This window comes from Flavobacterium phycosphaerae (assembly GCF_010119235.1).
Taxonomy (GTDB): Bacteria; Bacteroidota; Bacteroidia; order Flavobacteriales; family Flavobacteriaceae; genus Flavobacterium; species Flavobacterium phycosphaerae.
The window spans coordinates 265515-323185 of the sequence record NZ_JAAATZ010000001.1 but is presented as its reverse complement, the minus strand read 5'-3'; the positions used below and the strand labels follow the sequence as shown (position 1 = coordinate 323185).

40 protein-coding genes and 3 pseudogenes (2 of these 43 cut by a window edge) are annotated in these 57671 nt (G+C 38.1%); all 43 read left to right on the top strand.

The features are described 5' to 3' along the window. Positions 1-940 carry the 3' portion of a UDP-glucose 6-dehydrogenase gene (locus tag GUU89_RS01425; protein WP_162126267.1) on the top strand. It extends 455 nt beyond the left edge of the window, so 940 of the gene's 1395 nt are visible here — the last part of the coding sequence; its start codon lies beyond the left edge, outside the window; the stop codon is at positions 938-940. A 43-nt stretch (positions 941-983) separates the two neighbouring features. Next, a complete protein-coding gene (locus GUU89_RS01420) occupies positions 984-2261 on the top strand; it encodes a nucleotide sugar dehydrogenase (protein ID WP_162126266.1) in 1278 nt (425 codons plus the stop codon). Between the two features lie 47 nt (positions 2262-2308). After that, entirely contained in the window at positions 2309-3358 is a 1050-nt protein-coding gene (gene rfbB / locus GUU89_RS01415) for a dTDP-glucose 4,6-dehydratase (RefSeq protein WP_162126265.1), read from the top strand. A 1-nt stretch (position 3359) separates the two neighbouring features. Next, positions 3360-4172, top strand: coding sequence for a 3'(2'),5'-bisphosphate nucleotidase CysQ (gene cysQ, locus GUU89_RS01410; RefSeq protein ID WP_162126264.1), 813 nt, complete (start codon positions 3360-3362; stop codon positions 4170-4172). Beyond that, entirely contained in the window at positions 4165-4638 is a 474-nt protein-coding gene (locus tag GUU89_RS01405) for a DUF2061 domain-containing protein (RefSeq protein WP_162126263.1), read from the top strand. The genes cysQ and GUU89_RS01405 overlap by 8 nt, the downstream gene beginning before the upstream one ends. Continuing rightward, on the top strand, positions 4631-5236 hold the full coding sequence (gene cysC / locus GUU89_RS01400; protein ID WP_162126262.1) for an adenylyl-sulfate kinase: 606 nt from the start codon (positions 4631-4633) through the stop codon (positions 5234-5236). The genes GUU89_RS01405 and cysC overlap by 8 nt, the downstream gene beginning before the upstream one ends. Beyond that, the gene (gene cysD, locus GUU89_RS01395) at positions 5229-6134 is read left to right on the top strand and encodes a sulfate adenylyltransferase subunit CysD (protein ID WP_162126261.1); all 906 of its coding nucleotides are present in this window, start codon (positions 5229-5231) and stop codon (positions 6132-6134) included. Before cysC ends, cysD begins: the two co-directional genes overlap by 8 nt. A gap of 42 nt (positions 6135-6176) precedes the next feature. Further along, positions 6177-7433 carry a sulfate adenylyltransferase subunit 1 gene (locus GUU89_RS01390; protein WP_162126260.1) on the top strand — a complete coding sequence of 419 codons (1257 nt, stop codon included), beginning with the start codon at positions 6177-6179 and terminating at the stop codon, positions 7431-7433. A gap of 62 nt (positions 7434-7495) precedes the next feature. Then, a pseudogene (locus tag GUU89_RS15400) lies at positions 7496-8425 on the top strand (oligosaccharide flippase family protein); the annotation flags it as partial. 765 nt (positions 8426-9190) lie between these two features. After that, positions 9191-9355, top strand: a pseudogene (locus GUU89_RS15395) (DapH/DapD/GlmU-related protein); the annotation flags it as partial. Positions 9356-9436: 81 nt separating this feature from the next. Next, positions 9437-10243 carry a sulfotransferase family protein gene (locus GUU89_RS01380; RefSeq protein ID WP_162126258.1) on the top strand — a complete coding sequence of 269 codons (807 nt, stop codon included), beginning with the start codon at positions 9437-9439 and terminating at the stop codon, positions 10241-10243. A gap of 48 nt (positions 10244-10291) precedes the next feature. After that, the gene (locus GUU89_RS01375) at positions 10292-11068 is read left to right on the top strand and encodes a polysaccharide deacetylase family protein (RefSeq protein ID WP_162126257.1); all 777 of its coding nucleotides are present in this window, start codon (positions 10292-10294) and stop codon (positions 11066-11068) included. Then, positions 11065-11931 carry a sulfotransferase family protein gene (locus GUU89_RS01370; RefSeq protein ID WP_162126256.1) on the top strand — a complete coding sequence of 289 codons (867 nt, stop codon included), beginning with the start codon at positions 11065-11067 and terminating at the stop codon, positions 11929-11931. Before GUU89_RS01375 ends, GUU89_RS01370 begins: the two co-directional genes overlap by 4 nt. A 3-nt stretch (positions 11932-11934) precedes the next feature. Further along, positions 11935-13080 (top strand): glycosyltransferase family 4 protein, encoded by a 1146-nt coding sequence (locus GUU89_RS01365; protein WP_162126255.1) that lies wholly within the window; start codon positions 11935-11937, stop codon positions 13078-13080. A gap of 24 nt (positions 13081-13104) precedes the next feature. Beyond that, a complete protein-coding gene (locus GUU89_RS01360) occupies positions 13105-13953 on the top strand; it encodes a sulfotransferase family protein (protein WP_162126254.1) in 849 nt (282 codons plus the stop codon). 2 nt (positions 13954-13955) lie between these two features. Further along, on the top strand, positions 13956-15050 hold the full coding sequence (locus GUU89_RS01355; RefSeq protein ID WP_162126253.1) for a glycosyltransferase: 1095 nt from the start codon (positions 13956-13958) through the stop codon (positions 15048-15050). A 12-nt stretch (positions 15051-15062) separates the two neighbouring features. Continuing rightward, positions 15063-16075: pseudogene (locus GUU89_RS01350) on the top strand (MBOAT family O-acyltransferase); the annotation flags it as partial. Positions 16076-16090: 15 nt separating this feature from the next. After that, on the top strand, positions 16091-16510 hold the full coding sequence (locus GUU89_RS15390) for an MBOAT family O-acyltransferase (protein WP_394350927.1): 420 nt from the start codon (positions 16091-16093) through the stop codon (positions 16508-16510). Between the two features lie 3 nt (positions 16511-16513). Further along, the gene (locus tag GUU89_RS01345) at positions 16514-17497 is read left to right on the top strand and encodes a D-alanyl-lipoteichoic acid biosynthesis protein DltD (RefSeq protein ID WP_162126252.1); all 984 of its coding nucleotides are present in this window, start codon (positions 16514-16516) and stop codon (positions 17495-17497) included. Next, entirely contained in the window at positions 17481-18599 is a 1119-nt protein-coding gene (locus GUU89_RS01340) for a glycosyltransferase (RefSeq protein WP_162126251.1), read from the top strand. The genes GUU89_RS01345 and GUU89_RS01340 overlap by 17 nt, the downstream gene beginning before the upstream one ends. Continuing rightward, positions 18589-19515: a GNAT family N-acetyltransferase gene (locus GUU89_RS01335; RefSeq protein WP_162126250.1), complete on the top strand. Its 927-nt coding sequence runs from the start codon at positions 18589-18591 to the stop codon at positions 19513-19515. The genes GUU89_RS01340 and GUU89_RS01335 overlap by 11 nt, the downstream gene beginning before the upstream one ends. Before the next feature lie 2 nt (positions 19516-19517). Further along, positions 19518-21335 carry an asparagine synthase (glutamine-hydrolyzing) gene (gene asnB / locus GUU89_RS01330; RefSeq protein ID WP_162126249.1) on the top strand — a complete coding sequence of 606 codons (1818 nt, stop codon included), beginning with the start codon at positions 19518-19520 and terminating at the stop codon, positions 21333-21335. Then, a complete protein-coding gene (locus GUU89_RS01325) occupies positions 21336-22559 on the top strand; it encodes a hypothetical protein (RefSeq protein ID WP_162126248.1) in 1224 nt (407 codons plus the stop codon). A gap of 6 nt (positions 22560-22565) precedes the next feature. After that, on the top strand, positions 22566-23528 hold the full coding sequence (locus GUU89_RS01320; protein ID WP_235921927.1) for a polysaccharide deacetylase family protein: 963 nt from the start codon (positions 22566-22568) through the stop codon (positions 23526-23528). Next, entirely contained in the window at positions 23525-24622 is a 1098-nt protein-coding gene (locus tag GUU89_RS01315) for a hypothetical protein (protein ID WP_162126246.1), read from the top strand. Before GUU89_RS01320 ends, GUU89_RS01315 begins: the two co-directional genes overlap by 4 nt. Next, on the top strand, positions 24623-25786 hold the full coding sequence (locus tag GUU89_RS01310; protein ID WP_162126245.1) for a glycosyltransferase family 4 protein: 1164 nt from the start codon (positions 24623-24625) through the stop codon (positions 25784-25786). Between the two features lie 159 nt (positions 25787-25945). Next, the gene (locus GUU89_RS01305; protein WP_162126244.1) at positions 25946-26713 is read left to right on the top strand and encodes a DUF2334 domain-containing protein; all 768 of its coding nucleotides are present in this window, start codon (positions 25946-25948) and stop codon (positions 26711-26713) included. A gap of 1 nt (position 26714) precedes the next feature. Beyond that, positions 26715-27614, top strand: a complete 900-nt coding sequence (locus GUU89_RS01300) for a GNAT family N-acetyltransferase (RefSeq protein ID WP_162126243.1) — start codon at positions 26715-26717, stop codon at positions 27612-27614. Positions 27615-28057: 443 nt separating this feature from the next. After that, the gene (locus tag GUU89_RS01295) at positions 28058-33592 is read left to right on the top strand and encodes an Ig-like domain-containing protein (RefSeq protein ID WP_162126242.1); all 5535 of its coding nucleotides are present in this window, start codon (positions 28058-28060) and stop codon (positions 33590-33592) included. Positions 33593-33937: 345 nt separating this feature from the next. Continuing rightward, positions 33938-34318, top strand: coding sequence for an HU family DNA-binding protein (locus GUU89_RS01290; RefSeq protein ID WP_162126241.1), 381 nt, complete (start codon positions 33938-33940; stop codon positions 34316-34318). A 216-nt stretch (positions 34319-34534) separates the two neighbouring features. After that, positions 34535-41932: a YDG domain-containing protein gene (locus GUU89_RS01285; protein WP_162126240.1), complete on the top strand. Its 7398-nt coding sequence runs from the start codon at positions 34535-34537 to the stop codon at positions 41930-41932. Positions 41933-42365: 433 nt separating this feature from the next. Then, entirely contained in the window at positions 42366-47789 is a 5424-nt protein-coding gene (locus tag GUU89_RS01280; RefSeq protein ID WP_162126239.1) for a beta strand repeat-containing protein, read from the top strand. A gap of 271 nt (positions 47790-48060) precedes the next feature. Further along, the gene (locus GUU89_RS01275; RefSeq protein WP_162126238.1) at positions 48061-48684 is read left to right on the top strand and encodes a sugar transferase; all 624 of its coding nucleotides are present in this window, start codon (positions 48061-48063) and stop codon (positions 48682-48684) included. Next, positions 48681-49727 carry an ATP-grasp domain-containing protein gene (locus GUU89_RS01270; RefSeq protein ID WP_162126237.1) on the top strand — a complete coding sequence of 349 codons (1047 nt, stop codon included), beginning with the start codon at positions 48681-48683 and terminating at the stop codon, positions 49725-49727. The genes GUU89_RS01275 and GUU89_RS01270 overlap by 4 nt, the downstream gene beginning before the upstream one ends. 2 nt (positions 49728-49729) lie before the next feature. Next, the gene (locus GUU89_RS01265) at positions 49730-50539 is read left to right on the top strand and encodes an NAD-dependent epimerase/dehydratase family protein (RefSeq protein WP_162126236.1); all 810 of its coding nucleotides are present in this window, start codon (positions 49730-49732) and stop codon (positions 50537-50539) included. Continuing rightward, positions 50536-50817 (top strand): metallophosphoesterase family protein, encoded by a 282-nt coding sequence (locus GUU89_RS14755; protein WP_202924428.1) that lies wholly within the window; start codon positions 50536-50538, stop codon positions 50815-50817. The genes GUU89_RS01265 and GUU89_RS14755 overlap by 4 nt, the downstream gene beginning before the upstream one ends. A gap of 104 nt (positions 50818-50921) precedes the next feature. After that, the gene (locus GUU89_RS14750) at positions 50922-51188 is read left to right on the top strand and encodes a hypothetical protein (RefSeq protein ID WP_202924427.1); all 267 of its coding nucleotides are present in this window, start codon (positions 50922-50924) and stop codon (positions 51186-51188) included. A 57-nt stretch (positions 51189-51245) separates the two neighbouring features. Then, a complete protein-coding gene (locus GUU89_RS01255) occupies positions 51246-51743 on the top strand; it encodes a sugar transferase (RefSeq protein ID WP_317163842.1) in 498 nt (165 codons plus the stop codon). Positions 51744-51762: 19 nt separating this feature from the next. After that, entirely contained in the window at positions 51763-52905 is a 1143-nt protein-coding gene (locus tag GUU89_RS01250; RefSeq protein ID WP_162126235.1) for a DegT/DnrJ/EryC1/StrS family aminotransferase, read from the top strand. A 45-nt stretch (positions 52906-52950) separates the two neighbouring features. Continuing rightward, the gene (locus GUU89_RS15230; RefSeq protein ID WP_317163841.1) at positions 52951-53307 is read left to right on the top strand and encodes a hypothetical protein; all 357 of its coding nucleotides are present in this window, start codon (positions 52951-52953) and stop codon (positions 53305-53307) included. 11 nt (positions 53308-53318) lie between these two features. Then, on the top strand, positions 53319-54923 hold the full coding sequence (locus tag GUU89_RS01245) for a polysaccharide biosynthesis protein (RefSeq protein ID WP_317163840.1): 1605 nt from the start codon (positions 53319-53321) through the stop codon (positions 54921-54923). A 142-nt stretch (positions 54924-55065) separates the two neighbouring features. Beyond that, complete coding sequence (locus GUU89_RS01240) at positions 55066-55827, top strand: polysaccharide biosynthesis/export family protein (RefSeq protein WP_162126234.1); 762 nt, start codon at positions 55066-55068, stop codon at positions 55825-55827. A gap of 3 nt (positions 55828-55830) precedes the next feature. Then, a protein-coding gene (locus GUU89_RS01235) for a GumC family protein (protein ID WP_162126233.1) crosses the window boundary here: on the top strand, positions 55831-57671 show its 5' portion. 589 nt of this gene lie beyond the right edge of the window; the window shows 1841 of its 2430 coding nt (coding positions 1-1841); the start codon lies at positions 55831-55833; its stop codon lies off the right edge, out of view.

Sequence of the window (57671 nt, the reverse complement as noted above, 5' to 3'; positions counted from 1 at the left end):
AGTGCAATTTCAAATTTTATCCAACCCTGAATTTTTAGCCGAAGGTACCGCTGTAGCTGATTTATTAAATCCGGACCGAGTACTTATTGGTGGCGAAACCAATCAGGAAGGTCAAAAAGCCATTGAGGCTTTGGTAGAAGTATATTCTAATTGGGTGCCTAAAGACCGCATTTTAAAAACCAATGTTTGGTCTTCTGAATTATCAAAACTAACTGCCAATGCTTTTTTAGCACAAAGAGTTTCTTCTATCAATGCTATTTCTGAATTGTGTGAAAAAACAGAAGCTAATGTAAATGAAGTAGCCAAAGCTATAGGAATGGACAGCCGTATCGGTTCTAAATTTTTAAAAGCTTCAGTTGGATTTGGCGGTTCTTGTTTCCAAAAAGATATCTTGAATTTGGTATACATCTCCAAAGCTTTCGGTTTAAATGAAGTTGCTAATTATTGGGAACAGGTTATCATTATGAATGATCACCAAAAAAAGCGTTTCTCTCAAAATATTGTCCAAACTCTTTACAATACAGTTTCCGGAAAAAAAATTACCTTTTTAGGATGGGCTTTCAAAAAAGATACCAATGATACTCGCGAATCAGCCGCTATATATGTGGCAGATGATTTGATAAACGAACAAGCTTCCATTGCTTTATATGACCCAAAAGTTTCTCATCAACAGGTGTTGTCTGATTTGGATTACCTTGACACAAGAAAATCTGCTGATAACGAAAAATATATAAAAACGTTCAACAACGCTTACGTAGCTAGCCAAAATGCACATGCCATAGCTATTTTGACAGAATGGGATGAGTTTAAAGAATACGATTGGCAAAAAATTTATGACAATATGCTGAAACCGGCTTTTATATTCGACGGTAGAAACTTATTAGACGCCAATAAAATGAGAGAAATCGGGTTTGTTTACCAATCAATTGGTTCTAAATAAACTATATTAGCAAAATTAAATTTTAGATTTTTCTAAAAAATATATGGATTCAAAAATTGCAATAATAGGACTGGGATATGTTGGTTTACCACTGGCACGCTTGTTTGCTACCCAATATTCAGTCATTGGATTTGATATCAACCAAAACAGAATAGCAGAATTAAATTCAGGCAAAGATGCCACCCTCGAAATTGATGAGCAAACCTTAAAAGCGGTTTTAGTAAATATACCATCAACTACCAAAGGACTTTTTTGCAGCTATAATTTAGACGATATAAAAGACTGTAATTACTACATAGTAACTGTTCCGACACCGGTAGATAAAAATAACCGTCCCGATTTGACACCACTGTATAAATCAAGCGAAACGGTTGGAAAGGTGTTGAAAAAAGGCGATATCGTAATCTATGAATCTACTGTTTATCCCGGAGTTACCGAGGAAGAATGTATTCCGGTTTTAGAAAAAATAAGCGGATTGAAATTCAATGTAGATTTTTTTGCAGGCTACTCGCCGGAACGAATCAATCCGGGAGATAAAGAACATACCGTCGAAAAAATACTAAAAGTCACTTCCGGATCAACGCCGGAAATCGGACAGAAAGTGAATAATTTATACAAATCGGTTATCACAGCCGGAACCCATTTAGCACCAAGCATCAAAGTTGCCGAAGCGGCCAAAGTAATCGAAAATTCTCAGCGTGATATCAATATCGCTTTTGTAAATGAATTGGCTAAAATTTTCAATTTATTAGAAATTGATACGCATGCCGTTTTAGAAGCAGCCGGAACCAAATGGAATTTTCTTCCCTTTAAACCGGGCTTGGTTGGTGGACATTGTATAGGAGTTGATCCGTACTATCTGGCGCAAAAAGCTCAGGAAAAAGGATATCATCCCGAAATTATTTTAGCCGGAAGACGATTAAATGACAGCATGGGCGAATATGTGGCTTCACAAGTGGTCAAGCTGATGATTAAAAAAGGGATTGCCATTAACGGAGCCAAATTATTGATGTTGGGCTTTACGTTCAAAGAAAATTGTCCCGATGTTCGCAATACCAAAATTGTAGATGTAGTAACAGCTTTGACCGATTACGGTATGGAAGTTACCATTTTTGATCCTTGGGCCAAACCGGAAGAAGTATGGCACGAGTACAACCTTAAAACCACTAATCAATTGCCTAATGATACGTATGACGCATTGGTATTAGGGGTGTCCCATAAAGAATTTGAAACGCTCGATTTTTCAAAGTTGAAAAAAGCCAACAGCGTCTTATTTGATGTAAAAGGAGTTTTAAAAGAAAAAGCAGACGGAAAATTATAATATGAAACCGCAAGGTTCACGAACACTAAAAAAACAATAATAAAATCGTGGGTAAAAAGATATTAATTACAGGAGGTGCCGGATTCATTGGTTCACATGTTGTCAGACGTTTTGTGACTAAGTACCCGTCGTATCATATTTTTAATCTTGATGCACTGACTTATGCCGGAAACCTTGAAAATATTGCCGATATTGAAGATTCGGCTAATTATACTTTTGTAAAAGGCGATATCACGGATGCTGATTTTATCAATGACTTATTTCAAAAATATCAGTTTGAAGGCGTATTGCACTTAGCTGCTGAATCGCATGTTGATCGTTCCATTACTGATCCGTTGGCATTTGTAAAAACCAATGTTATAGGAACAATGAATCTGCTCAATGCCGCTAAAACCATTTGGAAAGATAATTTTGAAGGAAAACGATTCTATCATATATCAACCGATGAGGTTTACGGAAGTTTAGGCGCAACAGGATTATTTACCGAAACCACTCCTTACGACCCGAATTCCCCGTACTCTGCCTCAAAAGCCAGTTCGGATCATTTTGTGCGTGCCTATGGAGAAACTTATGGTTTACCTTATGTAATTACCAATTGTTCCAATAATTACGGGCCAAATCACTTTCCGGAGAAATTGATTCCGCTTTTCATTAATAATATTATCAATAACAAACCTTTGCCGGTTTATGGCGATGGAAAATATACTCGCGATTGGCTTTTTGTAGAGGATCACGCAGTAGCGATTGATTTAGTTTTTCATGAAGGTAAAAATCATGAAACCTACAATATTGGTGGCTTCAATGAATGGCAAAATATTGACTTAGTTAAATTGCTTTGCCAACAAATGGATAAGAAATTAGGCCGTTCCGAAGGAGAATCAGCCCAATTGATTACCTATGTGAAAGACCGTCCGGGACATGATTTGCGTTACGCCATCGATGCTTCAAAAATAAATAAAGAACTGGGATGGAAACCTTCCGTAACTTTTGAACAAGGATTGGAAAAAACTATAGACTGGTATTTAGCCAATGAAGTTTGGTTGAAAAATGTGACTTCGGGCGAGTACCAAAACTATTACGACAAACAATATCATTAATATGACAAATTCATCTGTAAATTCACTTTGGATTGAAACAGCAATCGACGCGGCATTAGAAGCCGGTGCGGTTATCATGAAAATTTATACCAATGAAATCGAAGTGGTTTTCAAAGAAGATGAATCCCCTTTAACCGTGGCCGATCAACAGGCCAATACTTGTATTGAAGCTAAACTAAAACCTTTCGGAATACCGATTATCAGTGAAGAAACCAAGCAACTTCCGTATGATGTACGTAAAAACTGGAATACCTGCTGGATAGTTGATCCACTTGATGGAACCAAAGAATTTATCAAAAAGAACGATGAGTTTACCGTTAATATAGCTTTAGTCGAAAACGGGAAGCCTAAATTCGGCGTCATCTTTGCTCCGGCACTAAACGAATTATATTATGGTTTAGTAGATGAAAAAAAAGCCTTTAAATTCATAACAACAGCCGATACTACAGCAGCTGATATTATCAAGAATAGTCAAAATATTGCCCCGAAAAAAGATGAAAATGAACTGCGTGTAGTGGGAAGTCGCTCGCACATGAATGAGGAAACAACCACTTTTATGACGCAATTGGAACAACAATCGGGTAAAAAAGTAGCCATTATTTCAAAAGGGAGTTCCTTAAAATTATGCTTGGTTGCCGAAGGTACCGCAGATGTTTATCCGAGATTTGCTCCCACTATGGAATGGGACATAGCGGCCGGTCATGCCATTTGCAATGCCGCCGGATTAAAAGTACTGCAACAAAATTCAACTACTGAATTACAATACAACAAAGAAAATTTATTAAACCCTTATTTCTCGATAACCAATGATTGATAAATCACACAAGCGCCATATTGCCAAAGCCATTACTTGGCGTGTTATTGGTACGATAGATACCATGCTGTTGGCGTGGTTCATTTCGGGGAATCCTATGATTGGGTTTAAGATTGGGATGACTGAGTTTGCCACTAAATTCATTTTGTATTATTTGCACGAAAGAGTTTGGTACAAAATCAATTTGTCTAAAGAAGGTATTTTAAGAGAAAGCAAAAAGCGCCATTTTGCTAAAACAGTCACTTGGCGTTTGGTGGGTTCTATGGATACTATGATGGTAGCCTGGTTTATTTCCGGCAATCCGTTTATTGGTTTGAAAGTTGGCTTGGCCGAAGTTAGTACCAAAATGATTTTGTATTATATTCACGAACGCGTTTGGTATCGCAGTAAATTTGGGTTGCCAAAAGTAGAGCCTATAACCGTTGAAGAACCTATAGTTGAACCTATAAAAGCAGCCAATGAGTAATAACATTACACAACAAAACTATTCGGTTACCCGCGAATCCAGAAATCAGTTAAACCAACACCCTTCTATGGTACTTTGGTTTACCGGACTTTCAGGTTCGGGGAAATCTACTATAGCCGAAGCAGTAGAACAGGCTCTTTTTCAACTAAATTTAAGAACCTACACCTTGGATGGCGATAATCTGAGAGGTGGTATAAATGCCGGATTAGGTTTTACGGAATCTGATCGAAATGAAAACCTGCGCCGTACAGCCGAAATCGCTAAACTTTTTGTCGATGCCGGAATGATAACCGTAGCCGCTTTTGTATCCCCTTTGGAAAAAGACAGAAAAATGGTGAAAGAAATCATTGGCGAAAAAGATTTTATTGAAATTTTTGTTGATACCAGTTTAGAAGAATGTGAACGTAGAGACGTCAAAGGATTGTATCAAAAAGCCCGAAAAGGTCTGATTCCCAACTTCACAGGTATTGATGCCCCGTACGAGAAACCAACTAATCCTGCCATTTGGATTAAAACAGAAACCGACAGCATCCCCGATGCCGTAGAAAAAGTTATTACTTTTGTCAAGCATAAAATAGAAACATACAGCAATGAGTAAATTTTATTTAAATTATTTAGACGAGTTAGAGTCAGAAGCCATCTTCATTTTACGTGAAGTATGGGCGCAATTTCAAAATCCCGTAATCCTTTTTTCGGGAGGAAAAGATTCTATAGTAGTGGCACATTTAGCCAAAAAAGCCTTCTATCCGTCTAAAATTCCGTTTGCCTTAATGCACATTGATACCGGACACAATTTCCCGGAAACGATACAATTCAGAGATGATTTGATTGCCGAATTGGGCGCTACTTTATTGGTAGGTTCGGTTCAGGAATCTATTGATACCGGTAGAGTTTTAGAAGAAAGAGGGAAAAATGCCAATAGAAACGCATTGCAAACCACCACACTTTTAGATGCTATCGAAAGTCATAAAATTGATTGCGCTATTGGAGGTGGACGTCGTGATGAAGAAAAAGCCAGAGCCAAAGAACGTTTCTTTTCGCACAGAGATGATTTTGGTCAATGGGATCCTAAAAACCAAAGACCGGAATTGTGGAATTTATTGAACGGAAAATATTTTGAAGGCGAACACTTCAGAGCATTCCCAATCAGTAACTGGACAGAGATGGACGTTTGGAACTACATTAAAAGAGAGAATATTGCGATTCCTTCGTTGTATTTCGCTCACGAAAGAGAAGTGCTTTGGAGAAATAATTCTTGGATTCCAAAATCAGAATACTTAATCCTTGATGGGACAGAAGAAATTCATACTAAGAAAATCCGCTTCAGAACTTTGGGCGATATCACCATTACCGGTGGTATAGAATCTGATGCGGATACTTTGGAAAAAATCGTTGCCGAAGTGGCTTCTTTGCGTCATACCGAAAGAGGAAACAGAGCCGATGATAAACGCTCAGAATCAGCCATGGAAGATCGAAAAAGAGAAGGGTATTTCTAAAATTCAAAACAAAAACAAAACAACATTAATTTTCAGAACATCATGATTATAGATACTAACCAATTATTGCGCTTTACCACAGCCGGGAGTGTTGACGACGGAAAAAGCACACTGATAGGACGATTGTTATATGATTCAAAATCTATTTTTGAAGACCAGTTAGAAGCCATTGAAACCACCAGTAAACGTAAAGGTCATGCTGGGGTAGACTTGGCGTTGTTTACTGACGGACTTCGCGATGAGCGTGAGCAAGGAATTACCATTGATGTAGCGTACCGTTATTTCACTACACCCAAACGTAAATTCATCATTGCCGATACACCGGGACACATTCAGTATACCCGTAATATGGTTACCGGAGCTTCAACAGCCAATGCCGCTATTGTCTTGATTGACGCCCGTCATGGTGTGATTGAACAAACCAAAAGACACGCTTTTATAGCTTCATTATTGCAAATTCCACACATCATTGTTTGTGTAAACAAAATGGATTTGGTGGATTATTCGGAAACTGTTTTTAACACTATCGTTAACCAGTTTGAAGAGTTTTCATCAAAATTAAATATAAAAGATATTCGCTTTATTCCGATTAGTGCTTTGGATGGTGACAATGTGGTCAACCGTTCTGAAAATATGGATTGGTATCAGGATTCTCCTTTATTGCATTTACTGGAAACCCTACACATCAGTAGTGATATCAATAAAATTGACGCTCGTTTTCCGGTGCAAACCGTATTGCGTCCACAAAGCGAAGGCTTTATCGATTACCGCGGGTATGCCGGTAGAATTGCCGGTGGAATTTACCGAGTAGGTGATTCAATTACTGTTTTACCTTCGGGCTTTGTTTCTAAAATTAAATCGATTAATGCCGGAGATAAAGAAGTTGAAGAAGCTTTTGCTCCAATGTCGGTTTCCATAACTTTAGAAGATGATATTGATGTAGGTAGAGGCGATATGCTGGTAAAAACCAACAACCAACCGGAAATGCAACAAGAGTTTGATGTAATGTTGTGTTGGTTCAATAACGGTTCAGCCCGCCCGAATGCCAAGTATACCATTATGCATACGAGTAACGAACAAAAAGCTATCATTAAAAATGTAGTGTATAAAATTGATATCAATTCCTATCACCGATTAGAAGAGGATAAAGAATTGAAAATGAATGATATTGCCCGAGTGACTATTCGTTGTACCCAGCGATTGATGTTGGATTCTTATCGTGAAAACAGAATCACCGGAAGTATTATCCTTATTGATGATGCTACCAATGAAACCGTAGCCGCCGGAATGATTGTTTAGTTAGAAAGGATAAATGACATGAACGTTTTTATTCAAAATGCACACCGATACTTTGATTTACTATGAATGTCATTTGGTACTCTTCTTCTAAAATTATCATAATTTTTTGCCGAATTTTCCTTTTGATGTGGACGTCAAGACATTTGATGCCGCACGACTTTGGTATCTTTCATGTTTTTAATATTTTGATTATACTCTTTATGGAAATTCCCAATACCGGCCTTGGAGCCAGTTTGGTGAAGCAAAAGAACATCAACCAAAACCATATTAATACGGCTTTCTTTTCCTATGTAGTTTTTGCCGCTGTTTTTTCAGGTGTGCTTTGGTTCGGTAATGAAATGGTAGCTCATTTTTTCAATATCAATGAACTGAGTACCATCTTAAGAAATATTTTTTGGTTGCCAATGTTCATCGCATTATCCGCGATTTCCCGAAATATTTTATTGAAAAACCTCGAAGTCAAAAAAATCAGCCTGATTGAGTTATCGAGTTTCATGCTTATTTATGTTCCCGGCGTTTTTATTGTTTTTCATTTATACCATAATTATTACGCTTTAATTTATCCGCTTGTTGCTCAGGTTTTATACGAGTCAGTTGTTTTTTATGCCATCAAAAAAGAGAAATATTTTTTCAAATTTGATAAAACAGCTTGGAATGAACTCATCAATTTTGGGGGTTGGAATTCTGCCAGCAGATTAGTAGGTATGCTCGGAAATCAATCAGACGGGATTATCATCGGAAGGGTTTTGGGACCAACTTCTTTGGGAATTTATAATCGATCATACAGTATTATGAGTACGTTGCAAAATGTATACGCTCAGTACCTGGACAACATTATTTTTGCCGATTTTGCCAAAATGGAAGACGACAAAAAAATGCACCTCAAACGATTACTCAAAGTAGAGTATCTGCTTAATTTGTTTATACTGCCTTCTTTGCTTATTGTTTTAACCTCTACCAAAGAAATCGTTTCTATTCTCTTGGGCGATAAATGGATTGAAAGCGAATTACTACTGAAAATTCTAATACTCGGACTTTTATTTCGCATCAATTATAAAATTTCGCATCAATACCTTAAGTCGCAAAGCTTTATCAAAAACACGTTTTTTTACTCGTTCATGTATCTTATTGTAACAGTAATCTTAATGTATTCGTTGTCTTATTACGGACTAATTGGCGTAACAGCCGGGTATTCATTTGGTTTGGTTTTTCAATACATGCAGCTTCATTTCAAAATTAAGAAAGAAGTGCCGGGCTATACTTGGGCTGCCTTTTTTGGCATAAACAGAAACTTGTTTTTAAAGTTTATTTTTCTGTTGGCACTAATGTATTTTATAAACCCTTTTTTAGTTGGAAACTTAAATATTTTTGTAGTTTTAGCCATTAAAGCGACTATAATTTTATTATTTTTCGCCAAACAAATTTACCATGAGATTTTTCTATACTTAAACCAAAAAATTAAATTTTTAAAGAAACGCTATAGATTTGCCTATAACAAAGCGGTACTTTTCAAGCAACTGGGTTCAGTGGGAGAAGGGACAGAATTTAAAGGTAGGTTTTATGTGTCCAAACCCAAAAAATTATTCATCGGACAGAATGTTCACATTGGAGATAATGTTTTTTTAAAAACGGATGGCGAAATTCACATTGGTGATAATTGTCATTTCAGTCGAAACATCACTATTTACTCAGTAAATCATAACTACGAAGGCAGTCTTTTGCCTTACGATTACACCACAACCAAAAAGAAAGTAACCATCGGGAAAAATGTTTGGTTGGGTATGAATGTCAATATTATTCCGGGAGTTACTGTTGGTGATGGTGCCATTGTAGGGATGGGTTCTACGGTTACCAAAGACGTTCCTCCATTGGCTATAGTAGGTGGAAATCCGGCTAAAGTCTTAAAATTCAGAAACAAAGAACACTACGATAATTTAGAAAAAGAAGGGTTGTACGGCGATAGAAGCGGCAGACTTTACAAACAACATAAGGCAAAATAAACCATGAAAAAAGTATTTGTTATTGGTGGCATGAAGTGTGGCACATCCTCTGTTCATCATTTATTGAAAAAACATTTTCAGGTTTGTGTGACTACCGATAAAGAACCCAGTTTTTTTACCAAACGTTTTAAAAAAGGATTCGATTGGTATAAAAATCAGTTTCAACCACAGCCCGGAAACGATGTGCTGATAGATGTTTCCCCAAGTTATTCGATGCGACACTTGTACCCAAATTGTACTCAGGAAATGCACCGCTATGAACCGAACGCCAAAATAATCTACTTGGTCAGAGATCCGTTTGCCCGAATTATTTCGCACATTCATCACGATATGCTGCGCGGCAGATTGACCACCAAAGACATTGACAATTGGATAAAAGAAGACGCCGATTGTTTACTAACGACCAAATATTTTTATCAAATCAAACCTTATATGGATTTGTATGGCAAAGAAAATATTAAGGTTTTACAATTTGAAGAATTAATCAAAAACCCGCAAACGTTTCAAGATAAAGTGTATGAATTTATTGGTTTGGAAAATATTCCTGCCGAAATCAAGCCTTTTAACGTTTCTGAAAAACGTTATCAAATCAAGTATTACGATTTTATTCACGGTATTTTTGGCAAAAGCATTATTTCTAAAGGATATCATGCCATTTGGTATTTTATAAATGCTAAAGTAGAAAAGCCCAGTTTGACCGAGGCACAATTGAAAAAAATTCACGAGTTGCTACAATCGGATATACAAGAATTTGCCACAGCATTCCAAATTGACGAAACGTTGTGGAAAAAATGGCACTCCTTTTCATAATATAATTCTCCAAAATACTGCCAATAGTATTTAGGCATCTTAGCGCTCATGAAGATTGACTCTTACCATAAAATCCTAACGTATCACGACTTTGAAAATGTTTCCAATTTTGAGAAACAGCTTCAAATAATCAGTCGATTGCCCAAAGTACTGGTTACTACGGATGACGGCGATTTGAGCTTCTATACCAATGCTTTTCCGTTGCTGGTCAAATATAATATTCCGGCCATTTTATTTATCATTCCCTCGCTCATAGGAACCAATCAACCTTTTTGGTGGAATGAAGTTTATCATTATTTGGGCAAAGCCGCCGGGAGCGAAAAAATAAAGGAATTGAAATCCATTCCCAATCAGGAAAGAGTTGACTATTTAAATCAACTTCGGAACAATGCCGAAAAGCCGCTTTTAAAACAACAACAGCTTACCGTTGAACAGATACACGAAATGCAAAACAAAGGCATAGTCATAGCCAACCACAGTTTTACACATCCTATGTTTGACCAGTGCACGGAAGCTGAAATTAGAAGCGAGTTGCAAAACACGAGAGCATTTTTCGAAGAAAACAAATTAAACGGTTATTCCTTTTTTGCTTATCCAAACGGCAGTCACAATGCAGTTTCTGAAAAAGTACTGAAAGAGGAAGGAATTGAATATGCGTTTTTGTTTGACCACAAAATTAGCCACGGAAAAAGAAATCCGTTGCGCATTTCCCGATTGAGCTTGAATGACTACACACCAATTTGGAAGTTTAAATTAATTTTATCGGGCTGGCATTCGAAATTATTACCAATTACCAAATCCATACATCAAATTTTAAAGAAATGAATTTCATAACGTTCAAGCAAAAAGTATATTCCCGATATAAAAATTCGGCTCTAGTGAGCGGTATTTTTTCAGTATTTGGGAAAGAATTGCAACCCAAAAAATGGATTTTCATTGTTGGCTGTTATAACTCGGGAACTACCTTGTTGGCTGAGATTTTTGAAAAACATCCCCAACTTTCCGTTTTGCCCGATGAAGGCGTTATGCTCACTAATCAGTTGCCGAGACCTGAAGATTTTGATTGGAGAAGAATGTGGTGTCAATGCGAAAATGAAATGCAAATTCCAAAAAACAAAGCTTCAAAAGCGGCTCAAATTATAAAAAGACATTGGTCACATTTTATTAAAAAGAATCCGGATATCGTAGTCGAAAAATCAATCGCTAATACCACCAGAATGCCGTTTTTTCAGGAGCATTTTCCGAATAGTTATTTTATTCATATTGTGCGAAATGGTTACGCCGTTACTGAAGGCATTAAAAGAAAAGCTTTGGTGATGGAGGAACAGCAAGCGCAGTTGGGGACTCACTATCCAATTGAATTCCCAGCAAAACAATGGCAAAGAAGTATTGATTTGGTAGAAGAGCAAAAAGGAACGATTAAGAACTTTTTGGAAATTACTTACGAAGAAATGACGGCTGATTTAAAAGGAACTAGTCTTAAGATAACCACTTTTTTAGGTATTGATACTTTTGAAGACCAACTGTTGGAAAGTGATTTTGAAGTGCACGGTAACAAGATGAAGGTGTCTGACCAAAACCATAAAAGTTTTGCCCGGTTGAGCGAAGAAGAATGGAAAACTATCAATGCTATTGCCGAAAGCGGGCTAAAAAAACATAAGTATTACAGCGAAAACCCAACTAAATAACAGATGAAAGTTCTATTCATACAAGACAGCCTCGGAACCGGAGGTGCTGAAAAATCCAATTCAGAGCTTTGGTATTTCTTGCGTGAAAATGGCGTAACTATTAAAGTCATTGTGTTAGAACACCGTCAAAAAGGAATCGAAAAAGAAATCTTGGAAAACGGTTTTGACATCACGTTTATTGATAATCAAAAGTTGTGGCAGCAAGTTGGGAGCATTGCTCAACTCATCAAAGAATTTCAACCCGATATTGTACATTCTGTTTTGTTTAGGGCTTCGTTGCGTACCCGTTTGGCCAAATTGAAAACCAAATTTTACCACATCGAGAGCTTGGTAAATTGTACCTACGATCCCATTCGCTTTGCCGATCCGAAAGTTAATGCTACAGCGCTTAACCTATACAAATGGTTGGATAAAATCACTACCAGAAAATGGACAGAGGAATTTATTGCAATAACAAATGAAGTTCGGGAGCATTACATTCAGCATTTGGAAATAAAACCGTCAAAGGTGAGTGTTATTTTCAGAGGTAGAAAAGCCAATACTTTTTTACAACATAAAGCTCAGGCACGAAAAGAAATTACGGAAGAATTAAAATTTGCAGACACCGATATCATTGTGACTCATGTGGGTCGTCAGGAATATCAAAAAGGACATTTATCATTGTTAAAAGCTATAAAAAGTATAGACGAACAACTTTTTGCGGACCAAGTAAAATTCCTTTTTTGCGGAAGAGACGGTAATAATACTAAAGAAATTGAAACTTTTTTAGCCAAGGAAAACCTGAAAACGACCATACTGTTTTTAGGGCACCGGCATGATGTCAACAAGATTTTGGCGGCTTCGGATGTTTTTGTTTTTCCCTCGTTGTATGAGGGTTTGGGCGGTTCTTTGATTGAAGCTCAAGCGGCAGCTTTACCCATAGTATGTTCTGATATTAAGGTTTTTCAGGAAGTTGTTGTAAGCGATAAAAATGCCTTGTTGTTTTCGTTAAATGATACTGCTGCTTTGGCCGAAAAATTACTTATTTTAACAGCGTCAAAAGAATTACGAACCCAAATGGGAGAAGAAAGTTTGAAAAACTTCAACCAAAAATTCCAATTAGACAACGTCAACCGTCAAATGCTGGAACATTATAAAAACATACGTTAAGAAGCACCTATTAATTTTTGAATTATGAAACACGTTATCCTATTGTCTTGCAAATCATCCGGTTCTACAGCGTTACAAAACTACCTGAAGGAAAATTTAGGATACAAAACAATCTCGTTTACGCAGCATCAGGAAGAAGAAACGTTGTATTGGAGTAAGGTGGCTTCTGTTTTAAAAATGCCGCAAAACAAGATGTACCGTTCCAAAGTTCCGTATACAGTAGAAAAAGCGGTAAAGGACTTGAATGAGTTTTTTCTAAAAAACAAACTTGCTCACATCAACATCACTAAAGAGACTACGGAGAAAGAATTTCAGGAATATTATTTCGAATTGATTCAGTCTTTGGCACCAAAATTCATAGAAAAAAGCCCGCATCATTTGTACAACGAATCCAATTTGGTGCTAATCAAAAATTTTGTAGAGCGCTATAAAAATGAAGTGGATATTAGAATAATTGGTCTTATTAGACATCCGCAATCGGTCTTGCTTTCCGGCTGGAAACGCTGGCAGTTTTTACCAAGCGGTTTTCAAAACGAATGGAATATCTCGTATAAAAACCTTTTGGATTGGAAAGAAAAACTCAATATCACTTTCTGCGAATACGAGAAACTAGTGTCCAACGAGATAACTTTTGACCAATTAATTGGCGAAACCGCTCCCGTTGAAAAATACCGTTTCAACAGCAAATCAATGAACAACTGGATGAATAATAAAGACTATGGATTTCAGTTGTCCAATGAAGTTATAGCTACTGCCAAACGATTTGGTTATACTGAATTTAAGACTTTAGGTTCTCTTCAGTGGAAAATCACTATAGCCAAAGCCAGCCTGCTATTCAGCATTAAAAGTTTACTCAAAAAATTGAAATCATAAAATTGGTCATCTTCCAACTCATACAAAAATTCCAACTTCGTGGGGCCGAAATGTTTGCCGCGCAACTCTCGCAACATTTAGAAACTTCAGGACACCAAGTATTCCTTATCTCGCTGTTTCCGGGTGATGGAGTGTTACCGTTTTCCGGAGAAAAACTAAGTTTGAATCGGCCCATTTCAAAACGTTGGACTGATTACGAAGGATGGAAAGCCTTAGCCATTTTAATTGAAAAACACCAACCGGACCTCATTCAATGCAATGCCGGAGATACATTGAAATTTGCCGTTTTGTCTAAAAAAATAATGGGATGGCAACAACCTATTATTGCCAGAAATGCCAGTATGGTAAGTCTTTACATAAATAATCCTATAACAAAATGGATTAACGGTTTTTTGTATAAAAAGGCGGATTATGTCATTTCAGTTTCCGAAAATTCTAAAGAAGATATCAACGCATTATTCCCAGTTACCATTCCTAAAACAACTGTTATTCCTGTCGGTATTGAACTCGTTCCATCAGAAGAAGTGATTTTGACAGGAGGTATGTCGGCGGAAAAACACATCATACATGTGGGCGGTTTCAGTTTCGAAAAGAACCACGAAGGATTGCTGTCTATTTATAAAAAATATTTAGCCCAAAACCCAAATACGCATTTGCATTTACTTGGCGAAGGCCCCAAAAGAGAAGAAATTCAAAAGCTATCGGAAACCTTGGGACTGCAAGATAAAATTACTTTTTATGGCTGGGTTTCCAATCCGATGAACTACGTTAGAAAAGCGGATGTATTGGTTTTGCCAAGTATTATCGAAGGACTTCCGGGCGTAATTTTGGAAGCTATGATTTCAAAAGTCGTAGTAGTAGCCTACAATGTGGGAGGCGTTTCCGAAGTAGTTCAAAATAACGAAACCGGCTATTTGGTAGAAAAAAATGATGAAACCGGTTTAGTAAATGCCCTTGACAAAGCACTTAGGGAAGACAATAGTCATTTGATTCAACAGGCCTATGATTTGGTCAACCAAAAATATAATAATACCGCTATTGCTAAGCAATTTGAAAAAGTATACTTTAGCATCATAAACAAAACAACAATCTCATAATCAACTAAAAAAATGCTTTTTAATTCCATCAGTTTTGCCCTTTTTCTGCCTATAGTTTTTATGCTCTACTGGCTCTTGGCTAAAAAGGATTTAATATATCAAAACGGGCTATTGCTGGTGTCGAGTTTCTTTTTCTACGCTTGTTGGGATTGGCGCTTTTTATTCCTTTTAATTTTTTCGATTGTATTAGATTATGTCACGGCAATAAAAATGTCGGAATCACTCACGATAAGTTCAAAACGATTTTGGTTTTGGCTGAGTGTAATCGTCAATGTTGGGTTTCTGGGCGTATTCAAATACTATAATTTTTTCGCCACATCTTTGACCGAATCCCTTTCGCAGTTTGGAGTTCACATCAATCCATGGACGCTTAAAGTAATTTTGCCGGTGGGTATTTCGTTCTACACTTTTCACGGCTTATCTTATGTGATTGACATATACAACGACCGAATAAAGCCCGAAAAGAATTTTATTGACTACGCTGTTTTTGTTAGCTTTTTTCCACTTTTAGTGGCAGGCCCAATTGAAAGAGCGACCCATTTATTGCCGCAAATAAAAATGAAACGCAAATTCAATTACTTGCAGTTGACAGATGGCCTTCGTCAAATTTTATGGGGACTTTTCAAGAAAATCGTCATTGCGGATAACTGCGCGGAATTTGCCAATCAGATTTTTAACAATGCCGATAGTCATAACGGTAGCGCCTTGTTTTTAGGAGCCTTGTTCTTTACGTTCCAAATTTACGGTGACTTTTCAGGGTACTCTGACATTGCTTTAGGAACCGCCCGATTGTTTGGTATTGACTTGTTGCGAAATTTTGCCTTTCCTTATTTCTCCAGAGATATAGCTGAATTTTGGCGCCGTTGGCACATTTCATTATCCTCTTGGTTTAAAGATTATTTATACATTCCGCTGGGTGGAAGCAAAGGGGGACTTGGTTTAAAGTTAGAAACACGTTTATCATTTTTCTGGTCAGCGGGTTCTGGCATGGCGCCAACTGGACCTTCATTGTTTGGGGATTGCTCAATGCTTTGTATATTATGCCGTCCATAATTTTCAATACAAATCGAAACAACATGACCATAGTGGCTGCGGGCAAAGTTTTCCCCACGGTGAGAGAGTTTTTATCCATTTTGATCACTTTCAGTTTAACTGTTTTGGCTTGGGTGTTTTTCAGAGCTGACAGTGTTGGGGCTGCGTTGCATTTTTTAAAAGGGATTTTCTCTTTTTCATTCTTTAGCATTCCCAATGTGAACGATTTAAAAGGGGTTGCAACCGTTTTGGGACTGGTTTTTGTTTTTCTTTTAATTGAATGGAACGGCCGAGAAAACAAGTATGCGATTGAAAAATTATTCTTTTCACGTCGTCCTATTGTTCGATTTGCATTTTACTACGCTATCATTTTAGCTATTATTGGGTTTACCGGTAAAAGTCAGGATTTTATTTACTTTCAATTTTAATTTATGAAACGATTTTTACGCCGACTTTTTCTATTCTTCTTGCCCTTTTTAGTAGTAACGGTTTTCTTCGAAATCTACTTAAGATCGGTGAATACTATTTACAAAGAAAAGCTGTCCGGACTTCATAAAAACGGAGAAAACGTAGAGATGTTAATTTTTGGGAATTCTCATGCCAACTACGATATCAATCCAAGTCAACTTGATGCCGAAGCCTATAATATGGCCATGGTAAATCAGTCGTGGTTTTATGACCATGCTATTTTTGAAAAAGAAATAAACAAACTGCCCAACCTGAAATATGTGATTTTGAGTTTGGATTATCACAGCTTATATTTTTCATCACAAGGCTTAAGAGACAACTGGATTTACTACGATTACGGCATTGATAATGCTATAGATTGGACCACAAAAACTTCACGATTCTGGTTTGGTTATACTCCCAAAATTGCGTTTGCCATGCTGAAAAGCGATATCAATAAACGCATTGTTTCTTTCAGAAAACACAAGAAAACAGTCAACTATCACGTAGAAAACGGAGTGAATATTCTGGATACCATGGCCAATGGGTGGATTCCGTATAAAGCCGGAAAAAATAAAAAGATAAAAGAAAAAAGTGCCCAAAACAGAGCCGCCATTTTCAACAGCAAAATCAATAATCTGGCAGAGAGACAACGAAACATTAAACTATTAAAATCCTTTTTGCAAGAACTTAAACAGCGAAATATCACTCCAATAATAGTGACGTTACCTTGTCATGAATTGTATAATAAAAATATTGATAATGAAGTTCGCGAGAAGGATAGTAAAGAAGTAACGGCCATTGTCAACGAGTATGGGGGTGCTTACTTTGACTATTTGCATTTTGTGAAAGATGACAGCATGTACTATGATTGCGACCACATGAACCGAAACGGTGCGACCTACTTTACACAACAGTTGAATAAAGATATTAAAGCGAAATTTCCACAGTATGCCGCCAAAAATTAAAGTCCTTCATATTATCAAATCCTTAGGCCGTGGCGGAGCAGAAATGTTGTTGCCTGAAACGATAAAAGTGCACGACCAATCCCGATTTGAGTTTCATTGTATTTACTTTTTGCCTTGGAAAGACCAAATGGTGCCGGCCATCGAGAAAGCAGGAGGAAAGGTTACTTGCTTTTCGGCCAAGAATAATTTGACACTGTTGTTTCAGTATCCTAAAATTGTAAAATATTGCAAAGAAAACAACATTCAGCTTATTCACGCCCATTTGCCTTGGGCCGGAATTGTAGCAAGAATAGCAGGACGATTGGCAAAACTCCCGGTGTTGTATACCGAGCACAATAATTTTGATAAATACCATATACTGACCAAAATATTGAGTTCAGTTACTTATAAATTTCAAACCAAAGTCTTAGCCGTTTCAGAAGATGCCAAAGCAGCATTAGAAAGAAGAAACCTGTTTCATGATATTGTGTATGTACCTAATGGCGTAAACACTGATTTTTTTTCCAAAACAAATCATTTTTCCCAATTGCCCGAAGTAGAAGGTTTCGTAGGTCATGACAAAGTAATCGGAACCGTTGCGGTTTTCAGAAAGCAAAAAAGATTGGATATTTTTATTGAAGTAGCTCATTTGGCCCAGCAACAAAAACTGCCATTCAAATTTCTAATGGTTGGAGCCGGAACAGAAATGCCCATGATACAAGCTTTGGTAGAACAGTATCAATTAAACAATGTGATGTTAGCCGGGATTCAGGAAAACCCGGCCGACTTCATGCAGTATATGGATGTTTTTCTGATTACGAGTGATTTTGAAGGATTACCGGTGGCTTTATTGGAATCGATGAGTATGGAGATTGTACCGTTTTGTACCAACGTAGGCGGGATTCCGAATGTGGTTAATGACAATAGAAACGGAGTGCTTTTAAAAAGTAACCAACCGGCCGAAATCTTATCACAATTAGAAACTCAAGTGTTGAACGAAATCACTAATTTTGAAAGCTTGAAAAAACAGGCCAGAAACACCGTTGTTGCCGATTACAGCATTCAGCGAATGGTCAACCAGTTAGAAACTATTTACACCGAAGTTCTCCAGCATGAAAGATAATCAGTTTGTTTACCAATGGGCAGAGCCAACCGATGTGAATCAGATTGTCACGTTGTTTGAGCTATGCTTAGGAGCAGATGGCGGTGCACCAACCGTTACATTTTGGAACTGGAAACACCATCAAAATCCGGGTGGTATTTCTCCCGTTATTTTAGCTTGGGACGGAGATAAACTTATTGGAATCAGAGCTTTTATGTGTTTCAAATTTCATAATAAAAAAGAGGTTTATAAAGCCTATCGCCCTGTAGATACTGCCACACATCCTGATTATCAAGGAAAAGGAATTTTCAGAAATCTGACAATGTCTTTAATTGATGATTTAAAAAAGATAGATGAAAAAGCATTTATTTTTAATACGCCAAATTCATTATCCAAACCGGGTTATATCAAAATGGGATGGAAAGAATGGGGAAAACCCGTAATTCAAATTATGCCGTCCTTATCGCTTTTTGGGAATTTTAAAAAAGACCAAGCAAAATTATTAGCACATGATTTTTCAGGAATTACAGTAACGGCAACAGATAGTTTGACAGTTTACAAAGATGCCGTCTATTATCAGTGGCGCTATCAACAGATTTCCATTCAAAGTTATGGTATGAAAGAGCTTGTTATAGGTGCTGATACTTATAGAATACTTTACAGACAAAAGAAAATTAAATTCCTTAACGAATTCAGGATTTGCGATATTATAAAAAACAATACCAGTTGTCAGGAAGTACCTGTAGCGGTCTTTGTTAAATTGTTTTTTGCCTTTGGAGCCGGATTTGTTTCTTTTATCAATAAATCAACACTGTCGTTTACCGTGAAGCTGTTGAAAAAATCGCCTATGGTTACCTTCCGAAAGATTAACGACCAAGATGCCGATTTGCCATTCACCGCGATTGATTGGTCCATTGGCGAATTAGAACTGTTTTAATTATGTGTGGAATATTTGGTGCCATAGGAACAATAGATTCAGGACAGCGTGAGAACGTTAAAAAAGCGTTGCAACATCGTGGTCCTGACGGTCAGTATTTTAAAGAAATTGACGGCATTACTTTTTTTCATGCACGCCTCAGTATTATTGATGTGGCAGGGGGGAATCAACCTTTTGAAACCGATAGAGTAGCAATAGTCTTTAATGGTGAGATATACAACTACAAAGAGCTGATACAAACCCACAACTTGCAGATGAAAACCGCTTCGGACACTGAAGTGATTGTTCATTTGTATGAAAAAATGGGTACCGCTTGTTTTCAGGAATTAGACGGGATGTTTGCGCTGGCCTTATATGATAAATTAGAGAAAAAAATCTTCTTGGTCAGAGACCGTGTGGGCAAAAAACCACTTTATTATTCGCAAAAAAACGGCTTAGCTTTCGGGAGCGAATACCAAGCGATTATCAGTTGCTTTCCCGGATTCCAAATCAATGAGCAACATGTACAATGGCACTTGCAAAAAGGATTTGTAGCCGGAGAAAATACCGTATATCAAGATATCTTTGAAGTTTTGCCCGGCCATTTTTACTGTTATAATTTGCAGGATAAAACTATCCACAAAAACCAATATTGGCACTTTGAAAGTTATTTTGATGTGCCGAAAATAAAAGATAATAACACCGCTTTAGAACAATTAGACCGTCTGTTTCAACAAGCAGTCAGCAAACGAGTTTTAGCCAGTGATTTTGAAGTGGGCGCTTTCCTGAGTGGTGGTATCGACAGTAGTTTGGTTTGTGCTTTGGCAGTGAAAACTAACCCGAATCTGAAAACGTTTACCGTGAAAATGAAAGACGGTTTCGATGAATCGGCAACAGCGGCCTTAATTGCGAAACAATTAAAAACAACCCATCACGAATTGTATGTAGATTATGATTCGCTGGCAGATGACTATGAAAAAATCCTAACAGCTTACGGCGAGCCCATTGTAGATGAAAGCATAGTGCCTTCGTTTTATGTGGCTAAAGCTGCCTCGGAGCACCTGCGCGTGATTTTGAACGGTGACGGCGGAGATGAGTTTTTTGGCGGGTACAGAAGGTATTCCTTATATAAAAACTACAACAAATTAAAAGCCATCAGTGCCATAGGTGGTGGTGTTTCTAAGTTGATTTCGACTTCAGACAAGAACAGTGCGCTGGCCAAATTAAACCGATTGTCTGATTTTTTCAGTTTGCAAGGGGAGGCGCAGTATTTTAGTGCTTCAACGGATTTGTTTTTTGATGCACCTGGTTTCAGTCAAGTAAAAGATTTGAATTACCTTTCACAAGATTCGTTTTCGTCCAAAAAATTTGACAGCGTAGAACGCACGATGCTAACCGATTTTCATGGTATTTTGCCCAAAGTACTATTCAAAAAAATGGATATTGCCACGATGCAAAACGCTCTCGAAGGCCGATCGCCATTTATTGATAAATCGCTTATAGAATGGAGCGCTTCATTGGATACCAATCTTAAAATAAACGGATTTACCTCTAAATATTTGCTGAGAGAACTCAACAAAAAATATATTGACGGCGCGGTGTACAAACTACCTAAGAAGGGGTTTGAAATTTCGGTAAAAGATATGTTGAATCAGCAGTTGCATGAATTATATCGGGATTATTTGCACAGTAGTAATCCTTATTATGCTAATTTTATAGACCAAAAATACATTCAGGATTTTTACCTGACACCGGGAAAACTGAATGATGTTAAGCGATACAAAGGTTTATTGGCGCTTTTGAACTTAGAAATTTGGCACAAAAACACAACCAAAAAATAGATGGGAATAGTAGTTTTACTTGTTGTTTTGTTTTTTTTGAATGAGCAGTTTTACAGAAGAGTGGTCGTGAGACACCCTTTTGCCAATATTGGTCTCATCCGAAAAATATTTTTATGGCACTTGCTGTTTACTTTGGTATATTACCTGTACGCTATTGCCAACCCCTCTGACTCGAAACAATATTATGATGTATTATCCAAGTTAAATATTGGTTGGATGGACACCATCACAATGACCAACTGGGGCGTCTTTTTTATTGCGCATCCGTTTGTAACGGTTTTGGATTTCAGTTACGAAATGAGCATGTTAATGTTCTCATGGTTTGGTTTTGTTGGTTTTGTTTACACTTATTTGTTTTTTGGCGAAAATATTAAAGAAAAAATCATTGTATTCGGACGCTATGATTTGATGACTTTGTTGTTGTTTTTACCAAACATGCACTTTTGGACCGCTTCACTGGGTAAGGGTTCTATCATCTTCATGGGAATCATGATGTTTGTGTATGGTGTTAAAGATCCAAAACAGCGAATACTGACCCTTATAATTGGTGGTTTTTTCATTTATTGTATCAGACCCCATGTAATGTTTTTTGTAATGGTGGGGGTAATGTTTGGAGTGTTGTTTGGGAGTGATAAAAAACTGTCCGGAGTGACTAAATTTTTGATTGTACTTTCGGGATTAGTCTTTATATATATGGCCTCCAGCTCAATTTTAGCGGTAGCCAATTTGCAAAATTCTGAAAATATAGTCGATGATTTCTCAGAGTTTGCTTTGATACGTTCCGAAGGACTGTCGGAAAGAGCCGGTTCAGGAGTAGACTTGTCAAGTTATCCATTACCGCTCAAGTTTTTTACTTTTTGGTTTAGGCCTTTGTTTATTGATGTTCCCAATGTGTTGGGGATTTTCAGCTCTATAGAAAACTTGATTTACTTATTGCTGTTCTTCAAAATCTGCAACCAATCTTTTATCCGATTCATCAAAAAAGCTCCCAATGTGGTAAAAATGAGTGCTATGATTTTTTTACTCACCTCTTTTGCCATGACCTTTGTAATGTCGAATTTGGGGATTATCATGCGCCAAAAATCGATGGTAATGTACTTTCTGTTTTTTGTAGTGTACTACTATTTGGCAGATGAAAAAATTAAGAAAAGAGAGTATTGGCAGCGGATGGAAGCTAACTCAAATGAAAGAGTGCTTCAGGAAAGCCGCGAACTTATAAATTAAATGACCATGAAAAAAGGAGCTTTAGTAATCTCACTTGATTTTGAATTGGTGTGGGGTATTTTTGACCATATTGAAATTAAAGACAAAGTTTCCTATTTTAATAATACGCTGGAGGCCATTCCGCAATTGCTTTCCATCTTTGAAAAAAATAACATCAACGTTACTTGGGCTACAGTAGGGATGCTTTTTAATGAAAATTGGGATGAATGGCACGCCAATATTCCGACTGCTTTACCAACCTACGATAAGGCAATACTGAATCCATATGCTTATGGGGAAGCCCATCAGAAAAGCGGGTATGACCATTTCTTTTTCGCGCCTCACTTGATTAAGGAAATTATAAATACCAAAGGGCAGGAGTTAGCAACCCATACCTATTCTCATTATTATTGTTTGGAAAGCGGTCAGACTATAGAGCAGTTTGAAGCCGATATGCAGCAAGCCGTCAAAATGGCCCGGCAGTTTTCTGTTGAATTGCACTCATTAGTGTTTCCCAGAAACCAATTCAATAAAAATTACTTAGCGGTGTGTCAAAATAACCAAATCGAAACCGTGCGTACCAATCCGGATTCGTGGTATTGGGACACGACAAAGCCCGATACGTTGTTTTCTAAATTGGCCCGAACCGGTGATGCTTATTTACCATTAGGCAAAAAATCATATGCCACCGAAACGATACAAAATGAAGCTGTGATTGGCCAACAGGCCAGCCGTTTTCTTCGACCGCAGCATTCATCAGTTTTTTTAAATACTTCTAGACTCAACCGCATTAAAAAGGAGATTGTTCAGGCAGCTAAAAACGGAGAAGTCTATCATTTGTGGTGGCATCCGCACAACTTTGGAACGGATACCGCTAACGCACTTCAAACACTGAAATCGATAGTGGCTGTTTTCAAACAATGCGAGGAAATATACGGGATGGAGAGTCTTACGATGCATCAATTGAGCAATCGAATTCAAACGTCATGAAAAGCCGAATGCTAGATTTTTTAGAAAACAATAAATGGAAACTCTTATTGTTTTACTATCATTTGGTATTCATTGTTTTTGCCTATCAATTAAGGGTTATTCGCGGCATTTCGGATGCGCATTTTTATTGGGCACAAAATTTTTCGATTGACAATTTCTCTTGGTGGCATTATGCTCATTACGGGACCGACTTTATACTGTTTATAAACTATCCTTTTATTCAGCTTGGATTGCCTTTTTGGTTTGGTTTTTTACTTTATGGTATAGTAGGTTTTTTTGGTGTTTTAAAATGGATACAATGGGTGGAATTGGTAGTGGGTCAAAAAATATATTATAAAGGATTCAATGTTTTATACTTGTTTTTCCTGTTTCCGAGTCTGCATTTCTGGACCGCTAATTTGGGCAAAGAGCCATTAATATTTTGGGGTATAGCTGCTGTTTTTTATGCGGTGGCTTCCGCCAATTATAAATCGTTTAGTTTTATAACCGGAAGCTTATTGTTGGTTATTATCCGTCCGCATGTAGCATTGATGTTATTATTGGCGATAGGTTTGGTTATGGTGTTTCAAAAGAGATTTTCCTTTAAAAAACGATTAGCTCTTGCCTTGGTCGGTTTTTCCGTTTTTGCAGCCTTGTTTTATATGGTGCTGCAATTAACACAAATCCGGTATTTAGATTGGAAAAGAATACAATACTTCAATGAATTTTCCATCCTGTCTTTTAGGAATTCCGGAACTTATGTGCCCATGTTGGATTATAATTTTGCTAATCGGTTTTTTGCCTTTAATTTCAGACCGCTGTTTTTTGATGCTAAATCACTTTTAGGCTTTCTGGCCAGTATAGAAAATGCTTTATTGCTCCTGATTTATTTGCTGACTTTTGTGGTTTTGATTGTTTTTTATAAAAAAATCATTTTTCCGCAATGGATGAAAATAGCTTTTCTGTTCGCCTTAATTGCTTCATTGTTATACATACAACGCTATGCTAATCTCGGGATTTTTATGCGTACCAAAATAATGTTTCAGCCTTTTGTGTTAATTGCTTTATTTTGTATCATTAAACAGGGAATAGCTTTAAGAAATTATAAATCTTAGATGGAAAAACAAAAACTAGTCAGAATTACAACCGTTCCTATTTCTTTGGATAAATTACTAACAGGACAGCTCGGTTTTATGAGTTCGCGCTATGAAGTAATAGCGGTTTCAGCGCAAAAAGATGCGTTGGAAAAAATCGGAGAAAAAGAAAATATCAGAACGTTTCATGTTGAAATGTCCCGAAAAATCACCCCAATTCACGATTTGCTGGCTACGTTTCGGTTGTTTTTGTTTTTAAGAAAAGAAAAGCCGATTATCGTTCATTCGCATACGCCCAAAGCCGGAATAGTGGGGATGTTAGCAGCATGGTTGGCAAGAGTGCCTATTCGACTTCATACGGTTGCCGGATTGCAATTATTAGAATCGCAAGGGTTCACCAGAAAGTTGCTCGATTTTGTAGAAAAAATGACTTATGCTTTTGCTACCAATGTGTATCCGAATTCAAAAGGACTGGAAGCAATTATTATAGCCAATAACTATTGCAAACCACAAAAGTTAAAAGTCATAGCCAACGGAAGCTCAAACGGTATTGATACACAATTTTTTAATCCCGAAATATATTCAGCAGCCCAAAAAGCAGCACTAAAGCAAGAACTTCAAATACATGAAACCGATTTTGTTTTTGTTTTCGTCGGTCGATTGGTTAAAGACAAAGGGATAAACGAAATGATTGCCGCTTTTGATGAGTTGCAAAAAGACCATCCGCAAACCAAGCTGCTTTTAGTGGGTGATTACGAAGCTGATTTAGACCCATTGTTACCGGAAACTATTGCAGCTATTAACGAAAATAAAGCTATTGTCAGTGTAGGTTTTCAGTATGATGTGCGCCCTTATTTTGCCATTTCCGATGGTTTGGTTTTTCCGAGTTACCGCGAAGGATTTCCCAATGTAGTTATGCAGGCCGGAGCCATGGGATTGCCCAGCATCGTAACCGATATCAATGGGTGTAACGAAATTATTGAACCAGGAAAAAATGGAATAATCATTCCGGTAAAAGATAAAAAAGCGATATTTGATGCTATGCTTTCGCTGTTGTCGGATGCGGAGTTGCGAAATACTTGTTGTGCCAACGCCCGGAATTTAATCACTTCCCGATTCCAACAGGATAAAATTTGGCAAGCATTGGAAAAAGAATATAAACAATTGGAAGAAAAATATAAGTAGGATGTTAAACTGGAAACCCAAAGATAAAAAAGCGGCTATCTGTTTTACGATTGATGATATTCATCCTTCTAAAAGTACCGATTTGTATGAGGCCGGTGGCGACAAGGAGAAAGGGCCTTAGGAAAAGTGATGTGGTTGTTGAGCAGACATCCAAAGTTAATGGTTACGCTTTTCACCACTGCCGATTGGCGCGAAACACATGCCTTTCCGACTCGGAAGCTATTGGCAAAGATTCCAAAAGTAAGGGATCAGTTTTATTTGGCCAAAAGATTAAAAAAAGGCACGATGAGTTTGGAAAACCATCCTGATTTTGTGGTTTTTCTAAACGGAATGAAACAAACAGAATTGGCCTATCACGGGCTGTATCATATTCACAAAGGATTAAAAATTCCGGTTGAGTTTCAAAACCAAACCCGCGAAGAATTTGAAAAAATAATCACGGAAATGGAACGGATTTTTGACGCTTCCAAAATAAACTACGTCAAAGGGATTTGTCCTCCGGGATGGAATGCACCCGAAGCGTTGTTGGATACTTTAGTGGCTCATCATTTTGATTATGTAGCCTCCTCGCGCGATGTTTTGACGGCGGTTTCAAAAGAGGCCAAATGCAATATGAGCGGTATTAAAGGAGTGCCGTTGCTTTATCCGACGCTTTTAAAAGAGAATAAAATCGTTCACATTCCTTCTAATTTTCAAGTGAATTCTACCCTTGACAGAGCCGAAGAAATTATTGCCAACGAAGGTTTGATTTCTATTAAAGCACACATTATAAAACAGGTGGGAAGTTATACTGCTCTTGATGGTGTGGATGATTTGTACATGAACTATTTAGATGTCTTGCTGACGCTTTTAGAGCAAAAACACGGGGAGGATTTGTGGTGGACCTCTATGGGGGAAATCGCCCATTTTGTAAAAAACAATAACTAAAATGAACACTATTATCCTAAATCCGGAAAACTATAAAAATACCTATTTGGCGTATTTAAATCAATGCTTTCCGAATTGGGGAAATACGAATACCTACGACTGGATTTTTGAAAGAAGTGTAGGGGAGCATGAATCGGATATTTTATTAATCAAAGACGAAAACAATCAGGTGATTGCCGGTTCAGCCGTTACGTACCGAAAACTCAAAACGGCCAACGGTTCCGAGGTTGATTTTGGAATCATGACAGGGTCGTGGACATTACCCGAGGCCAGAGGGAAAGGTTGTTTTAGCCAGATGATTGATGAATCCAAACGGATTTGTTTTGCTAAAGGAGTTCCTTTTTTAACGGCCTTTGTTACAGAGTCTAATGCCAGTTACCGCCGACTGAGAGATGCCGGCTTTTATGGTAAAACCGCTGATAATGTTTTCTCTAAAGAATCGGTTTTTGCTTCAGATTCCGATTTCAGTACTTTAAAAACAGTGCCGGTTGATGTGGAATTGTTGTTTGAAAAATACACTCATTTTGCTTCTAATCATAATGTGTTTGGATACAGTAAAGCAGAATTTGAAGGACAATATATTAAACGGTTGACTCCCACGGAATGTATCAAAGTAGGGGAGACTTATTGCTTGTTTGAAGACACCGGAACCATAATCAAACTTCTTTTTCTTTCCGATTTTAATATAAACGATTTAAAAGTGTTTTGCGAATGGATGCGAGTGCATCGAGATAAAAAAGTCATGTTCTTTCTATCCGATGACGCCAAAAGTAAAATCGCGGAAGCTAATGATTTCCAATTCGTAAAAGGATTCTTTATGGTTCAAAAAACAGCCGCATCGATAGCAGATTCTTTAAGTTTTTTTAAACAAATCAATATCAATTTGGCAGATAAAATGTAAAGCGTTTTGTTGCAGTCGGTATGAATAACAAGCCAATTGTTCTAAGTTGGTTTGATTCCTCAATATAACCATCCAAATGTTTTTTTAAATAAAAACTTTTTCTGATGCATTTCGAAAGAATGGCATCAGGAGTAGCCGTTTGATGTAGAAAATGTAAAACAAAAACCATTTATCGGTATAAAATTGAATTTCAAAGGTATAATTAAGCATTTCAACTTCAAATAAACGTATTTAGTCGATGAAAAATTTGGTTTACTAGAAAACAATGATTTTCTTTGTCACTAGAACAGCTATGCTGTTTTTTAAGCATTTATTTTTCATAATATGCTGTTATTTAACGACTATTTAGGCTTGTTGTCAAGAATATTTGTTGTTGTACAGTATCAGAATTATGTTTGCTCAAAATTGTATATCCAAATCTAAAAGAATTTAAATACAGGCGTATGAAAACATTTTTACTTAATCAACTTAAACCAAAAACTGCTTTTTTAACCATTATTCTATTTTTGGTTTTTAATTCGGCGTTTAGTGCAACCTACTATTCCAAAGCTACAGGTAATCCAAGCACGTTAAGTACTTGGGGACAAAATACAGATGGTACTGGAACAGCACCCACAAATTTTACCACTTCAGGTGATATTTTTATTTTAAGATCAGCATCAACATTAACAACAACCGCTAACTGGACTATCGGCTCGGGTGTTACCTTGCAAATGGATGGTTCGTTAGCCATCAATGGTAATGGTAATGCAGTTACAATTAATGGTACAGTTATTTTCACTAATGCCTCTGCCACACAAGTTTCAATGGCAGGAGCCGGTAGTGGTAATGATTTTATTGTATCTGCTGGTGCTATTGTAAAAACGGTTAATGCTAACGGACTTCAAGGAACGAATTGTTCTTTACCGGCAAACGCGGCTAAAAGAACGGTGACTTTAAGTACAACCGCTGATTATGAGTTTAACGGAACGAGTACCAATCAGCTTACACTAGGATTGCCGGCTACCGTAAATGATTTGACTATAAATAATGCTTCAGGGGTTCGATTAAGTGCTGCTGTTACTGTATCAGGAATGTTAAGCATGACCTCTGGTACTTTAGATATGATTAATACCAATTTAACTGCTGGTTCTTTGACAGGTTCAGGTAATCTGACGCACTCTTCGGGAACAGCAGGGACCAGAACATTAACTATCGGAACAGACAATACAAGTCCTGCAGCTTACACGGGTGTAATCAGTAATGGTACAGCTACTGCTGTTGTTTTAACTAAATCAGGAACCGGTAAACTTACTTTGACCGGAACTAATACATATACAGGAGCCACGTCAGTTACTGGCGGGGTGCTAAACATTCAGAATGCACAAGGAACCGGTACAACGGCAGGAGGGGTTACCGTATCTTCGGGAGCTGCTATTGAGTTGCAAGGCGGAATTACAGTTGGTGCAGAAGCCTTATCTATCAACAATACCGGGGTATCCGCAGGAGGTTCTTTAAGAAATATAAGTGGAAACAATACTTGGGGTGGTACAGTAACCTTAGTTACTAATGCGGCAAGAATTAATTCAGATTCAGGAACTCTAACCTTAAGTGCCGGTAATGCTGTAACGGCTACAAACATCAACTTAACTTTAGGAGGTGTTGGTAATATTGACGTTTCAGGAACAATAACAACAGGTAGTGGTACCTTAACCAAAGACGGATCAGGAACAGCTACTTTATCAGGTACCAATACTTATACAGGAGCAACCACTATCTCCGTTGGGGTGCTGAATATTCAAAATAACCAAGGAACCGGTACAACAGCCGGAGGGGTAACCGTTGCATCGGGAGCTGCTTTACAAGTTCAAGGTGGCATTACAGTAGGTGCTGAGGCCTTAACTTTAAACGGTTCCGGTATATCAAGTGACGGTGCTTTACGAAGTGTCGGAACAGGTAATTTAACCAATACATGGGGAGGAACTATAACATTGGCTTCCACTCCGGTCAGAATAAATGCGGATTCGAGTTCTACTCTTAGCATGGGAGCTATTACCGGTACCAATACCAGTTTGTTCTTAGGCGGTTTAGGAAATATCGTAGTAACGGGTGCTATTACCACCGGTACAGGTTCAATGACAGACGATGGACCGGGTAGTGTTACTTTTTCAGGATCTAATACTTATACAGGGGCTACTACTATAGCGGCCGGTATTACCAGTTTGGGAGCCAGTAATGTTTTTGCCAATTCTTCGAGCTTGGTATTAAATGGAGGTACTTTTAAAACAGGAACTGCAACCGGTTTCTCCGATACTATGGGGACTATAACATTGAGTGCCAATTCAACTTTTGCTTTGGGAGGAACAGCGCACACAATGACTTTTTCTGACAGTCACTTGGTGTCATGGACTGGTACAACACTAACAGTGAATGGATGGACAGGTACCGGAGGAGCTTCAGGAACAGCCGGTAAGATTGTAATCGGCACTACAAGTGCTGGTTTAACTACCGGTCAATTGGCTAAATTTAATTTTACAGGGTATGCTCCGGGAGCTGTACAATTGAGCAACGGAGAAGTAGTGCCTACACCGGCTCCGGCTATTACCAGTGCTACAACAGCCAGCTCAACCTATGGTGCAGGAACAACTTATACCATAACAGGTTCTTATACTCCTACCAGCTACAATGCTACAGGATTGCCAACCGGGATGTCGGTAAATACTTCTACCGGTGTTATAACCGTAGCGTCAACTACAGCGGCAGGAACTTATTCTATTTCAATATTTGCTACCAATGCCAGCGGTACTGGGTCAACTACTTTGACTTATACCGTTAATCCGGCGGCTTTAAATATTACTGCTGATAATGCTTCTAAATGTTTTGGTACTACTTATACTTTAGGAACAAGTGCCTTTACCCCAAGCGGTTTACAGAATAGCGAAACGGTAGGCAGCGTAACCCTTACCAGCTCAGGAGCTAGCTCAGGAGCAGCAGTCGGGACTTATGCTATAGTGCCTTCAGCAGCAACTGGCGGGACTTTTACAGCAGCTAACTATACTATTACATACACTGACGGTACTTTAACTGTTATTGCCTTGCCAAGCGCACCATCCGGAACTAATGGTTCAGTATGTGTTACCGGAACGGCAAGTTTGTCTGCTTCAGTTGGAGGCGGAGAAACAGTTGACTGGTATGATGCATCAACCGGAGGGACTTTATTATTGAGTAATTCAACCAGTTATACTACACCAAGTATCTCATCCACTACCATTTATTATGCCGAGGCTCGAAACACTACCACAGGTTGTGTTTCAGGTTCAAGAACAGCCGTAACTGCTACGGTGAATCCAGCATCAGTTGGAGGTTCAGTAACCGGAGGAACTACTATTTGTAGTGGTTCCGCCAGCGGTTTGTTGACCTTGTCAGGGAATACAGGTACTGTAGTGCGTTGGGAATATGCTGTTAGTCCATTCTCATCTTGGACTACTATTGCTAATACATCAACTACTTATACCTCAGGAACTTTAACACAAACTACTAAATTCAGAGCCGTTGTTCAAAGCGGTGTTTGTTCAGAAGCCAATTCAGCGGATACAACGGTTACTGTTGATCCAACTTCGGTGGGAGGAACGGTAGCATCAGCTCAAAGTATTTGTTATGGTACAGAACCTGCAGATTTAACATTGTCAGGTAACACAGGTACTGTGGTTAAATGGCAAAGTTCAAGCGATGCCGGATTCTCTTCACCAACAGATATTGCAGAAACATCAACTACGCTAAACGGTACTACTATTGGTGCTTTAACGGCTAATACCTATTTCAGAGCGGTGGTTCAAAGTGGGGTTTGCTCTTCAGCCAATTCTGCTGCCGTATTAATAACTGTAGATGCGACTACCGTGGGTGGTACTGTTTCTTCAGATCAAACTATTTGTTCGGGTACACAACCGGCCGACTTAACTTTATCAGGCCATGTAGGTTCTGTAATCCAATGGGAATCATCTACAGATGCCGGTTTCTCCAGTCCAACAGCTATCATTGTAACTTCTGCTACCTTAACCGGGGCTACTATCGGAAGTTTAACGCAAGATACTTATTTCAGAGCGGTAGTGCAAAGCGGAGCTTGTGACCCGGTGGAGTCTGATGCTGTTTTAATAACCGTTAACGATGCTTCTGTAGGAGGTTCAGTAACAGGAGGAACAGCTATTTGTGCCGGTTCAACCAGTGGCCTTTTGACTTTGGCTGGTCATACAGGTACTATTCTCCGTTGGGAATACGCTGTTAGTCCATTCTCATCTTGGACTACTATTGCCAATACAGTAGATACTTATACTTCGGGCGCTTTAACTCAAACCACTCGTTTCAGAGCGGTGGTACAAAGTGGCGTTTGTTCAGAAGCGGCTTCGGCTTATACCAGTGTTGATATCAATACAACAACATGGAGTAGTGGTGCTTGGGATAACGGAGCACCGGATAATACTACAGCAGCCATCATCTCTAGTGCTTTCGTTTCCGGAGGTACTGACCTTGAAGCTTGTTCGTTAACCATTAACAATAGTTCAACCGTAATTATTTCTTCAGGAGATACCGTTAGACTTAGTGGTGCCTTGACAGCAGTGAGTGGTAGTTTAGTTACTTTTAATAACAACGCTAACCTAATTCAGACAGGTAGTACCAACACCAACTCAGGAGCCATCATTATAAAACGTAACAGTTCGGCTTTAATGAGACAAGATTATACTTTGTGGTCTTCACCGGTAGCCAGTCAACAATTACAGGCTTACTCACCACAAACGTTAAGCAATCGTTTCTACACCTATAATACTACTACTAATTTGTATGATGTAGTGGCATCGCCATCTACTACTAATTTTGCCACTGCGCAAGGTTACTTAATCAGAATGCCAAACAACCATCCGGCTTCACCAACGATTTGGGTAGGTCAGTTTGCGGGTGTTCCTAATAACGGAGACTACAGCTATACTTTGGTTAATGGAGGTGCCGGGCAACGATTTAACTTGGTTGGAAACCCATACCCATCGCCAATTGATGCTACTGCTTTTGTAGGTGATACTAATAACAGTTCTTCTATTACCGGAACTTTATATTTCTGGAGAAAAACCAACAACGCCTTGAGTCCTTCATACTGTACTTGGACATTGGGTGGATTTGTAAGCAATGGAGAAGCTCAGGTATATGATCCTAATGATGTTATTCAAACCGGTCAAGGGTTTTTCGTAGAAGGAACCGGAAGCGGAACCGTAAATTTTGATAACACTATGCGTATAGATGACCATGCCGATCAGTTCTTCAAAGTAGCCAATACTATTGAAAGAAACCGTATTTGGTTGAATGCTACCAATGCTGCAGGATTGTTTTCACAAACGATGGTGGGCTATATAACCAATGCTACTCAAGGAGTAGATGCCACAATTGATGGTAAATATATTAATGATGGAGGTATAGCTTTGACTTCTTTAATTGGTACTACGCCTTTTGCTATCCAAGGAAGAGCCTTGCCATTTGATGCTGCTGATGTGGTTCCGATGAACTTTAAAGTAGCTGCTGCCGGAGAGTACACCATTGCCATTGATCATGTGGATGGTTTATTTGCCGGAAATCAAACCGTATATTTAAGAGACAACACTACCGGATTTATTCATGATTTGACTACAGGTGGTTATACTTTTTCATCTGAAGCCGGAAACTTTGATACAAGATTTGATGTTTTGTACCAATTACCATTAGGCTACACCAACCCGGTATTCAATGCCAATCAGGTTGTGATTTATAAAAATCCTGCCAATGAGTTTGTGGTAAATTCAGGAAACGCTGTAATGGCTTCGGTAAAAGTATTTGATATCAGAGGCCGCTTATTAGTAGAGCAAAAAGGAATCAATGCCAGTCAAATTACTATCAATGCCGGTTTGTCTAATGAAGTGCTTTTAGTGCAGGTAACCTCTGAAGACGGGGTAATGGTAACTAAAAAAGTAATCAAGTAAAAAAAAGAATTAATCAGGATATAAAAATCCCCATCAGTTTCTGGTGGGGATTTTTGTTTTTAAGGCCAACGGTTTTCTTGTAGCGGTGGCTTTAGGTGATGTTGCCCCTCTAAGTTTAGTAATTCCATGGCGTTACGGTTTAAAATGGTAAGGCTTATAGTTTCAATAGATGTACATCTTTAGTTAAATAGATATACATCTATGCTCTTAAAGAAGTACATCTTTGGTACAAAAGTTGTATAACTCTATTTTGATTATGCAGCATTATCGTTTTCTTAACCGCTAGTGTTTTTTGTTGTTGAAACGCATAGTCTTTTATAAGTCTAATTTTAAAAATCATTTATTATGGCAGTACCTTATACTATAGTTCCCAAAAAAAATAATTTGGTAACACCTCCCGAGGTAAAATATTACCCGATAGCGGTGGGCAGACAAGTAATCGATTTAGATCAACTGGCCAAGCGGGTGGCACAAGCCTCATCAATGAGTGTGGCCGATTGTTATGGTGTTATTATAGCACTTACCGAGCAAATAGCTTTTGAATTGGCGGACGGGAATATTATTAAAATTAAAAGTTTGGGTACCTTTCAGCTCACGATTTCCTCAGGAGGAGTGGAGCAACCAACAGAATCAATACTCCCTCATATAAAGGCTACCCGAATTAAATACAAACCTTCCAAAGAGTTACAGCAAAAATTAAAAGTTGTGAAGTTTGAAAAAAAGTAAATTACGGTTATTATAACGCTGTAGGAATAACGCTTAAAGTTTTATTCACTTTTTTTCTTTAATCCAATAAAAAGAAAAAGACTACAAAAAAAATCGATAAAAAACACATAAAACCGATAAAATAACGCTAGTGAATTAGTTAACAATTAGTTAATATCTTTTTGCTCCTATCGGTATATTTATCTATATTTTTGGTGTTCAATTAAATATTTATTTATGAAAAACTTTTTACTATCTAAAAAGGCGGGATCTCTTGCGTTATGGAGTTTCGCTTTGTTGTTTTTGCTTATCTCTGGGAAGGGCTATGGGCAAATTAGTGTAACAACATCTGGAGTAGCAGTGACTCAAAATTTTGATTCTATGCTAGGAACTTCAGCTACTGCTGCACTTACTACAAATCAATGGCGTGCTGGTGATACTGCCAGTCCGTTAACTTGGGCCGGTGCCAATAGAACGGCAACCACTCAACTTGGAGGAACAGCAGCAGCTGTATCTTCGGGAGGTATATACAACTATGGTGATGGTACAGCAGCTAGTGCTACTGATCGTTGCGTAGGGTTTTTATCGAGTGGATCATCTCCATTTACGGCAACTGCAGCTGCTCCTATGCACTTGTTTGCTCAGTATGTCAATTCAACGGGTTCAACGATTACACAATTAGATGGTACTTTTAATGTAGAAAAATATAGAAATGGTACCAATGCCTCAGGTTTTAGTATTTTATTCTACTACTCAACCAACGGAACTTCATGGACAGCGGTTACTTCAGGAAATCAGTCTTTTGCAGCAGATGCTAATAATAATGCGGTATCACCAGCTGGTAGTACTTCTAAATCATTCTCCATTACGGGATTATCGATAGCTAGTAGTGCTACTTTTTATTTGCGTTGGGATTATTCAGTTACTACTGGTTCAACAGCAACTAATGCTCAAGGATTAGGTATTGATAACGTTAGTCTTACTGCTACGTCAGTAACAGCTGTTGATCCAAACTTAGCTTTAGCGGGTCAAACTAAAACTTACGGAGATTCCGGTTTTACTATGACTGCCACTTCTGACAATTCAGTAGGTGCTATAACTTATAGTAGTAACAATCCGAGTGTAGCCACTATTAATAGTACTACAGGTGCTGTGGTAATAAAAGGTGCAGGTACTGCTTCAATCTTGGTAAGTCAAGCCGCATCAACCGGTTATACTGCTGATACTGCCTCTGCTACATTAACGGTGAATCCTGCTACAACGGGTTTAACTATAACAGCTACTAATATTTCTAAAGTTTACGGTCTTGCACTGTCTAATGGTACTGCTTCAGTTTCTTTATCAAATGTTAGTGGATTATTATATACTGATAATTTAGGTACAGGTGCTACACTTTCCTATTCTTATGGATCAGGTGGAGCTGCTTTTGCTCCTGTTGCATTTTATCCCGGCGATATTACTCCTTCTAATTTAATTCTTGGTTCAGGAGCTACTTATAATCCGGCAAATTATGCTGCGGTTACTTATGTTAGCGGTGATTTAACCGTTTCACCTGCAAGTCAAACAATAACTTTTGCATCTACCGATTCAAAACCTTATGGTACAGCTGCCTATTCGTTGAATGGTATAGCCTCTTCTGGTTTGACAGTATCATATAGCAGTTCTGATACAAATGTTGCTACTATTTCTGGAAGTACCATTACTATTGTAGGTGTTGGTACAACAACAATTACTGCCTCTCAAGCGGGTGACGGTAATTATAATGCGGCAACTTCAGTTAACCAAACTTTAACCGTAACGGCCAAAAACTTAACAGTTACAGGAATAACAGCTAACAACAAAAACTTTGACGGAAACACGGATGCTACTTTAAGCGGAACAGGTTCTCTAGTAGGAGTAGTTGGTACTGATGATGTAACTTTAGTAGGTACTCCTGTGGCTTCATTCCTCACAGCTACAGTTGGAACGGGTAAACAAGTAGATGTAACAGGGTATAGCTTGAACGGTACAACTGCCGGTAATTATACACTTACACAACCTACTTTATTTGCTGACATCATCGCTAATGACCCTACAATTTTTGTTAGTGGAACTTTAGCAGCAGTCAATGCAACTTATGGTTCAGCCAGTGCTACACCAAGTTCTTTTAACGTAAGTGCTCAATCTTTGACAGACGCTATTACTGTAGCGGCTCCATCAGGGTTTGAAGTATCTTTATCAAGTGCGAGTGGCTATGCTTCGTCAATCTTAGTTGGTGGTGCAGGAAGTCTTTCAAGTACCCCGATTTATGTGCGTTTAGCAGCTACAACAGTTGCCGGTACTTATTCAGGTGATATTACATTAAATAGTACAGGGGCAACAGAAGTTACCATTGCTACAGCCAGTAGTACAGTAGCTCCTAAAGGATTGACTATTTCAGGTCTTACCGGTAATGATAAAACCTATGACGGAACTACTACTGCTACCGTAAGTGGTACAGCTACTTTAAATGGTGTGGTTGGTAGTGATGATGTTACTTTAAACAGTACAGCGGTTACTTATAATTTTGCAACAGCAACTGCCGGAGCTTCTAAAGCTATTACTGCTTTAGGATTCACCTTAAATGGAACTGCTGCCGGAAATTATACCGTAGCTCAACCAACAGAATTGAGTGCTACTATTAGCAAAGCAACTTCTACTATTTCGGTTACCGGTGCTTTCACATTTACTTATAACGGAACCGCACAAGGACCAAACACTTCAAGTGTTACCGGTTCTGCAGGAGCTATCACTTACAGCTATAATGGCGTTTCATTGTCTTACGGGCCAAGTGCTACAAGACCAACCAATGTGGGTAGTTATAAAGTTGTAGCTACAGTTGCAGCCGATACTAATTATGAAGCAGCTACTTCAGCTGATTTTACTTTTGATATTACTAAAGCTGATCAAACGATTACTTTGGCATCAACAGATACCAAAACTACAGCTACTACGACCTATACATTGGCTTTAAATGCCAGCTCAGGTTTACCTATTACTTATACCTCTCCTGATTCTTCAGTAATCACTATCAGTGGTAATACTGTAACTATTGTAGGTGCTGGTACAGCTACTATCACAGCTAATCAGGCAGGTAACGATAATTACAATGCAGCTCCGGAAGCTACACAAACCTTAACGGTTACTCAACCGGCTTGTGCTTCTGTTTCAGGAACTACGTCATATAATTTTGGAGCCGTAACTCCGTTTACAGCTTCTCCAACTGCTACCCAATCCAATGTTACAACCAGTGCTGTTACACAAGGAAATAGTTTTGGAGCATCAACCTTATTATCTTCTACTTCAGGATCTTCAGGATATACAGGGGCATCAGGTGCAGGTAATGCCGGAATCGCTGCTGTTAACGGAGCGTTCTCAACTTCAACTTCTGCTTACTTTGCCTTTACGGTAACCCCTGCAGCAGGATATAACTTTACTTTAAACGGCATTAGTTTTGGTTCAAGAAGTACTACTTCAGGGCCACAAGCTTATGCATTAAGAAGTAGTTTAGATAATTATGCTACTGATATTGCTACAGGTACTTTGGCTAATAATTCTGCTTATGCCTTGAAAACAAATACTGTATCAGTTACAGGAAATGGAAATGCCAATCCTGTTACTTTCCGTATTTACGGTTCAGGAGGTACAAGTACAGCTTCTTCAGGAACAGTTAACTGGAGAATTGATGATTTAGCGTTAAGTTTATCAACTTCAAATACACCTTCAACTGCAACAGTTGGAGCTAATCAAACCGTTTGTGGATTAACTAGTGCCGCTTTAGGAGGTAATACACCAAACGTTGGAACAGGAACTTGGTCTCAAGTTTCAGGACCTGGTACATCATCATTTAGTGCAGTAAATAGTGGTTCTTCTACAGCTACTGCTTCAGTTATTGGTACTTATGTATACCGTTGGTCTATTACTAATGGTTGTGCTACATCATTCTCTGCTGATGTAACAGTTGAATATAAAACTGCGGCTACAGCTACTATCACTGCTGAAGGGGCTACTTCATTCTGTGACGGAGGAAGTGTGACTTTAACTGCTAACGAAGGTGCCAGCTATTTATGGTCAACCAACGGAACATCTCAAAGTATTACAGCTACAACTTCAGGAAACTATACAGTAACTGTAACAGCTGCTAATGGTTGTTCAGCTACTTCATCGGCTACAACTGTAACGGTTACTCCTAATACTACTCATACTACTACAATTTCAGCTTGTGATTCTTATACTTGGACAGCAGGTAACGGAAACACTTATACTGAGAGTGGTTCATATACTTACGTTAACGAATGTCATACTGAAACGTTAGCCTTGACAATTACACCAAGCTCTACAGCTCCGGATGTTACTGCTTCTGCTTGTGATTCTTATGTTTGGTCTTTCAACGGACAAACCTATACTGCCAGTGGAGATTACACTAATACCATTAACTGTGTAACAACAACATTGCATTTAACTATAACACCAAGCACTAGCAACACAACTACTGAATCAGTTTGTGACAGCTATACTTGGTCAGTAAATGACGAGTTATATACTGAGTCAGGTACTTATACTGTAGTTTCAGGATGTCATACTGAGATTTTAGTCTTGACTATTACACCAACTACTACTCATACTACTACTCAATCAGCTTGTGATAGCTTTACTTGGACAGCCGGAAATGGAAATACCTATACAGAAAGTGGTATATACGTTTATGTGAACGGATGTCATACTGAAACGTTAGACTTGACTATTACACCAAGTACAAGTCATACTACTACAGAATCAGCTTGTGATAGTTTTACTTGGACAGCCGGTAACGGTAGTACCTATACAGAAAGTGGTAATTATACTTATGTAAACGGATGTCATACTGAGACTTTAGCCTTGACTATTACGCCAAGTTCTACTCATACTACAACTGAATCAGCTTGTGATTCTTATACTTGGACAGCCGGAAACGGAAACACTTATACAGAAAGTGGTTCATACGTTTATGTAAACGGATGCCATACTGAGACTTTAGCCTTGACTATTACGCCAAGCACTACTAATACGACTACAGCATCAGCTTGTGATACTTATACTTGGTCAGTTAATAATGTAGAGTATACTGTGTCAGGAAATTACTCTGTAGTTAACGGATGTCATACAGAATACTTGAATTTAACCATCAACCCTGGTACAAGTCACACAACTACAGCAGCTGCTTGCGGAAGCTACGTTTGGTCTGTTAATGGTTTAACTTATACTGAATCAGGAAAATATACTGTAATTACAGGATGTAATGAAGAAGTTTTAGAGTTAACCATTACACCGGTAACCAGTAATACAACTACCGCTACGGCTTGTGACAGTTATACTTGGGCTGCCAATGAAGAAGTTTATACAACTTCAGGTACTTATTCTGTAGTTCGTGATTGTCATACCGAAATATTAAACTTGACTATTAATACTACTCCAACGGTTCCTGGTGGATTTAATTCAAGTTATACATTCTGTGGAGGAAGTGCTGTTCCGCCTCTTGATTTAACAGCGCTAACAACTCCTGATGTTACTTTTGATATCACAGGAGGTTCAGCTATTGGATTGAATGATGTTATTGGTGGTACAGGTATACCTACCTTCACTGCAATTGTTGGAACAGCTACTATAACGGTAACTCCAAAAGCAAATGGTTGTATTGGTAATGCTGTATCGTTTACAGTTTTGGTTAATCCATCAACTAGTAATACAACAACGATTACAGCAACAGGAAGTTATACTTGGTCTGTTAATAACATAACTTATACTGCTACAGGAAATTATTCTTATACAGCACCAAATAGCTGTCATACAGAATACTTAAACTTAACCATAAACAGTCAAGCTGAAATTACTACTCAACCGGCTACTACTAATATTTGTGGAACTGTAGGAGCTACAGCTACATTCAGCGTGGCATCGACTATGCCAAATGCTACTTACACATGGCAGTACAGAGTACCGACAGCTACCAATCCAAACCCGGCTTGGATTACTATTACCAGTGCTAATGCCGCAGTGTATTCAAACTTCGATACAGCTACTTTAACCGTAACTAAAACCTCTACATTACCAGCTAAAGGAACAGTGTATCAAGTGTTAGTTAATGGAGATGCTCCAGAGTTAACATCAAATACTGCCGGTATTAACATCTTAACTACTGTTAAAGCGGGTGCTATTTCAGTTGCCTCTACTAACGTATGTTTAGGAAGCGATTTAACTATGACTTTAACAGGTTATGCAGCTACGTCATTCCAATGGCAGTCTTCTCCAATCTCTACAGGTACAGCACCAGGTGTGTTTACTGATATTGACGGAGCTACAGGAACAAGTTATACACTTACTAATGCTCAGTTAAATGCTGACAGATCATACCGAGTGGTTGTGGTTAATTCTTGTAACAATACTACAGCTACGACAGCAACCAAAACAATCACTGTAAATCCTCTATCAGTAGCAGGTACTATTACAGTTGGTGGTGGAACAATCTGTGAAGGTGGTTCAGGAAGTTTAAAAATTGCTGGTTATGTTGGAAAAATCCAATGGGAGTATTCAGAAGACGGTGTGAACTATTTTGCTGCACCAAAAGCTTCAGCTATTCCGGTAGGATTACCTTTCAGCACTACTTCTACAAGTAGTACAGCTACTAGCTATGTACCAACTAATATGACAGTTGATTTATATTTCAGAGCCAAAGTAACTAGCGGAGCTTGTTCTTCAGCTTATACTACACCGGTTCAATACATAATCGGAACTGAAGCTATTGTTGGAACTATTGCAGGAGGAACAACTGTTTGTCCTACAACAGGGACAACTTTAACATTGTCAAATGCAACAGGTACTATCACTTGGGAAAAATCAACTAACTATGCTACTGCAACTCCAACTTGGACAGCAACTACGAACCATAGCTTAGTTTACCCAACTGGTAACTTAACACTTTCTACGGCTTACAGAGTTAAAGTAACTATTGGTAGCTGTTCTACAGTATACAGTGATTTAGCTTACGTACTTGTAGTGGCTAAACCATTAGCTAAAACAGTGGTGGCAAATACTACATCTCCAACAGGAAAAACTGCTTTAACTGCTATCTGTGTTGATAGTGATATTAAAGTATTAACTATTGGTGCCGGTTATAATGGAGCTATCCAATGGCAGACTTCAACTGAGTCAGCTACAACAGGATTCTCTGATATCGCTGGTGCTAACCAAGTAAGTTATACTGTTACTGACCCTGTAGTAGGCGTAAACTACTTCAGAGCTACATTCACTAACAGCTGTGGAACTACTGTTAACGGTGTTGCCGTTGCGGTATACTACAAAGATTGTACTCCGGCTAAAGTTTCAACTGCAGTACCATTTGCAGTAGTAGCTTATCCAAACCCATACAGTGATAATTTCCACTTAAACTTGACTACTTCAAGTGAAGAAAGAGTAGGAGTATCTATCTATGACATGACAGGAAAATTACTTGATAAGAGAGAAGTTGGAGCTACAGAAGCTTCAGAATTATCTATCGGTGACCGTTTCGCGTCAGGAGTTTACAACGTTGTGGTAACACAAGGAAGTGAAGTGAAAACACTTCGTGTAGTTAAAAGATAATTACATTAGATTCTAAAAATAGAAAGCCTCTCTGGAAACAGAGAGGCTTTTTTTGTTTAATAAATTTAGATTTTGGTGAGTCCTTATCAGTTAGCCGGAATACTTTTAATCTAAAGGGCAGAGAATAGATGGTTTCTCAACTTCACAAATCAATTAGGAATTATTCTATAAAATCTCTTATGTAGGTTATAAATCAATAATTTATCAACACGAAAACGTTTGCGTTGAGCGTTTCGTTACAATTATTTGTAGCAAGTTAATTATTTGTTAATTTTACAATCCCCCTGTCTCTTTAACGGTTTGTTTTTTTGTCAATACTGTTTTTTTGAGTTGTTTTTTTGTGATAAATAGAAAAAATAAGTTAAAAAGATGTGTTATGACAAATGTTAAATCTTCAGCTTACATTAATATTAATTCTTAGTCATTTAAAATTATGAAAAGATTTTTACGAGAGAAGTTTGTCTATTTAGTACCATTGTTTTTGATTTTTGGATTTACTCAAAAAGCTTTTGCACAGCCAACAGTTTTGGGAACACAATTGGTAAATGGAGGTTATTCAACAAATAATTTAACGCTGAGAGGAGGGGCTAGCTATGTTAGACTTCAAGCAACTTCAGGGGCAGCTTCCGGAACACGAAATTGGGAGTTTGCAACAGGTAATGCTGCTTCAACAAATTATTCAACCAACTGGAGACCCTATGCTTCGGGTAAAACTTTATCAGGATATAATACCTATATAGATCCGAGTACGGCAGAAGCTTCCGCAAGATATAATACAGGCTTTGGAGGTCAAAGTGGTTTATTACCGGCAGTAACTTCGGGTTCATATTATACTTTCAATGTCGGAACTAATGGAGGTGGAAACAATTTTATGTCGGTTTTAGAGACATCTTATAATCCAACGGCTATTTCAAGTGCAAGTCAGAGTCCGATAGCTTCAACTGTTTATACAGGACAAAATGTTATTGTGACACTGAATGCTGCAGCGGCTCTTAATACTGGTGAGTATGCTTATTTGCGTTATACTAAAGATAATTTTGCAACTTCAACCCTAGTGGCATTTTCTATGTCAGGTAATACCGGAACGGCCACCATACCTAGTAGCGTGAATACATTAGGGGCTAATGTTGCTTATTATATTTTTACCTCAAATCAGGCCAATTACACTAACGCAGCTCAAGCTGACTTTTTTACTTTGAATCTTTACAATGCTTCAGGGCAAAATGTTGGAGGATCAAATTACACTTATACCGTTCAAACACCGCCGGTACCAACAATTGCATTAGGAGCAAATCCAACAGTTTGTAGAGGAATTACTTCGGCAAATTTATCATATAGCGCTACTACTAATAGTCCGAATCAATATAGTATTACCTTTGATAGTACTGCTTTGGGTCAGGGTTTTACTAGTGTTAGTAATGTTGCTTTACCTTCATCACCCATTCCTATTACGGTTCCGGCTACAGCAGCTGCAGGCACTTACAATGCTACTTTATCGGTTAAAAATGCCACCACTGGAGGTGTGAGCTCTAATTACACTATAGCTGTTACTATTGCAGCTTTGCCAACAGCCGGCATAACCAATACTACAGGAGTTACTCAGCTTACTTGTTCCGTATCATCAATTAGTGTTACTGCAACAGGAGGTACTTTGTATTCTTGGTCCGATGGAACTTCTGTGGTTAGTACTACAGCCAATTTGAGTATTACAACAGCAGGAACTTATACGGTAACCGTTACCAATGCCAGTGGCTGTTCAGAAACAGCAAGTATTGTAATCACACAAGATACGGCGGCGACTTCATCAAGTCAGACCGTTACGGCTTGTGATACTTATACTTGGTCAGTGAATGGAAGTACTTATACTACATCGGGAACTTATACTTTTGTTGGTACTAATGCTGCCGGTTGTCCGGATACTAAAACACTTAATTTAACTATTAACAGTAGTACCACTTCAAGCGAATCAGCAACGGCTTGTGATACTTTCACTTGGTCGGTAAATGGGCAAACTTACACATCCAGTGGGACTTATACTTCCGTTGGTACAAATGCCGCCGGTTGTCCGGATACTAAAAATTTAATATTAACCATTAACCATAGTACTGCATCAAGCCAAACCGTTTCGGCTTGTGACACCTATACTTGGTCAGTGAATGGGCAAACCTATACGTCCAGTGGTACTTATACTTTTGTTGGTACTAATGCTGCCGGTTGTACCGATACTAAAACTTTAGTATTAACCATTTATTTAAGTACACCATCCAGTCAAACCATTACAGCTTGTGACAGTTATACTTGGGATGTTGACGGCAATACATACACTACATCAGGTACCTATGTTTTCGAAGGAACGAATGCGGCGGGTTGTTCACAAAATCAAACGCTGTATTTAACTATTACTAACAGCACATCATCCAGTCAAACCATTACTGCTTGTAATAGTTATTTATGGTCAGTGAATGGAAACACATATACTACATCCGGAACTTATACTGCTGTGAGTACTAATGCTGCCGGTTGTCCTGATACTAAAACATTACATTTAACCATTTATAACAGTACTTCATCAAGTCAAACAGTCACTGCTTGCGATAGCTATACGTGGTCGGTAAACGATCAAACGTATACTGAAAGCGGAACTTACATAGTTGTTGGAACCAATTCAGACGGTTGTACCGATACTAAAACACTGCATTTAACCATCACGCCAAGTACTAATACAACCACCACAGCAACTGCTTGCGGAGGCTATACTTGGTCAGTCAACGGACAAACCTATGCCACCTCCGGAACCTATACGGCTGTAACGGGTTGTCATACTGAAACATTAGTTTTGACTATCACTCCCAATACCGGTAATACCACAACAACTTCTACTTGTGACAGTTATTTATGGTCGGTAAACGGGCAAACCTACACCGCAAGCGGAACTTATACTTCGGTAACAGGGTGCCATACCGAAACTTTGGAGTTGACTGTAAATCAAAGTACAGCTTCCAGCCAAACCGTTGCGGCCTGTAATACTTATACATGGTCAGTAAATGGTCAAACGTATACATCTTCCGGTACTTATACTTTTGTTGGGACTAATGCTGCCGGTTGTACCGATACTAAAACATTAAACTTAACCATTAATAACAGTACTTCATCAAGCCAAACCGTTTCAGCTTGTGGTAGCTATACTTGGTCAGTAAACGGAATAACCTATACCTCAAGCGGAACTTATACTTTTGTAGGGACTAATGCTGCCGGTTGTTCAGATACTAAAACATTAAATTTAACTATTTCAGGGTTAAACAAAAGTAGCGCAGGGGCTTCTTGGACCAATGGACAAAATGACAACACTACCGGTTTTGGCGCATGGAGTTTATCAACGTTTGGAACTACAACCGGATTCTTTGCCGGAAGTTCGGATATAAACAATGGAGGGTCAACTTCATGGGGAATGTATGCCAGCGGAGGTAATAATGTGGCCAGTGCTGTAAGACCTGTCGCTATGGGAGTAGGCAATACCATTTCTTTCTCAATGGATAATGGTTTTATCGATACAGGCAAGACAATTGGTTTTGGACTTCAAAACAGTGCCGGAGAAAATTTAGCGGAACTGGTCTTTATCGGAGGACAATCGACTTACCGAATGATTGATGCCAACTCGGCAAATACCTCCATAGGGTATACGGGAGCCGGGTTAGATATCTCTTTAACTTATACAGGAACTAATACTTACTCAATCACGGTATCAGCCAGAGGAGGTTCGTCAGCAACTTATACAGGAAGAACATTTACTACACAGGCAGGAGGACAAAAGCCAACTCAGATTCGTTTCTTCAATGCTGGAGCAGGTACCGGTGGGGGCTATGATCTATTCTTCAATAGTTTAACTCTCAATAATCCGGTTATAACTACTCAGCCATCAGCTATCCAACAAAATATTTGTGCCGGTGCTACACCAACAAATCTTACTGTATTAGCAAGTGGTTCAGGACAAACCTACCAATGGTACAGTAATTCAGTAAATAGTTATACAGGAGGTACTAGTTTAGGAACTGACAATGGAGCTACTACAGCTACATTGACTCCTCAAAATACAACAGCAGGAACCACATATTACTACTGTGTGGTAGCTGACCCATGTGGCTCAACGTATTCCAATGTTTCCGCAGCAGTTGTGGTAACATCGCAACCAAATGCAGGAACATTGAGCGGTATTCAGGAAATTTGTGTGAACGGGGTAACCACTTTCTCAACTAACGGAACTACCGGTGGTTCCTGGTCTTCTTCGGCTTCTGGTATTGCATCAGTAAGTACTTCCGGAGTGGTTTCAGGGGTAAGCGCTGGTGCTGCAACTATAACTTATACTCTCAACGGAACAGGAGGTTGTGCCAATGCAACTGCTACAAGAACAGTTACAGTTAATCCATTACCAACAGTGGGTATCACTAACACTACAGGGTCTTCAGTGATTACATGTTCAATAGAAAGCATAAATGTTACTGCCACAGGAGGAGACAGCTATTCCTGGTCGAACGGAACCAGTATAGTGGGAACTTCTGCCGATTTAGAAATTACTACCGCAGGAACTTATTCGGTTACCGCTACGAACGCATTTGGATGTACAGCGACGGCTAGTGTTATCGTTACTGAAAACAAGACAACAACCTCTAGTGAATCAGCAACAGCTTGTGATACTTATACATGGGCTTTGAACGGACAAACTTATACTACAACAGGTGATTATACTTATGTAACTACCAATGAAGCCGGATGCGTAAATACAGCAACCTTACATTTAACTATCAATAACAGTACTTCATCAACTCAAACGGTTTCGACTTGTGATAGCTATACTTGGGCTGTAAACAATGAAACATATACTGAATCAGGAACTTATACCGCTATAGGAACTACTGCAGCAGGTTGTACTGATACTAAAACTTTAGTAGTAACGATAACACCTAGCACTTCAAATGCTACTACAGCATCAGCTTGCGATAGTTATACTTGGTCAGTAAACAACCAGGAATATACTGAAAGCGGTACTTATACTTCTGTATCAGGTTGTCATACCGAAACGTTGACATTGACAATAACACCAACTACGACTAACACTACTACCGCAGCAGCTTGTGATAGCTATACTTGGTCAGTAAACAATCAGGAGTATACAACATCAGGAAACTATTCAGTAGTAAGTGGTTGTCATACCGAAAATCTAAATTTGACCATTACATCCAGCACTACTAATTCGACTAATGTTACCACTTGCGGAACTTACCATTGGGCAGTCAATGATACGGATTATAATGTATCAGGTGTTTATACCTTTGTAACAGGATGTCATACAGAAATATTGAACTTAACTATTTCATGCGAATCAGTAGTTACTGTTACGGCTAACATTGAAGGTTACTATGATGCTTCAACTCATGCTATGCGTCCGGTATTAGCTAACCAAGGTGTTGGTTCCAGTTCAACTAATGTAGATGAGATTACAGTAGAGTTGCATGATGCCGGTACTTATGCTTTAGTAGCCACAACCACGGCTATGCTACAAACTAACGGTACGGCAGTAGCTACTTACAGCTCGTCACCAAGTGGTTCATTCTACGTGGTGGTTAAACATAGAAATGCCATGGAAACATGGAGTGCAAACCCTGTAACTGTTGGTGCTACACCGGCTACATACAATTTCACTGACGCAGCTTCTAAAGCTTATGGTAACAACATGAAAATTTTAGAATCGGGAGTTTACGGATTCTATTCAGGTGATATGAACCAAGACGGTTTTATCGAAATTCAGGATTTTACACCATTAAACAATGATAGTGATTTGGGGCAGAAGGTTATAACGTAACCGATTTGAATGGTGACGGATTTGTGGAAATTCAGGACTTCTCTCTCATGAATAACAATTCTGATGCAGGAATCGAACTATTGCGTCCATAAGAAAAGACAATACAATTCAATAAGATTTGATAATCAATAAAAAACCTTTCCGGAAACAGAAAGGTTTTTTTTATAATTAAAATAGTTTACTAAAAGGTCCGAATTAATTCTTTTCAATACCCTTAGACAACCTTTTTTTGTTAATTTTACCGCAATGAAAAATGTAGCTTAAAGTTATAATGTATAGAAATTATATAAAACGTTTTATTGATTTTACAGCCTCTCTGATAGGATTCATTATTTTATTTCCGATTTTACTTATAGTCTCAGTATTCCTTTATTTTGCTAATGCCGGAAAACCTTTTTTCGTTCAGTCAAGACCGGGAAAAAATGGAGTCATTTTTAAAATTATTAAGTTTAAAACGATGAACGATAAGAAGGATAAATTTGGTAATCTATTGTCCGATGAAATTCGATTAACTACTATTGGGAAGTTGGTTCGAAAAACTTCTTTAGACGAAATCCCACAATTATTAAATGTTATCAAAGGCGATATGAGCTTGATTGGACCTAGACCGCTATTGCCAAGTTACCTCGATTACTATACGCCTTTTCAACACAGAAGACACGAAGTAAAACCCGGTATAACCGGCTGGACACAGGTCAATGGCAGAAATTCGTTAAGCTGGGACCAAAAATTTGAATTAGATGTGTGGTATGTTGATCATATCTCGTTTGCGTTGGATGTAAAAATTATTATTAAAACCATTCAGAAAATTATCAAAACCAATGAAATCTCAGCCGAAGGTCATGCCACCATGCCGCGTTTTGATGATTTACAAAGGAATAAGACAAACTCATGAAGAAAAATATTCTAGTTACCGGTGCCGGGGCATTGCTCGGACAAGGGATTTTGAGATTATTGCAAATAGCTGATTTTCCTAAAAAAATATACACCGCCGATCCCGATCCGCGTTCCTCAGGGCATTGGCTCGGCGATTACGCTCTGACCATTCCCAAAGTAAACGAAAACGGTTATATTGATGCCATCAAGAAAATTACGGTTGATTATAATATTGACGCCATTTTAGTAGGTACCGATGTAGAGTTGCCGATTTTGGCCCAATACAAAGAGGAATTCCAAACCCAATTTAACTGTAAAGTCATCGTTAGCAATGAAGAAGTAATTGCGATAGCCAATGACAAATTTTTAACCGCTGCTTTTTTACAAAAAAATAATTTCCCCTTTCCGTTTTCGGTGATGGCGAATGATAAAAACAAACTGGCCGAAATAGAACAAAAACTGGGCTTTCCATTATTTGCCAAACCTTTTGACGGCGCTCGTTCTTTGGGTATAAAAAAAATAAACAACCACGACGAACTGATGGAAATTTACCATCCCGACAGTAATTTGGTCGTGCAACAATACCTATCCGAGTCCGATGGCGAATACACCTCAGGTTGTGTGGTAGTAAAAGGGAAATGTAAAGTAGTGGTCACACTCAAACGCGATTTAAGAGACGGCAACACTTACAGAGCTTACCGTGACACTGAAACTTCAAAGTACGATTCGTTTATTATTCCGATTGCCGAAAAGTTAAATGCTGACGGTCCGGTTAATTTTCAGTTCCGAATTCTAAACGGGGAACCGGTAATTTTTGAAATCAACGGACGCTTCAGTGGTACAACGCCTTTACGCCATTTTTTCGGATTTAATGAAGTGGAAGCGTTATTGAAGTACTATTTGTTTGGAGAAGAAATTAAAACACCTGAACTGAAAAACGGCATTGTTTTAAGAACCTGGTCGGATCTTTTTGTAGAAGAACAGGAATTTAATACACTCAAAAACGAAGGTAAATTTGAAGATCTGACTCCAAAGTTTTATAATTTTTCGCTGAAAGAATAAAGATGAAAACAGCTGTAGTTGTTGGTGCCAATGGCTTCCTGGGAAGCGCTTTAGTAAATACATTACTCAATCAGGATTTTGAAGTGATAGCGGTTTATAATGCTAATCATGACAAAATAAATCATAAGGCAAAATTAGTTACTAATGCTGAAATACTAAACTCAGCTATACAGCCCGATTTTATTTTTTACTTATCCGGAAACTATGCCGCTTCTGCCGCTCAATTACAAGAAATCAATGAAACGTTGTCTCACTATGTGTCAACATTTTCCAAGGCCAAAATGGTCTATGTGTCGAGTACCAATGTTTATGGCTCGACTCCCGGAATAGTAACCGAAAATACCCCCTTTACGAACCCCGGATTATATGCTCAGTCAAAATTAGAAGGGGAAATTATTGTAAAAGCAATGCAGCATTTTGCCATCATTCGCTTGGCCTATATTTATGGCCCCGGAATTACCAATAGTTCGTTTATTCCGGCTATTATTCATTCGGCCAAAGAACATAAAAAAATCACCTTGTTCGGTGTTGGAGCACGCGAACAGGATTATATTTATATAGACGATGCGGTTAGCCTATGCATTGCCGGTGCTTTGCAAAGCGAAAACCATATTTATTTAGGAGCTACCGGTGTTTCGGTTTCCAATAAGCAAGTGGCTGAAGAAATTCAAAAACATATACCTTGCAACATTGAGTTTACCGGAGAAGAAAACGGACAATCGTTTTATTTCAATCCGAAACAAACTTTTGAAATACTCCATTGGCGGCCACAAATTGGTATTTCAGAAGGAATAAAGAAAATGTTAGTATGAAAATCATAATCTTTGGCGATGTTCATGGCAATTTGGTGGCCTTGGAAGAATTGTTCCGATTAGAAAAAACGGAATCCGATGCTTTCATCTGCCATGGCGATGTGGTAAATTACGGGCCATGGACGAATGATTGTATTCAGTATTTAAAAGAAATATCTAATGTTACTTTGCTCAAAGGCAATCACGAAAAGTATTTTATTGACGGTTTGTATGACGGTACCAATGAAATTGCACAAGCTTTTTCAAACAGTGTTATGCTCATTTTGATAAAAAACTAATTCCCGAAATTGAGCAATATGGCGAACAAGTAACTATTGGTGCGTATACAATACAACACACGATTAACAAACAGTATATTTTTGCGGATACCGATATTTCGGAATTGGAGATTGATAAAAACTACATGATCGGGCATTCGCATCAGCAATTTTTCAGAGAAAAAGGAGCTTTTAAACTATACAACACAGGGAGTATTGGGCAAAACAGGCAATTCATCAACCAATCCTGCTATTTAAAATACGATACCACTACGCAACAAGTGGAGTTAAAAAGTTATCTTCATGATATTGATAAAGTAATTAATCAAATGAAGTCAGAAAATTATCCGCAATTGTGCCTTGATTATTATTTGTCCAAAAAAAGAAGCTAAGGAAATCATGCTAAAACGACTGTTTGACATATTTTTTGCTGTTTTTGCTTTGTTTTTTTGATAGGGATAATAGTTTTGTTCTGGATTTTGGCCAGCATTGATACTCGGGCTAACGGACTTTTTACACAAGACAGAGTGGGGCAGTTTGGTAAATTGTTTAAGATTTATAAATTGCGGACCATCAATGATGCTGATAATAGCATCTCTGCCTTTGGGGCTTTCTTGCGAAAGTACAAAATAGACGAACTGCCTCAGTTGTGGAATGTATTGTTGGGAAACATGAGTTTCGTAGGGCCAAGACCTGATATACAAGGATACTATGATGCATTGGAAGGTGAGGAGCGCAATATTCTGAAATTAAAACCGGGGATTACGAGTAGGGCATCTATTAAATATTTTAACGAAGAATATCTTTTAGAGCAACAGCAAAACCCGAAACAATACAACGATGAAGTGATTTTCAGAGATAAAGTAAAACTGAATTTAGACTATTATTATCAAGGGAATTCGGTTTCCGAGGATATAAAAATTATAATGGAAACAGTGGTTTTTTGACCACCACAAAATGTAAAAAATGAGCAATTCAAAAATATGGTTGTCGTCTCCGCACATGGGTGGGAGTGAGCAAAAATTTGTACAAGAGGCATTTGATACCAACTGGGTAGCCCCTTTAGGACCCAATGTAACCGGATTTGAAGATGATTTGGAAAATTATTTGGGCGAAGATGTTTTTGTAGCAGCATTAAGTTCCGGGACAGCAGCTTTGCATTTGGCACTAATCATGTTGGATGTAAAACCCGGCGATGAAGTGATTTGTCAAAGCATGACGTTCTCAGCTTCTGCCAATCCGATAGTGTATTTAGGCGCTAAACCTGTTTTTGTAGACAGCGAAACAGAAACCATGAACATATCGCCGGCATTTTTGGAAGAAGCTATTCTTAATGGTATTTCACGAGGCAAAAAGCCGAAAGTTATTGTGATTGTTCATTTATATGGCATGCCTTGTAAAGTGGATGAAGTCAGAGATATTGCCGATAAATACGGAATTCCGATAGTGGAAGATAGTGCCGAAGCGCTGGGCAGTACCTACAAAGGAAAGAAATGCGGAACCTTTGGCGATATTAGTATTTTATCGTTCAACGGAAATAAAATTATTACTACTTCCGGCGGCGGTGCTATGGTTACCAAAACAACAGCACAAAAAAATAAAGCTGTTTTTCTTTCCACTCAAGCCCGTGACAATGCACCGCATTACCAGCACAGTGAAATTGGTTACAATTACAGAATGAGTAATATTTGTGCCGGAATTGGCAGAGGACAGATGGAAGTCTTAGACAAGCATTTAAAGTTGAGAAGAAACATGCATCAGTTTTATATTGATTTGTTTTCCGGAATTGACGGAGTGACTGTTTTTTCAGAACCTAATACTGATTTTTATTCTAACCATTGGCTTTCCTGTGTACAGTTTGATACCACTAAAACCAACGGTATCAACAGAGAGGATTTAAGATTGGCCCTAGAAAAGGAGAACATTGAATCACGCCCGTTGTGGAAACCTATGCACTTGCAACCCGTTTTTAGCGATTGCGCTTTTTTTGGTTCCGATATATCAGAAAACTTGTTTACAAACGGACTTTGTTTACCCTCAAGTTCCAACTTAACTGACAACGATAGAGAAAGAATTACGAAAGTGATTCAGACATTGTTTAACGCATAACTTTTTTACTATTTTTACCACTAAGTAAAAGCAAAAGAATATAATTTGAAAAACAATACAATAACCAATTTTTTCAAAGATTTAGAAGGGTTTTGGTCTAAGATTAATTTAAATTTTAGATTAGAAAACCTTGGCTATTTGCCGAGATGGCTGGTGCTTTTATTTGATATTTTGCTGTTGTTTGTAGCGGCATTAATTACCATGTTGTTCTTTAGAGGATTGCGATTGCACTATATGAAAAATGAGGTGATGTTGGTTGCCTTGTTCTTGTATTTTTGTGTCAATGTGTTTTTCTTTTGGGCCTACAGGACCTATTCCGGTATCATAAGACACTCTTCTTATGTTGATGCTTTGAAATTATTCTTCGCCCAATTTTTTCGTTCTCGTTGTTGTTGGCGGTGAATTACTATTTTATGCTTTTTCATGACCGAAAACTATTTCTCAATACCGGGTTGGTGATTAACGGATTTTTATCGTTTTCCTTTTTATTTCTTTACCGGGTTATTGTCAAACAAACATATGAACGTTACTTCAATTTGGGCGATAGAACCAATTTAACCAAAGCCTTGATTTTTGGTACCGATGCTAATGCTATAGCTTTGGCCAATGCCTTGCAAACTGAAATGCCGAAGCGATTTAAAGTGACCGGTTTTATTGAAAAATCAAGTCAGAATACCACCAAAAGAATACTCAATGCACCCATACTGCACATGAAAGACAGTGCTGCTGTTTTGTTGAAAGAAACCAACAGTGAAGCCTTAATCATTGTAGATAAAAACCTCTCAAAACTCGAACGATCTCAAATTGTGGAAGATTGTTTGGAGATGGGTTTCAAAGTATACACTATTCCGTTACTTGCCGATTTAGAAGGGCAAAAGGAAATTACCAAAAGCATCAAGACGTTTGAGATTCAGGATTTGCTGGAAAGAAAACCAATAGTTTTAGACAACAAAGCCATTTCAAAACAATTGAAAGGCAAAAAAGTAATGGTTACCGGTGCCGCCGGTTCCATAGGAAGCGAAATCGTTCGTCAGGTATTAACTTTTGAGCCGAAAAAAATAATAGTGTTGGATCAGGCCGAGTCGCCTTTGCACGAGTTGAGCCTTGAAATCATGAATGTAAATCCCAATGTGCGTATTGTAAACGTGATTGCTGACATCAGAATTAAGGAAAGCATTGAGCAGATTTTTATAAAATACAAGCCTGAAGTAGTTTACCATGCAGCTGCTTATAAGCACGTTCCTTTGATGGAAGAAAATCCGGCACAAGCCATTTTTACCAATGTTTTAGGGACCAAAAATATAGCTGATTTGGCTTTTGAGCATGATGTAGAGCGCTTTGTTATGGTCTCCACCGATAAAGCGGTTAATCCGAGCAATGTCATGGGAGCCAGTAAAAGGATAGCCGAAAAATATGTGCAGTCTTTAGATTATAAACTCAAAGAAAACGATGAAAACGGCATAAAAACAAAATACATTACAACCCGATTCGGAAATGTTTTAGGCTCTAATGGTTCTGTAGTTCCGTTGTTTACCAGACAAATTCAGGAAGGTGGGCCAATTACCATTACACACCCCGAAATCATTCGTTATTTTATGACCATACCCGAAGCTTGTCAACTGGTTCTCGAAGCCGGTACGATGGGGAATGGAGGTGAAATTTTTATTTTTGATATGGGTGCTCCGGTCAAAATTATCGACTTGGCCAGAAAGATGATTCGACTGGCAGGATTTGTTCCGGATAAAGACATTGAAATCAAAATTATTGGCTTGCGTCCCGGAGAGAAATTATATGAAGAGCTGTTGAACGACACGTCTAAAAATTTGCCAACACACAATGAAAAAATCCTCATCGCCCATGAGAGCATGATAAAGTATGATGAGATAAATAAAGCGTTGACCGAGTTAATTGAAACAGCCCGTTTAAAATCTAATAACGCCATCGTTACTAAAATGAAAAAAATTGTTCCGGAGTATAAAAGTTTGAATTCTATTTATCAGGAGTTAGATGGTATTTAACTCTTTCCCTCAATATTTTTTATAAATGCGTCTAATAATACAGAGATTCCTTTCTGAATTAGGAAATCAAATTGTAGATTTGCAGCGCAACACCATTTTGAATGAATAAGCTAAAATGGTTAACAGATAAATTTTCTAAATTATGATTAAAAAGTTATTTTTCTTATTAATAGCTTCCCTTTTTATCCAGTCATGTGCTAGTAAAAAAGATATTTTATATTACCAGGATATTCAAAATAAATCCCAAGACAACATCAGTTATCTGACTAATAAAGTACAAGTAAACGACATCTTATATATAAAGGTTGCCGCTTTAATTGCGGAATCTGCCGAACCGTTCAATATTCAAATGAGCGCCTTAGGAAACATCAATATTGAAACCTATAAAATTCAAGGGTATTTGGTTTCTCAAAAAGGGACTATTACATTTCCGATTTTAGGTGATATAAAAGTGGCTGACAAAAGCACCGAAGAAATTCAGGATATGCTATCGAAAATGTTGAGCGACAACGGTTATATCAAAGATGCAACGGTAAGTGTGAGAATCATTAACAGCAAAGTAACGGTTCTGGGAGAAGTAAAAGTTCCGGGAACTTACAGTTTCGATGAACAAAATATTTCTTTAAATCAAGCCATTGGCTTTGCCGGCGATTTGACGATAAACGGAGTCAGAAAAGATGTTTTGTTAATCCGAGAAATTAACGGAACCCGAACCTATGTTCGTTTAGATTTAACTTCTTCAGATTGGTTCACCGGACCCTACTATTATGTAAAGCAAAATGATGTAATTATTGTGAATCCGAATGGTCCAAAAGTCTTGACCTCAGGTTATTTGAACAATATTGGAAGCATCGTTGGTTTGCTGTCCTTCTTCGTTACCGTTTTACTATTATTAAAAAAATAATTTATGGACAACAGTCATATCGACTCACATGAAAAAGTGAGTAATTTCAATATCATAGAAGAGTTTTTCAAGTACTTCCGATATTGGTATTACTTTTTAATTTCCGTATTAGTTTGTTTTTTCGCCGTTAAATATTACCTGAATCATACTATTCCGGTTTACGAATCGCAGACGAGTGTTAAAATCATTGACGACTCTAAAAACAGCTTCACTTTGCCTAGCACAGGTTTGTCATTGTTTAGTCGCTCCAAAGTAAACTTAGACAATCAGATTGAGGTTTTGAAATCGTATCGATTATTAGAACAAGTAACCAAGAGTTTAAATCTTAACACGCAGTATTTCAAAGTAAATTATTTCAATAATTTAGAATTATGGAAAAGCCGCCCGTTCAATGTTGAATGGCTGAGTTCCTCTGTAGCCAATGAAAATAAAACCCTAACCATTGAAATTGAATTGCAAAAGGAGGGGTATAGAATCCTGGAAGTTAACGGGAACGACAAAAATGAGTTAGTGCCCTATAATGCCATTCGCAACATAAAAGGAATTCCGTTTAGGTTGTCATTACAAATAGGGGCTAATCCTGAGAAATTTTTTGGGAACCAATATTCAATACGTAAAAGTTCGGTGCAATCTACCGTTGTCGGGTTAGCAGCTGCTTTGAAAATTTCAAATAAAAATGAAAATTCCGATGTCTTAAACCTCTCTATCACCGGAGCCAACAAAGACAAATCGGAGGCCATTTTAAATGAAATTATCAAGCAGTTTGATATTGATGGTTTGAATGACAGACGTTTGGTTTCGCAAAGAACCATTGAGTTTGTGAACGAGCGTTTCAAATCTTTGGAAAAAGAATTAGATTCAATTGAAACTCGAAAAGCCAACTATAAACGCAACAAAGAATTAACCTTCTTAGAAGCCGATGCTGCCTCAGTAACCGATAGTAAAATAACAGCCAAAAACGATGTTTTTCAAACTGAAACACAAATTGCATTATCTAAACTTTTAGAACAATCGGTTAAATCGGATAAGAATTTAAGTTTGTTGCCAACAAATATCGGAGTGTTGAATACCGATATCAATACGTTGATTAACACTTTTAATACGTTTGTGTTGCAACGCGACAGGTTATTGGTAAGTGCCGGTGAAAACAACCCGAATGCCAAAATCCTGAAGAGCAAATTAGCTGATCTTCAGGTTAATATTTTGCAAACCATCAAGGATTACCAACAAGAATTGGAAGTTTCTTTAGCTAAAAATAACATTGTTAAGAAGGCTACGATGAGCAAGTTCAGTGAAATTCCGTTTGATGAAAAAGTCCTCGTTGGTATAGATCGAAATAAAAATATCAAAGAAGCACTTTACATTCTTTTATTGCAAAAAAGAGAAGAAGCAGCAGTGAATTTGGCTATTACTTCTTCATCGATAAAAGTGATTGATTATGCTTTGACCAACTCGATTCCAGCTTCGCCAAAAAGAGGAACCTATTTTATGGCTTCCATAATTGTTGGTTTGTTATTGCCTTTCTTAATCATTTACATCAGCTTTTTGTTGGATGATAAAGTACATAACATTGAAGATATTTCGAAATTTGCTCGAGGTAAAATAATCCTTTCCGAGATTCCGCATATTGATCATGCCGAGAAACTAACTACTTTCAATGATAGGTCTATACTTGGGGAATCCTTCAGGATACTCCGAACCAATTTGACGTATATTTTACCGTTGAAAGTTGATAAACAAGGACAGACTATTTTGGTGGCATCCACGATAAAAGGAGAAGGAAAAACATTTACGGCAATCAACTTGTCTATTTCGTTTGCCATCATGAACAAAAAAGTGTTGTT

Excerpts from the sequence above, each read along its gene's own strand:
- GUU89_RS01420 (WP_162126266.1), top strand. The coding sequence starts at position 984 with ATGGATTCAAAAATTGCAATAATAGGACTGGGATATGTTGGTTTACCA.
- cysQ (WP_162126264.1), top strand. The coding sequence starts at position 3,360 with ATGACAAATTCATCTGTAAATTCACTTTGGATTGAAACAGCAATCGAC.
- GUU89_RS01405 (WP_162126263.1), top strand. The coding sequence starts at position 4,165 with ATGATTGATAAATCACACAAGCGCCATATTGCCAAAGCCATTACTTGG.
- cysC (WP_162126262.1), top strand. The coding sequence starts at position 4,631 with ATGAGTAATAACATTACACAACAAAACTATTCGGTTACCCGCGAATCC.
- cysD (WP_162126261.1), top strand. The coding sequence starts at position 5,229 with ATGAGTAAATTTTATTTAAATTATTTAGACGAGTTAGAGTCAGAAGCC.
- GUU89_RS01390 (WP_162126260.1), top strand. The coding sequence starts at position 6,177 with ATGATTATAGATACTAACCAATTATTGCGCTTTACCACAGCCGGGAGT.
- GUU89_RS01380 (WP_162126258.1), top strand. The coding sequence starts at position 9,437 with ATGAAAAAAGTATTTGTTATTGGTGGCATGAAGTGTGGCACATCCTCT.
- GUU89_RS01375 (WP_162126257.1), top strand. The coding sequence starts at position 10,292 with ATGAAGATTGACTCTTACCATAAAATCCTAACGTATCACGACTTTGAA.
- GUU89_RS01370 (WP_162126256.1), top strand. The coding sequence starts at position 11,065 with ATGAATTTCATAACGTTCAAGCAAAAAGTATATTCCCGATATAAAAAT.
- GUU89_RS01365 (WP_162126255.1), top strand. The coding sequence starts at position 11,935 with ATGAAAGTTCTATTCATACAAGACAGCCTCGGAACCGGAGGTGCTGAA.
- GUU89_RS01360 (WP_162126254.1), top strand. The coding sequence starts at position 13,105 with ATGAAACACGTTATCCTATTGTCTTGCAAATCATCCGGTTCTACAGCG.
- GUU89_RS15390 (WP_394350927.1), top strand. The coding sequence starts at position 16,091 with ATGCCGTCCATAATTTTCAATACAAATCGAAACAACATGACCATAGTG.
- GUU89_RS01345 (WP_162126252.1), top strand. The coding sequence starts at position 16,514 with ATGAAACGATTTTTACGCCGACTTTTTCTATTCTTCTTGCCCTTTTTA.
- GUU89_RS01340 (WP_162126251.1), top strand. The coding sequence starts at position 17,481 with ATGCCGCCAAAAATTAAAGTCCTTCATATTATCAAATCCTTAGGCCGT.
- GUU89_RS01335 (WP_162126250.1), top strand. The coding sequence starts at position 18,589 with ATGAAAGATAATCAGTTTGTTTACCAATGGGCAGAGCCAACCGATGTG.
- asnB (WP_162126249.1), top strand. The coding sequence starts at position 19,518 with ATGTGTGGAATATTTGGTGCCATAGGAACAATAGATTCAGGACAGCGT.
- GUU89_RS01325 (WP_162126248.1), top strand. The coding sequence starts at position 21,336 with ATGGGAATAGTAGTTTTACTTGTTGTTTTGTTTTTTTTGAATGAGCAG.
- GUU89_RS01320 (WP_235921927.1), top strand. The coding sequence starts at position 22,566 with ATGAAAAAAGGAGCTTTAGTAATCTCACTTGATTTTGAATTGGTGTGG.
- GUU89_RS01315 (WP_162126246.1), top strand. The coding sequence starts at position 23,525 with ATGAAAAGCCGAATGCTAGATTTTTTAGAAAACAATAAATGGAAACTC.
- GUU89_RS01310 (WP_162126245.1), top strand. The coding sequence starts at position 24,623 with ATGGAAAAACAAAAACTAGTCAGAATTACAACCGTTCCTATTTCTTTG.
- GUU89_RS01305 (WP_162126244.1), top strand. The coding sequence starts at position 25,946 with ATGGTTACGCTTTTCACCACTGCCGATTGGCGCGAAACACATGCCTTT.
- GUU89_RS01300 (WP_162126243.1), top strand. The coding sequence starts at position 26,715 with ATGAACACTATTATCCTAAATCCGGAAAACTATAAAAATACCTATTTG.
- GUU89_RS01295 (WP_162126242.1), top strand. The coding sequence starts at position 28,058 with ATGAAAACATTTTTACTTAATCAACTTAAACCAAAAACTGCTTTTTTA.
- GUU89_RS01290 (WP_162126241.1), top strand. The coding sequence starts at position 33,938 with ATGGCAGTACCTTATACTATAGTTCCCAAAAAAAATAATTTGGTAACA.
- GUU89_RS01285 (WP_162126240.1), top strand. The coding sequence starts at position 34,535 with ATGAAAAACTTTTTACTATCTAAAAAGGCGGGATCTCTTGCGTTATGG.
- GUU89_RS01280 (WP_162126239.1), top strand. The coding sequence starts at position 42,366 with ATGAAAAGATTTTTACGAGAGAAGTTTGTCTATTTAGTACCATTGTTT.
- GUU89_RS01275 (WP_162126238.1), top strand. The coding sequence starts at position 48,061 with ATGTATAGAAATTATATAAAACGTTTTATTGATTTTACAGCCTCTCTG.
- GUU89_RS01270 (WP_162126237.1), top strand. The coding sequence starts at position 48,681 with ATGAAGAAAAATATTCTAGTTACCGGTGCCGGGGCATTGCTCGGACAA.
- GUU89_RS01265 (WP_162126236.1), top strand. The coding sequence starts at position 49,730 with ATGAAAACAGCTGTAGTTGTTGGTGCCAATGGCTTCCTGGGAAGCGCT.
- GUU89_RS14755 (WP_202924428.1), top strand. The coding sequence starts at position 50,536 with ATGAAAATCATAATCTTTGGCGATGTTCATGGCAATTTGGTGGCCTTG.
- GUU89_RS01250 (WP_162126235.1), top strand. The coding sequence starts at position 51,763 with ATGAGCAATTCAAAAATATGGTTGTCGTCTCCGCACATGGGTGGGAGT.
- GUU89_RS01245 (WP_317163840.1), top strand. The coding sequence starts at position 53,319 with ATGCTTTTTCATGACCGAAAACTATTTCTCAATACCGGGTTGGTGATT.
- GUU89_RS01240 (WP_162126234.1), top strand. The coding sequence starts at position 55,066 with ATGATTAAAAAGTTATTTTTCTTATTAATAGCTTCCCTTTTTATCCAG.